Below are 57671 nucleotides of genomic sequence, written 5' to 3'. Positions count from 1 at the left end.
TATTGTACATGTTTGAAGTGAAGGTTAAATTGAATCACGGTATATCCGATGAGGGATTTTAGCAAGCAAGTCGTCCGTGATATAATAGAAAATAATAAAAAGTCCTGTGAAACAGGACTGTATTATTCTTCGTCTTTATTTTGTTTTTCTAATTCAACTAACTTTTGAATTAAAATGTGCTGCGGCATATGCATAAGTTGTTCAAGTGGAACACCTAATGCTTTTGATAGGCGGACTGCAGTGTCTGGAGAAATTTGTAATGGTCTCATAGAAGTACCTCCTTTTTCGTATAGTATAGCATAAGATTGGGGGAGTGAGGATGACTCTTATATTTGCACATCGTGGTGCAGCGGGAACGTACCCAGAAAATACGATGATTTCATTTGAAGCAGCTGAATCTTTTAAGGCAGATGGAATTGAGCTTGATGTTCAATTAACGAAAGACGGAAAGGTTGTCGTCATTCATGATGAAACAGTGGACCGGACAACAAATGGAAAAGGTGCGGTTCGAAATTATGTATATGAGGATTTATGTAAATTAGATGCGAGCTATAAATTTGGTGATAAAGTAGGTTTTTGTAAAATACCTCTTTTAGAAGAAGTGTTACAATGGATTGAACAAACAGGGTTGTTACTTAATGTTGAACTTAAAAATAATAAAATTCCATACAGAGGCTTAGAGGAAGAAGTTATAACGCTTGTACGCAAATTTAATTTAGAAAATCGTGTTATATTTTCTTCATTTAATCACTACAGTATGAAAAGGTGTCATATGATGGCTCCTGATATTCAAACAGCGATTTTATATCGCGAAGGCCTGCATAGCCCATGGGCATATGCAAAAAAGATGGGAGCTACTGCGGTGCATCCGAATTATCGTTACCTTCAAGATGCCATTGCTGAATTAACGATGGAAAGTGATGTAGAAGTTCGGCCCTATACAATTAATGAAGAAACACTTATGCGTAAATATTTTGATATGAACATATCGGCGATTATTACTGATTATCCTGAAACGGCAAGAACGTTATTGCCAATAAAAAAATGAGACCGCGTGTAACGGTCTCATTTTTTTATTGATAAGTAGTAGGACTTTCCTATCTTTTAAAGCGCGCTTGTACTTTATTTCGTTTACGGTCTCGGTGTAAGACGAAGCCACCAAAAATATAAAACCCTAGTCCGAAGCAAAGAGCGCCAATTAAAAATTGTAACCAAAGTATAGAGAGTGGAGGAAATAGAATCCCGAATACTGTATCTCTCATTAACTTAATGCCAAGCACAGCTAATGAAATAGGGATGAGTGCTAATAATAGAGCAAGGTAACGCTGCATATAAACGCTCCTTTTCAGATTATTTCGTTTATTTCAATAATGTTATATGAAAAGGGGGTTTGTCAAGAGGGGGCTGAACGAGTAAGATAAGGGTGTGAAAAATTTTGCAGAGATACTTCGAGAGGAAGTGTAATATATGAAACAAAAAGTTTTAATTGTTGGTGCAGGTGAAGGTGGTAGTACACTGCTACGTCTGTTACAGAGTTCGAATATATTTCAAATTATAGGGATTATTGATATAAATCCGATAGCAAAAGGGTTACAGATGGCAAAGGAATACGGGATTGCAATTGGAGAGAGTGTGACTCCGTTTCTTTCTATGCACATTGATGTAATGTTTGATATGACAGGTGACGATGATTTACATAAAGATTTATTAAAGAAAAAGCATAAAGATACTCTTCTTATACCAGGTGATATTGCAAAGATTGTTACGAGATTAGCACATGAGAAGGAAGATTTAATTGGAAAGTTAGAAGAGCAAACGCAGCAAGGTGATTTAATTTTAAACTCCACGCATGACGGTATGATAGTGATTGATCAAGAAGGACAAGTTCGCCTATTTAATAAAAGTGCAGAACGTATTATCGGATATAAAAAAGAAGATGCGGTAGGCAAATATATTTTAGAAGTTATTCCGACTAGTAAGCTGCTTCGTATTATACGTACGAAACAAATAGAAGTAAATTATGAACTGACGCTTGAGAATGGAAAGAAAATTATTACAACCCGTATTCCAATATTAAAAGAGGGAGGAGAGGTACAAGGGGCATTTGCGATTTTTAAAGATATAACAGAGGTTGTAGATCTTGCGGAAGAAGTTACAGATTTAAAGGAGATTCAAACGTTACTTGAGGCGATTATTAACTCGTCTGAGGAAGCCATTTCGGTCGTGGATGAAAAAGGACGAGGGTTAGTAATTAACCCTGCATATACGAAATTAACAGGTTTAACAGAAGAGGACATTATTGGAAAGCCAGCTACAACTGATATTGTAGAAGGTGAAAGTATGCATATGAAAGTACTTCGAACGCGTAGGGCAGTACGAGGAATACATATGAAGATTGGACAAAAAAAGCGAGACGTAATTGTAAACGTAGCACCAGTCATTGTAGATGGAATATTGAAAGGGAGCGTTGGTGTAATTCGTGACGTATCAGAAATTCAAAAGTTAACAAATGAATTGAATCGAGCAAGGCAAATTATTCGAACGTTAGAAGCGAAATATTCATTTGATGACATTGTCGGAAATTCAGATGAAACAACGGCTGCTATTGAGCAGGCAAAACTGGGGGCGAATACACCAGCAACAGTATTGCTACGCGGGGAGTCAGGGACAGGTAAAGAATTGTTTGCACATGCTATCCATAATGGAAGTAATCGAAAATATAATAAGTTCGTTCGTGTAAACTGTGCAGCTATTTCGGAGACCTTGTTAGAAAGTGAATTATTTGGTTATGAGGAAGGGGCGTTTTCTGGCGCGAAAAGAGGCGGAAAACGTGGATTCTTTGAGGAAGCGAATAACGGCAGTATCTTTTTAGATGAAATAGGCGAACTATCTGCCAATACGCAAGCGAAACTCCTTCGCGTTTTGCAAGAGAAAGAAATTGTAAAAGTTGGTGGAACGAAAGCAATCCCTATTAATGTCAGAGTAATTGCAGCGACGCACGTGAATTTAGAAAAAGCCATTTTAGAAGGAGAATTCAGGGAGGATTTATATTATCGATTAAATAAAATTCCAATTCACATTCCATCCCTTCGTCAGCGTAAAGGGGATATACCGGCAATCGCAGACAGATTAATTCAAAAAATTAACCAAGATTATGGCCGAAATATAGAGGGGCTCACTAATTCTGCTATTTCCTATTTACAATCATATGAATGGCCAGGGAATGTGAGGGAACTTGAAAACATTTTGGGGAGAGCTATTATCTTTATGAATTATAACGAGACTTATATTGATGTACAACATTTACCGCCATTACATAACGAAGAGCAGGTGGAGTCAAAGCAAGCTCATTTATTACCTGAGTTAGAAGAAAAGCCACTTGAGCATTTAGTGACGGAGTTTGAAGGGAATATCATTCATGAATATTTAGAGAGGTTTGGTGGAAATAAAACACAAACAGCAAGAGCGTTAGGAATTTCGGTTCGAAATTTATATTACAAGCTAGAAAAGTATGAGTGTGCAAAAAATAGCATGCAATAAATTGCGTACCGTGCAATTTATTGCATGGTATACAAAAAGCGACAAAATGAGACAGAATCTTTTGTTATTTTCCAAAGTATTGATTTTACTGTGTTTTGAATGCGTTTTTATTATTGGTAAGACCACTTTAAAAAGTTGGCACGGTATTTGCTTAATAAAAAGACGAGGGACGACGGAAAGGGTTGATTACAAAATATGAAGTTAGAACACTTAATTGATCAAGCAGCAGGCCAGCCTAAAAAAACTGTGGCTGTAGCAGTAGCTGAAGATCATGAAGTAATTGAAGCTGTAGCGAAAGCAATTACATTACAGCTAGCTCAATTTCGTCTATATGGAAACCAAGAAAAAATAATGGGGATGTTACAAGAACATAATTTACAAACTTCAGAACATATTGAAGTGATTGCAGCACAGTCAAGTGCTGAGGCTGCAGAACTTTCTGTGAAAGCTGTAAGAAACGGCGAAGCAGATGTGCTCATGAAGGGAAACATCCCAACAGCAAATATTTTGAAAGCTGTATTAAATAAAGAGTGGGGACTTCGTAAAGGTAGCGTACTTTCACACGTTGCAGCATTTGAAGTTCCAAATTACGATCGTCTCATTTTTGTTACAGATGCAGCGATGAACATTGCACCTGATGTAACACAGAAAGCTGCTATTATACAGAATACTGTAGAAGTTGCCCGGGCAATAGGAATTGATTTGCCAAAGGTAGCACCAATTGCAGCGGTAGAGGTTGTGAATCCTGCGATGCAAGCGACAATTGATGCAGCGATGTTAACTCAAATGAATCGCCGCGGACAAATTAAAAATTGTGTCGTTGATGGACCACTTGCTTTAGATAATGCAGTATCACAAATTGCAGCAGAACATAAAGGCATAGTAAGTGATGTAGCAGGTAAGGCAGACATTTTACTCGTCCCAACGATTGAAGCTGGAAATGTGCTATATAAATCACTCGTATACTTTGCGGATGCAAAAGTAGGAGCAATGATTGCTGGCGCAAAAGCACCGATTGTTTTAACATCTCGTGCTGATTCAGCAGAAACAAAAGTATATTCATTAGCATTGGCAGTTGCGACTGCTTCAAAATAAACCAAATAGGGTAAAACAATTAGGGGGAAACGACAATGACATTAGAAATCTTCGAATACTTAGAAAAATATGATTATGAGCAAGTAGTATTTTGTCAAGATAAAGAATCTGGTTTAAAAGCAATCATTGCAATTCATGATACAACACTTGGACCAGCTCTTGGTGGAACAAGAATGTGGACATATGATTCTGAAGAAGCGGCGATTGAAGATGCATTGCGTCTTGCAAAAGGGATGACATACAAAAACGCAGCAGCTGGCTTAAACTTAGGTGGTGCGAAAACAGTAATTATCGGTGATCCACGTAAAGATAAGAGCGAAGCAATGTTCCGTGCATTAGGACGTTACATTCAAGGACTAAACGGACGTTACATTACAGCTGAAGATGTTGGTACAACAGTAGATGATATGGATATTATCCACGAAGAAACTGACTTTGTAACAGGTATTTCACCATCATTCGGTTCTTCTGGTAACCCATCTCCAGTAACTGCATACGGTGTGTATCGTGGTATGAAAGCTGCTGCGAAAGAAGCTTTCGGTACTGATAATTTAGAAGGAAAAGTAATTGCTGTTCAAGGTGTTGGTAACGTAGCATATCACCTATGCAAACATTTACACGCTGAAGGAGCAAAACTAATCGTTACAGATATTAATAAAGAAGCTGTACAACGTGCAGTAGAAGAATTCGGTGCAACAGCAGTTGAGCCAAATGAAATTTACGGTGTTGAATGTGATATTTACGCACCATGTGCATTAGGCGCAACAGTTAATGACGAAACTATCCCACAACTTAAAGCAAAAGTAATCGCTGGTTCTGCGAATAACCAATTAAAAGAAGATCGTCACGGCGACATCATTCATGAAATGGGTATCGTATACGCACCAGATTATGTAATTAATGCAGGTGGCGTAATTAACGTAGCAGACGAGTTATATGGATACAATAGAGAACGTGCATTAAAACGCGTTGAGTCAATTTATGACACAATTGCAAAAGTAATCGAAATTTCAAAACGCGATGGCATTGCAACTTATGTAGCAGCTGATCGTCTAGCTGAAGAGCGCATTGCAAGCTTGAAAAACTCTCGTAGCACATACTTACGCAACGGTCACGACATTATTAGCCGTCGCTAATCATTCATATATTACTTTTACAAAAGGTGTGGTTACCTCTTATGAGGTTTCCACCTCCTTTTGAATTTATTAGTGGAGGTAGCAACAGTGTCTTTAAATCGAATTCTTGTTATTAATCCGGGTAGTACATCCACAAAAATCGGTGTTTTTGATAATGAAAGACCCGTTTTAGAAGAAACTATTCGTCATGACGAAGAACAGATTGGAAAATATAAGCGAATTATTGACCAATATGAGTTTCGTAAAGAAACGATCTTAGAAGTTCTACATTCTCACGGTATTAACATTTCAAAGTTAAACGCAGTTTGTGGACGCGGGGGATTACTTCGTCCAATCGAGGGCGGAACATACACAGTAAACGATGCGATGTTAGAAGATTTGAAAAATGGATTTAGCGGTCATCACGCTTCAAACCTTGGGGGCATTTTAGCATATGAAATTGCTTCTGGATTAAATATTCCGGCATTCATTGTAGACCCTGTCGTTGTAGATGAAATGGAGCCGGTTGCTCGTATAAGTGGTATCGCTGGTATGGAACGTAAAAGTATTTTTCATGCATTAAATCAAAAAGCAGTCGCTCGCAAAGTGGCTGAAGAATTAAACCACAAATATGAGGATTTAAATTTATTAGTTACACATATGGGCGGCGGTATTACAGTTGGTGTTCATAAAAAAGGAAAAGTTATCGATGTGAATAATGGTTTAAATGGAGAAGGACCATTTAGCCCAGAGCGTGCGGGTACAGTACCAGTAGGACAACTAGTTGAAATGTGTTTCTCTGGTGAGTATTACCGAGACGAAATGGTTAAAAAACTTGTCGGACAAGGTGGACTTGTAAGTCTTATTGGTACAAATGATGCGATTAAAGTAGAACAAATGGTTGAAAAAGGTGATCCTGAAGCAACTCTTATTTATAAAGCAATGGCGTATCAAGTTGCAAAAGAAATTGGTGGAGCTAGCGCTGTACTTCACGGGAAAATCGATGCAATTGTATTAACTGGTGGACTTGCTTACAGTAAAATTCTTGTTGATGAAATAAAAGAACGAGTAGACTGGATTGCAGATGTTATCGTACATCCAGGAGAAGATGAATTACAAGCATTAGCAGAAGGGGCACTTCGTGTACTACGTGAAGAAGAAGCTCCAAAAGAATATATTGTACGTGAAAAAGAAACGGTAGCTAGGGGTTGAGATAATGGCAAAAGAATATGATTTAGTCATCGTTGGCGGCGGTACTGGTGGATATGTTGCTGCTATTCGTGCATCACAACTAGGTTTAAAAACGGCACTTGTTGAAAAAGAAAATCTTGGTGGTACTTGTTTACACAAAGGATGTATTCCTAGTAAAGCCCTTTTACGTAGTGCGGAAGTATACGCAACTGCTAAGAAAAGTGAAGAGTTCGGGGTTATTGCAAGTAATGTAGAACTAAACTTTGCAAAAGTACAAGAGCGTAAAGAGAAGATTGTAACGCAACTTCATAAAGGTGTTCAGCACTTAATGAAACAAGGTAAAATTGATGTGTTTGAAGGTATTGGCCGTATTCTTGGTCCATCTATTTTCTCTCCGATGCCAGGGACAATTTCAGTTGAACTTGCAAGTGGAGAAGAGAATGAAATGTTAATTCCAAAAAATGTACTTATTGCAACAGGTTCTCGTCCAAATTCATTACCAGGTTTAGAATTAGACGGAGAGTACGTAATGTCTTCCGATCATGCCCTAAAAATGGAAACGCTTCCTAGTTCAATTATTATCGTTGGTGGCGGTGTAATCGGTATTGAGTGGGCATCTATGCTTGCTGACTTCGGTGTAGAAGTTACAGTATTAGAGTATGCGAAAACGATACTACCACTAGAAGATCAAGACGTTTCAAAAGAAATGCAACGTCTATTCAAGAAAAAAGGTATTAAAGTGGTAACTGGTGCAAAAGTATTACCAGAAACATTGGTAAAAGATAATGGAGTAACAATTCAAGCTGAACATAACGGTGAGAATAAAGAATTTAAAGCAGAAAAAATGCTTGTATCTGTAGGACGACAAGCCAATACGCAAAATATTGGTTTAGAGAATACGGATATCGTTGTGGAAAAAGGATACATTCAAACAAATGAGTTTTATCAAACGAAAGAATCTCATATTTACGCAATCGGTGATGTAATCGGTGGCTTACAGCTTGCTCACGTTGCTTCTCATGAAGGAATTGTTGCAGTAGAACATATTGCTGGTAAAGAAGTTACACCAATTGATTATTCTATGGTATCAAAATGCGTATATAGCAGTCCGGAAGTTGCTTCTGTCGGTTTAACAGAACAAGAAGCGAAAGAAAAAGGCTATAAGCTAAAAGTAGGTAAGTTCTCATTCCGTGCAATCGGAAAAGCGCTTGTATACGGCGAATCAGATGGTTTCGTAAAACTTGTAGTTGATGAAGAAACAAATGATATTCTCGGTGTTCATATGATTGGACCGCATGTAACAGATATGATTTCTGAAGCGGGTCTTGCAAGAGTACTTGATGCAACACCTTGGGAAGTAGCACATACAATTCATCCGCATCCATCATTATCTGAGGCGATTGGTGAAGCAGCATTAGCTGTAGATGGAAAAGCGTTACACGCATAAAAATGTGGATTTAGGAGGTTATGAAAAATGGCAGAAGTAAAAGAAAAGCGCCATGAAGAGCTTGGCTTAAGTGATGAGCAAGTATTAGAAATGTTCCGTACGATGTTACTTGCACGTAAAATTGACGAACGTATGTGGTTATTAAACCGTGCTGGTAAAATTCCATTCGTAATTTCTTGTCAAGGACAAGAGGCAGCACAAGTTGGAGCAGCATTCGCTCTTGATAGAGAGAAAGATTATGCATTACCATACTACCGTGATATGGGTGTTGTACTAGCGTTTGGTATGACAGCGAAAGAACTGATGCTATCTGGTTTCGCGAAAGCTGGAGATCCAAACTCTGGTGGTCGTCAAATGCCTGGTCACTTCGGTCAAAAGAAAAATCGTATTGTGACAGGTTCATCTCCAGTAACAACGCAAGTACCACATGCAGTTGGTATTGCATTAGCTGGAAAAATGGAAAAGAAAGATTTAGTAACGTTTGTTACATTCGGTGAAGGTTCTTCCAACCAAGGTGATTTCCATGAAGGTGCAAACTTTGCTGGCGTACACAAGTTACCTGTTATTTTTATGTGTGAAAATAATAAATACGCGATCTCTATTCCAGTTGAAAAACAATTAGCATGTAAAAATGTATCCGACCGTGCAATTGGATACGGTATGCCTGGATATACAGTAGACGGAAACGATCCGCTTGCAGTATATAAAGCTGTAAAAGAAGCAGCAGACCGTGGCCGCCGTGGTGAAGGTCCAACTTTAATTGAAACAGTATCATATCGTTTAACAGCACATTCAAGTGACGATGATGATCGTGTTTATCGTGATAAAGAAGAAGTAGAAGAAGCGAAGAAAAATGATTCAATTGTAACATTTGCTGCTTATTTAAAAGAGGTTGGCGTGTTAACTGAGGAATCTGAAAAACAAATGTTAGACGAAATTATGCATATCGTAAACGAAGCAACAGAATATGCAGAAAATGCTCCGTATGCAGCACCTGAAGATGCATTGAAGCACGTATACGCAGAATAGGGGGGAACGTTTCATGGCTGTAATGTCTTATATTGATGCTATTACATTAGCAATGCGCGAGGAAATGGAACGCGATGAGAAAGTATTCGTTTTAGGTGAAGATGTTGGTAAAAAAGGTGGCGTGTTTAAAGCGACACACGGATTATATGATCAATTTGGTGAAGATCGTGCGCTAGATACACCACTTGCAGAATCTGCAATCGCTGGGGTCGCAATTGGTGCAGCAATGTATGGAATGCGTCCAATCGCTGAAATGCAGTTTGCGGATTTCATCATGCCAGCAGTAAACCAAATTGTTTCTGAGGCAGCAAAAATTCGTTACCGTTCTAATAATGATTGGACTTGTCCAATTACAGTTCGTGCGCCATTTGGCGGCGGTGTTCACGGTGCATTGTATCATTCGCAATCTGTAGAAGCGATGTTTGCAAACCAACCTGGTTTAAAAATCGTTATCCCTTCTACACCATATGATGCAAAAGGCTTACTAAAAGCTGCAATTCGTGATGAAGATCCAGTATTATTCTTTGAGCATAAGCGTGCATATCGCTTAATTAAAGGTGAAGTGCCAGAAGATGATTACGTATTACCAATCGGAAAAGCAGATGTAAAACGTGAAGGTGATGATATTACTGTTATCACATACGGATTATGTGTTCATTTTGCTCTTCAAGCAGCTGAAAAGTTAGCACAAGATGGCATCTCTGCACACATTCTTGATTTACGTACTGTATATCCATTAGATAAAGAAGCAATCATTGAAGCAGCTTCTAAAACAGGTAAAGTTCTTCTTGTAACAGAAGACAATAAAGAAGGAAGTATTATGAGTGAAGTGGCAGCAATTATTGCTGAAAACTGTCTGTTTGATTTAGATGCACCAATCGCACGTCTTGCAGGTCCAGACGTTCCAGCAATGCCATATGCACCAACAATGGAAAAATTCTTTATGGTAAATCCAGATAAAGTTGAAAAAGCAATGCGCGAGCTTGCGGAATTTTAATCGGGGGGACTATACATGGCTGTAGAAAATATTACAATGCCTCAGCTCGGGGAGAGCGTTACAGAGGGTACAATTAGTAAATGGCTCGTGAATGTTGGCGATCACGTAAACAAATATGATCCGCTTGCAGAAGTAATGACTGATAAAGTAAACGCTGAAGTACCATCTTCTTTCACTGGTATTGTGAAAGAGTTAATTGCTGCTGAAGGTGATACGTTAGCTGTAGGTGAAGTAGTTTGTGTAATTCAAGTAGAAGGCGCAGATGAAGTAGCAGCAACAGCTGTTGAGGAAAAAACAAAAGAAGAATCAAAGGCAGAAGTAGCTACGCCTGAAAAAGCACCGAAAGCAAAACAACCAACTGATGGAAAACCTCGTTTTTCACCAGCTGTGTTAAAACTTGCGGGTGAGCATAACGTTGATTTAGATCAAGTAGAAGGTACGGGGGCAAACGGCCGTATCACTCGTAAAGATATTTTAAAGCTAGTGGAATCTGGAAATATTCCGCAAGCAGGTGCGGCGAAGAAAGAGGAAGCGGTAGCAGCAGTAGTAGAAGCGCGTCCAGAAGCACCAAAAGCAGCGCCAGTAGCGCAAAAAGTAGAATCTGCGAAACCAGTTTCTGTACCAACAATGCCTGGCGATATCGAAATTCCAGTAACAGGTGTGCGTAAAGCAATCGCAGCGAACATGTTACGTAGTAAACACGAAGCGCCACACGCTTGGATGATGATTGAAGTAGATGTGACAAACCTTGTGTCATACCGTAATTCAATTAAAGGTGATTTCAAAAAGCGTGAAGGCTTTAACTTAACGTTCTTTGCTTTCTTCGTAAAAGCAGTAGCACAAGCGTTAAAAGAATACCCTCAAATTAATTCAATGTGGGCTGGCGATAAAATTGTTCAGAAGAAAGATATTAACCTTTCTATCGCTGTTGCAACAGAGGACGAACTATTTGTACCAGTAATTAAACACGCGGACGAGAAGACAATTAAAGGTATCGCTCGTGAAATTACAGAGCTTGCAGGAAAAGTACGTACGAAATCGTTAAAAGCGGACGAAATGCAAGGCGGAACGTTTACAATTAATAACACAGGATCATTCGGTTCTGTTCAATCTATGGGTATTATTAATTACCCACAAGCGGCTATTTTACAAGTTGAATCAATTGTAAAACGCCCAGTAATTATGGATAATGGCATGTTTGGTGCTCGCGACATGGTTAACTTATGTTTATCACTTGATCACCGTGTACTAGATGGCTTAATTTGTGGTAAGTTCTTAGGACGTGTAAAAGAAATTTTAGAAAATACGTCAGAAAATAATACATCTGTATACTAATAAAAAGCTCGCTTATGGCGAGCTTTTTATTATCTTATTTCTTCATTTGCATCCTACTATATGTATAATACCTTTCCCAGTAATCTTACAATGAACGATTATGTATTAGGAATTTATGAAAATACATTGCTGATATATGGTATATGGATATAAAATAAGAAAAGAATAATTTTTTTGGCAAATCTTACTGATGAAACTGTAGTATAATATATTGTATTGTATGAAAAAGAGAGTTATTCTATATAAGTGTTTTATAGATAATGTGTAATCAGTCGTCAAAACATGAAGAATGTTGACTCCTGGTTTTTTATTTTGCTGTAACAATGTTTCAGGAGGATGTCATGAAAAGAAGTACCGAGTTTTTAAAAAGTTTAGATGTAAAATTAATTTTAATTTTGTGTGCATTATGTGTTACGAGTATAGCTGCTATATATAGCAGTCAGCAAACAGGACAATATGGAGATGCAAACTTTGCGATGAAACAGGGTTTGAACTACATAATTGGAGCTGTCTTGTTATTACTTGTTGCAAGCATCGACTTAGATCAATTGCAAAAATTGTCTTGGCCACTTTATATCGTTGGGTTTGCCTCACTTATTCTTTTGAAAATACTACCGGTTTCCACTTTCACACCTGAAAAATTAGGTGCAAAAAGATGGTTTGTATTTCCGCTAGTTGGACAAATTCAGCCGTCTGAGTTTTTCAAAATTTCATTGCTTCTCGTAGTAGCAAGTATAGCAGTGAAACATAATGCGCAGTATATGGCAAGGACATTCCAAACGGATTTAAAACTAGTAGGTAAAATTATGCTAGTATCCCTTCCGCCTATGGCTGTTGTATATAGCCAACCGGATACAGGTATGGTGTTCTTATACGCTGCTGCCATTGCATGTATTTTATTTATGTCAGGTATTCAGAAGAAATTGATAGCGTTATGTACAGTTATTCCAGTCACCATATTATCTACGTTAATATTTATTTACGTAAGGTATGAAGATTTCTTCTTTAATAAGTTAGTTACGTTACTAAAACCGCACCAACAATCACGTATTTTAGGTTGGTTAGATCCATTCGAACATACAGATCAAGGTTATCAAACACAGCAATCGATTTTAGCTGTAGGTAGTGGAGGCATGGAAGGTAAAGGGTTCCGGGAAGGAAGCGTCTATATTCCAGAGAAACACACTGACTTTATTTTCGCTACAATTGCTGAAGAAGGTGGATTTATCGTAGCAGCGTTAGTTGTATTCTTGTTCCTATTACTACTATATAGAACAATTATTATCGGTTATTCTGCTGATAATTTATTCGGTACATTATTATGTGCTGGATCAATTGGGATATTAACGGTTCAAATATTCCAAAATATCGGTATGATTGTTGGATTAATGCCTGTAAAAGGGATTGCATTACCTTTCTTATCGTATGGGGGAAGTTCCTTGTTCTCGAATATGATTATGATGGGTCTCATATTATCGGTACGAAAAACGTATAAAAAGTATATGTTTTCCGTTAAGTAAAAAAAGCTGGTTCGTTTTTAAACGAACCAGCTTTTTTACATATATACGCATAAACGTTGCAAACTAAAACAGACTAGCAGTTTGGGATGTAAGGAGTGCAAAGTGATGCATATGCATATTTTTGAGGGAGCACGGCATCTTTCTAATAGTGAATGGGTTATTCGGGCTATTATAGCATACATATTTTTAATATTAGTTGCGAAAGCAATGGGGCAAAGGTCCATCGCACAACTTCGCTTTTTAGATGTTGTATTGGTGTTATTGCTTGGCGGGAATATTTCTAACGCATTGTCTGATGAAAAAGTAGGATTAATGGGCTCGATGATTACAACGTTTATACTCGTTGTACTTCATATTATAAGTTCAGTTTTAATGTTGAAATGGGATAGATGGAGACGCTTTTTAGAGCCAGCACCTATCATTCTTATACACAACGGCTCCATTGATTTTAGCAATTTGAAAAAAGCGAGAATTACCGTGGAATATTTATTTTCAGAACTTCGTATGCGAAATGTGAGCGATATTCAAACGATCAAATTAGCATTATGGGAAGCGAACGGTGTCGTTTCTATATTTCGGTATCCAGAATATGAGGCAGTGTCCCGACTTGATCTAAAAGTGGCGGGAAAAAAATCTCCAGTTTCTTTTGTATTAGTAAAGGATGGGAGCATTCAGCAAGATGTTCTTGCTTTATTAGGGAAAACAGAAGAATGGGCGAGAGAATTTCTAGAGAAAAACGCAGAAGTTGAATCCATTTTGTTAGCTACAGTAGATGAAGCACATAAAATAAATATTTTGTTAAAAAAATGAAAAATATACGCATTTTGTCGTTTCATACATATGATACAATAGTGTGGACAACGAAAAAGGAGGGATACGATGGGATATGTAGAAGAATTACGGAAAATAGTTGGTCATCGCCCTTTAATTTTAGTTGGTGCTGTTGTACTTGTTATAAATGAAAATAGATATGTATTATTACAACAAAGAACAGAGCCTTACGGAAAATGGGGACTGCCTGGCGGATTAATGGAGCTTAGTGAATCACCAGAAGAAACTGCTTTTCGTGAAGTATACGAAGAAACAGGAATAAAGGTGAAGAACCTACGATTAATCAATGTGTTTTCTGGAGCGAACTATTTTACAAAATTAGCAAACGGTGATGAATTTCAATCTGTAACGACTGCTTATTATACAGATGAATACGACGGAGATTTTGTTATGAACAAAGAAGAAGCGGTTCAGCTTAAATTCTTCCCTCTAACAGAACTACCTGACTATATTGTTGGGTCGCATAAAAAAATGATTAGTGAATATATGAAGATTATGGAAAAAAAGATATAATAATAGTGAAAGAAATACAAAAACACAGTTCTGGTTGGTAGTCCAGACGCATGATTTCATGTCAGTAACCTTCCCCTCCGGGATGTCCCGTATTTCTAATTTTTTTTAGGGGGGGGCTGTCAATGGATTTGACAGTATATCACGATGGCCAATTTTTTGTTGGAATCATTACATGTAAAGAAAAAGGGAAGTTGTATGGAGCGAGGTATATTTTTGGAACGGAACCTTCAGACGAAGAAGTGCTTATATTTGTGAGCGGTTCAATGTTAGCGTATTTTCAGCACTTTGCAAAATGTGGCGTGGAAGTGAAAGAAAAACAGCGTCCCAAAAACATAAAGCGGATCATACGACAAGCTGCAAAAGAAGTAAATGTAAACCGCTTTACTAAGGCGCAAGAGGCAATTAGCTTATCTTATGAACTGCATAAACAAGAAAAGAAAGTGCAATCTAAGGAGAAGCGAGAGGCTGAAAAACAAAGAAGACGTTTAATCAAAGTACAAAAAGCAAAGCAAAAACATCGTGGTCATTAAGAAAAGGTGTTAGAGCAAGAGCTCTAACACCTTTTCTATGCTGAAATACAAGTAAACTTACTTGTATTTCATAAACATTAACTGGTAAGATACAAATAGGTAGTTTTAGAGGAGGGAAAAGATTGATTAATTTTAACTTTTTTATGAATGATGTTGTCCGCCAAGCGCGTGAAGAGATTGTCTCTGCTGGATATACAGAATTGACGACGCCAGAAGCAGTAGACGAAGCGTTTAAAAGAAATGGAACAACACTTGTAATGGTAAACTCTGTATGTGGTTGTGCAGGCGGTATTGCTCGTCCTGCTGCTGCGCATTCTGTACATTATGATAAACGTCCTAACCACCTTGTAACGGTGTTTGCAGGTCAAGATAAAGAAGCGACAGCAAGAGCTCGTGAATATTTCGAAGGGTATCCACCATCTTCTCCATCATTTGCTTTATTAAAAGATGGAAAAATTGTAACGATGGTAGAGCGTCATGAAATTGAAGGTCATGAACCGATGCAAGTTATTGCAAAACTACAATCGTATTTCGAAGAGAATTGTGAAGAACTATAATCAGTAGAGGTGGTTCATCCCAACTGATTATAAGTCCTTATAAAAATAAATGAAAAGGCGGTACGTCCACACTCAAGTGGATGTACCGCCTTTTTTTATTTCGTATTAAAATTTGTGGGAGATGCATAGTTTTGTTATTTTATGCATCTTTTTATACATTAATAACTGTATTTTCACTTGTTTTATATTTATTTTTATTTTATATATTGCATAAAAATAAAAGTGCTGATACAATACAAACATCGAATAAATATTCTATTAAACTTTTAAATATACATTATTAGGGGGAAGAAAGATGAAGAAGTTATTATCGATATCGTTTGCACTTATTTTAATTGTAAGTATGTTCAGTGCTTGTAGTAATGGGGAAGAAAAGGCTACTGGAAAAAATAAAAAAGTACTGGTTATGGGGACTTCAGCAGATTATAAACCGTATGAATACGTAGAAGCTTCAAAAAGTGATGAAATTATCGGCTTTGATGTTGATGTTGCTAAATATATCGGAAAAGAACTTGGTTATGAAGTGAAAGTGAAAGATATGGACTTTGGTGGTTTATTAGCATCTCTTAGCTCAGGAAAAGTTGATTTCGTAATGGCAGGTATGACGCCAACTGCAGAGCGTAAAAATAATGTTGATTTCACAGATATTTATTTCGTTGCGAAAAACATGGTCGTTTCTAAAAAGGATTCTAACATTCAATCTGTAGAGGATTTAAAAGGGAAAAAAGTAGGGGTACAAACAGGATCAATTCAAGAAGAGAAAGCAGCAGAATTTAAAAAACAAGTAGATTTCAAAGTTGAGGGACGTGACCGTATACCAGAAATCGTACAAGAAATTAAAGCTGGTCGTTTTGACGCTGCAATTATAGAAGATACAGTTGCTAAAAATTATTTAGAAAAAATGAAAGAATTACAAGGAATTGAAATTAAAGAAGCACCAGAAGAAGTAGGAGCAGCAATTGCCCTTCCGAAAAACAGTGACAAAACAGCTGAATTTAATAAAGTAATTAAAAAAATGCAAGAAAATGGAGAAATGGATAAATTAGTGAAGAAATGGTTTGGCAGCGAAAAATAAGCTGCCTTTCACTTTTCTGTGAGGGGAATGAAAAGAATGAACTTAGATTTTTCGGCGATTACGCCTTCGATACCGTATATATTAAAAGGTCTAGAAGTTACTTTGAAAATTGTAGCAGTATCAGCTTTAGCAGGGTTTCTTTTAGGGACGTTATTAGCACTTTGCAAAATTGCTAGAATACGAGCGTTAAATATAGCGGCAGACCTTTATACATCAATTTTCCGTGGTACACCACTTGTATTGCAATTAATGATTATTTATTTCGGTGTCCCGCAAATAATTGGTTATGAAATACCGGCATTCTTAGCAGCTGTACTTGCATTTAGCTTAAATTCAGGTGCATATATGTCAGAAGTAATCCGTGCCGGCATTCAAGCGGTTGATAAAGGACAAACAGAAGCGGCGATGGCTTTAGGAATTCCATACGGAAAAATGATGCGAAATATCATTTTTCCTCAAGCTTTAAAAAATATATTACCGGCACTTGTAAACGAGTTTGCGACACTTACGAAAGAATCGGCTGTAGTAACAGTAATAGGCGCAACGGATTTAATGCGCCGTGCTTACATCGTAGGCGGGGAGACATTTAAATATCTTGAACCATTACTTTTTGTTGGACTCATTTATTATATGCTAGTCATTATTCTTACATTAGTCGGGAAGGCAATTGAAGGGAGAATGAAGAAAAGTGATTAAAATTGAAAACCTTCATAAATCATTTGGAAAAAACGAAGTATTAAAAGGAATTACAACAACGATTGGAAAAGGGGAAGTAGTAGCGATTATTGGACCGTCTGGATCAGGGAAATCAACATTTTTACGTTGTATGAATGTGTTAGAAGCACCGACAAATGGTCACATTTGGATTGGAACGGAAGAAGTAACGAATCCGAAAACGAATATTATGCACGTCCGTGAAAATGTCGGAATGGTATTTCAGCATTTCCACCTATTTCCTCATATGACTGTATTAGAAAATATTACGTATGCTCCTATCAATGTAAAAGGAGTAACGAAACAAGAAGCTGAAAAGAAAGCCGAAAAACTTTTAGAAAAGGTCGGCTTATTAGATAAAAAAGATACGTATCCGAATCGTCTTTCTGGCGGACAAAAGCAACGTGTAGCAATTGCAAGAGCGTTAGCAATGGAACCAGAAGTAATGTTATTTGATGAACCGACATCAGCACTAGATCCAGAGATGGTAAAAGAAGTGCTAGAAGTTATGAAATCATTAGTTACGACAGGAATGACAATGGCAATTGTTACACATGAAATGGGATTTGCAAAAGAAGTAGCAGATCGTGTTCTCTTTTTAGATGGTGGAAAACTTGTAGAAGATAGTGCGCCAGCAGAATTTTTTGCAGCACCGAAAAGTGAGCGTGCACAACAATTTTTACAAAAAATATTGTAATATGTAAAGTATACGTGAATAATAAGTAGAAAAGGATGACATTGTGTCATCCTTTTTTTATACTAACTGTAAATACGTTTATACATATAGGAGCAATGCTATGTTCAAAATTGGATACCGTACAGTAAAAACAGCAATAGGGACAGGCGCAGCCGTTTTTATTGCTCAGTTATTAGGATTAGAATTTTATAGTTCAGCGGGTATTTTAGTTATATTATGTGTACAAAATACGAAACGTAAATCACTTCAAGTATCGTTACATCGTTTTTTAGCTTGTGTATTATCAATGGTGTTCGCATTTTGTATTTTTGAGACAATTGGATATACACCACTAGCAATTAGCGTATTATTACTTACATTTATTCCGACTGCAGTTATGCTTAAAATTCAAGAAGGTATTGTTACGAGTTCAGTTATTGTGATGCATCTATATTCATTGAAACAAATTACATGGCTTATTGTTGGAAATGAAATTGCGATATTAACGATAGGGATTAGCGTGGCTCTCTTAGTGAATATGTATATGCCAAGTAGTGAAAATAAACTAAAAGAGTATCAAGATAAAATAGAAAGTAATTTTAAAACGATTTTGTTTGAAATGGTTGTGTATTTACGAAATCGAGAAAGTAGTTGGAGCGGGGCAGAACTTATTGAAACTGAACAGATGCTAAATGAAGCTAGAGATTTATCGTTTAAGAAACTTGAGAATGCATTTATGCGAGAAGATGATTATTACTATCGTTATTTTAATATGCGCATGCAACAATTCGAAATTTTAGAGCGAATGATTCCGTTAGCAGCTTCTTTATCGTGGACATATGAACAAGCTGACATGATTGCCGATGTGGTTGAAAACATTAGTAATGCTATTAGCCCTCAGAGTACCGGGGTTATTTCTTTAAGACAGCTTCAAGAAATGAGAGAATTATTTAGAGAGATGCCATTGCCGGCTACACGTGAAGAATTTGAGATACGTGCGAAACTTGTTCAACTTGTATACGAAATGGAACAATATTTACTCATTAAAAGTCGTTTTAAGGGAAAGGATAATATAAAAGAACTTATATAGAAGGTAGGAATTATTTATGCCGTATCTTCTCTCTTTCCTATTATGTCTTTCTTTATCGCCTATTTGGCCCCTTGGTGATAATCCACGTGCCGGTGATCCTTTTATTATTGTAAATAAAGCGACGAATAAACTAGCTTATATTGACGATGGGAAGATTCAAAAGGTTTTTCCAGTCGCGACAGGAAAAACAAATGAATTAACCCCAGAGGGAACTTTTGATATTGTAATGAAAGCAAAGGATCCGTATTATATTGCAAAGGATATTCCAGGGGGATCACCGAAAAATCCACTTGGATCTAGGTGGATGGGATTTAATGCACGAGGAACTGATGGGAGTAAATATGGAATACATGGAACAAACCAACCGAGTTCAATTGGAAAGTATATTTCACAAGGGTGTATAAGAATGAAGAAAAATGATGTGGAGTATTTATTTGATCGTACTCCAATTGGAACGAAAGTGTGGATTGTAAAATCGAAAAAGTCATTTCAGCAATTGGCAAAAGAAAAAGGAGCCATTGCATATGAAAAAGCCAACGAAAAAGTTGGTTTTTTCTATTGTAATAAGTTGTCTTGACATGTGTACATAACCATGCGTTAATGAGAGTATAGAAAGATCAAATTAGATAAAGGAGTTGCTCATATGTACTTGAATCCAAAACTTTCGTATATGCAGTTTTTTATGGGATTTTTATTTATTATTACATTCATATTGGCAACTTTTAATATATGTTCTTATCTTGTAGCGATTGTATGTATGGCATTACTTAATCTTACTTTTGTTATTGGGGCATTTCAGCAGAAACAATATACAAGTTTTGTGATAGCACTTGTAATGTCATTTTCCTTTAGTATTGTAGCGATTGTGCTTTACATAAAATAAACCATCTCGATTTCGAGATGGTTTATTTTATTATGTGTAAAAAGCAAAAAAAGGACGAACAGAACGTCCTTTTTACCAAAACATACTTGCGCCAGCAAGTAATGTTGTTACAAGCATAGAAATTAGCATTACATAAATCATAACTTTTTGAGCTTTTTTATGCATCGTTAAACCTCCTTGCAAATCAGTACAATATCATTGTAACGAGAAATGATATTGTGGACAAGGGGGAGAGAAATGACAAAATTCGAGAAGTGTGTGTAAAGTATAACAGGAAATTTGTATGTACGTAGAGAATATATAAGAATGATAGGGTATAAGTTTTTTGTTATGCAAGCTGAAGAATGGAGATACGATGATGAAAATATATGAAACAAATCGTTTACATTTAAGGGAAATTGATGAGTCGTATGCTGAAAAAGTTCTTCAATATTACGACAGAAATCGTGAATTTTTAAAAGCCTGGGAAGAGTATAGACCGGATGATTTTTTTACGTTAGATTATCAAAAGAAAAAGTTACAAAAGGATAGAAAAGAGATCGCAGAAGGTAAAATCATCAGGCTTTGGATTTTTAAAAAAGGTGATGATACGAAAATAATTGGATGTATTTCATTTAATTTAATTGTTCGTGGAATTTACCAATCTTGTGTACTCGGCTATAAATTAGATAAGGAAGAGTTAAACAAAGGTTATACGACAGAAGCGCTTAGAAAAGCGATTCAAGTTGCTTTTGAGGAATTTCAATTACATCGTATAGAAGCACCGATTATGCCACGAAATTTAGCATCTATACAAGTAGTGACGAAGATAGGTTTTCAGTATGAGGGCGTGTCTAGGAAGATGTTAATGGTTAATGGAGTGTGGGAAGATCATATGCGCTGGGTATTGTTAAATGAGTAATAGAAAGCAGATGGTTATCTAGACATATAAACCGTCTGTTTTTTGTCTTGTATTTCGAAACTTTTGCGAAATTCTGTTATAATTAACAGTGTTACATACATAATGGTAGTGCAGGAGGCGCAGTCTTATGATTAATCAAGAACGTTTAGTAAATGAATTTATGGAATTAGTACAAGTAGATTCTGAAACGAAATTTGAAGCAGAAATTTGCAAAGTATTAACAAAGAAATTTACAGATTTAGGTGTAGAAGTATTTGAAGATGACACAATGGCTGTTACTGGGCATGGTGCAGGTAACTTAATTTGTACATTACCAGCAACAAAAGATGGTGTTGATACAATTTACTTTACTTCTCATATGGATACAGTAGTTCCTGGTAATGGAATTAAGCCTTCTATTAAAGATGGATATATCGTATCAGATGGTACTACAATTTTAGGTGCGGATGATAAAGCAGGATTAGCATCAATGTTCGAAGCAATCCGTGTTTTAAAAGAGAAAAATATCCCTCATGGTACAATTGAATTTATTATTACAGTTGGAGAAGAATCTGGTCTTGTTGGTGCAAAAGCATTAGATCGTGAGCGCATTACAGCGAAATACGGTTATGCATTAGATAGCGATGGAAAAGTTGGTGAAATCGTTGTTGCAGCTCCAACACAAGCGAAAGTGAATGCAATTATTCGCGGAAAAACAGCTCACGCTGGTGTAGCACCAGAAAAAGGTGTATCTGCAATTACTATCGCAGCGAAAGCAATTGCGAAGATGCCACTTGGACGTATTGATTCTGAAACAACTGCAAATATTGGACGTTTTGAAGGTGGTACACAAACGAATATCGTTTGCGATCATGTGCAAATCTTTGCAGAAGCGCGTTCTTTAATCAATGAAAAAATGGAAGCACAAGTTGCGAAAATGAAAGAAGCATTTGAAACAACTGCAAAAGAAATGGGCGGTCAAGCAGACGTTGAAGTAAACGTTATGTATCCAGGATTTAAATTTGCTGATGGCGATCACGTTGTAGAAGTTGCAAAACGTGCAGCTGAAAAAATTGGTCGTACACCTTCTCTTCACCAAAGTGGTGGCGGAAGTGATGCAAACGTAATTGCAGGACACGGTATTCCAACAGTTAACTTAGCAGTTGGCTATGAAGAAATTCATACAACAAACGAGAAGATTCCTGTTGAAGAATTAGCAAAAACAGCAGAATTAGTTGTTGCAATTATTGAAGAAGTAGCGAAGTAATGTAATAGAAAAAGCGTGTAAATCACAACTGATTTACACGCTTTTTATTTTGATTCGATTGCTTTTACAAGGCGGATAAGCCAATATAAGAAAATCCATGGCAGTATGTAAGTTGTTACTACATGGACTAGGCGAGGGAGAAAACCAGCTATGTTCATATCAAAAATAGGAAGAAGTAAATAATTGATTGCGACGATTAGTATAATTACGAGAAACGTATAATTGAGTTTATCAGTCGATTTCATAATAATCACCCCTGATTACAAATATATCCACTTTATTTAAATTATAGCAATAAATATGATAGAAAAGAACAAGTAATGATTATAATTATTGTGCGAAATTTGATATAATAAAAGAACGAACGTTCTGATTAGGGGTGAGTACTATGCGAGAAATGTATCCCAAAAAAGGTCGTGTTATTTTACATGTAGATATGAATTGTTTTTTCGCATCTGTTGAAATTGCTCATGACCCATCATTACAGGGGAAGCCGTTAGCAGTTGCTGGAAATGAAAAAGAAAGAAAAGGAATTATCATAACATGTAGTTATGAGGCGAGAGAATATGGAATACGTACAACGATGCCACTTTGGGAAGCGAAAAGGTTATGTCCACAATTAGTTGTAAGGCGCCCTAATTTTACATTATATCGTGAAGCTTCATTTCAAATGTTTCAAATCCTTTCCCGTTTTACGGAAAAAATACAACCAGTATCAATAGATGAGGGATATTTAGATATTACAGATTGTTACGCACTCGGTTCGCCTCTTGAAATAGCAAAGATGATTCAGCAAGCGTTATTAACAGAGTTACAGTTGCCGTGTAGCATCGGAATTGCTCCAAACCTTTTCCTAGCAAAAACAGCTTCTGATATGAAAAAGCCTCTCGGTATTACCGTGCTCCGAAAACGAGATATTCCAGAAATGATTTGGCCACTTCCGGTTGGAGCGATGCATGGAATTGGAGAAAAAACAGCTGAGAAATTAAAAGATATTCATATACAAACAATTGAACAGTTAGCAAAAGGAAATGAACATATCATTCGCGCTAAAATTGGAAAGCATGGTGTTGATTTACAAAGAAGGGCAAAAGGTGTGGATGATAGAGAAGTTGATCCGAGTCAAATGGGACAACATAAAAGCGTTGGTAATTCGATGACTTTTTCAAAGGATATGGATGAAGAAAAAGAATTACTTGATATGTTAGAAAGGCTATCAAAATCAGTGAGTAAAAGATTACAAAAGCGAACTCTTGTCAGCTATAATATTCAGATTATGATTAAGTATCATGATAGGCGGACAGTAACGAGGAGTAAGCAATTGAAAAATGCCATTTGGGAAGAACGAGATATTTTTCAAGCGGCCTCTCGTTTATGGAAGCAACATTGGGACGGCGATTCCGTTCGTTTATTAGGTGTTACAGCTACTGAAATAGAGTGGAAGACTGAATCGGTGAAGCAATTAGATTTGTTTTCATTTGAAGAAGATGCGAAAGAAGAGCCGCTACTTGCTGTCATTGATCAAATTAATGATAAGTATGGAATGCCGCTTTTACAACGAGGTAGTCAATTATTACGTAAGCAAGAAAAGTCTTTTCAGCAAAAATTAGAAAATAAGTTTATGTAGAAGGTGTCATGAAGCTGTAAATATCATGACACCTTTTATGTTCAACTTGCTTCTAAATCTAATGAAGTTTTCCAACCAGCTGCAGTAACGCCAGATTCTAATAGCATTCTGCTCACTATTTTTTCAATTAAGACTGCTGTATTTGTGTTGCAGTGTAATGTCGCTTGTATACATACTTTTTGATTCATAAAGAGAGCGATTGGGCGAAGTAGTATGTTTGCTAGTAAAACACCAGCTGCACCTAATATAGCTGCAATGAGGAAACCAGCGCCTGTAAGAGTACCAACAGCAGCTGCGCACCATAAGGTAGCCGCAGTATTAAGCCCCCTAATACTAAAACCATCGCGGATAATAACGCCGCCTCCTAAAAAACCAATCCCACTGACGACTTGAGCGGCAATACGTGAAGGGCTAGCATCGTGATCAATCATGACGGATAATAAAACAAATATACAGGCACCAAGTGATACGAGAGCATTTGTCCGTAGCCCAGCCATCCTATGTCTCCATTGTCGTTCCATTCCGATGCAAGCACCTACAATAATTGCAATAAATAATCTTAGTACAATGTCATACCATACCATCATGGTCACCTCCATACATATAAGTCCAAGTTATGTTTTTGAGAATGAGCGGGAAGCACCCGCTCATTCTCATTTTTATAACCAGCTATGAAACTTTTTAATATAAATTTTTTTTAGGAACTGTGTTAAGAAAGCATAGCCTAATAGTATTCCTATTAACCAAGGGAAATAGCTAAGTGGTAATGCTTGTAATCCAACGGCTGCTCCAAGTGGCGAGAATGGAATATAAATTCCGATTACCATAATACAAGCGGTTAATAAAAGAACCGGTACTGATGCAGTACTTTGAATAAACGGAATCTTCTGTGTTCTTATCATGTGAACAATTAAAGTTTGTGTTAGCAATCCAACGACAAACCAACCAGATTGGAATAATGATTGTTCGCTAGCTGTATTTGCACCGAAGACGTTCCACATGACCACATAGGTGATGATATCAAATATGGAACTAATGGGACCGATGCAAATAATGAAGTTCCGTAAATTTGCAGTATCCCATTTTCTTGGTTTTTCTAAAAATTCTTTATCCATTTTGTCCCATGGGATAGACAGTTGTGAAATATCATAAAGTAAGTTTTGAATTAAAAGGTGAATGGCAAGCATCGGCAAGAAAGGAATGAAGGCACTTGCTACTAACACACTAAATACATTTCCGAAGTTAGAGCTCGCTGTCATTTTAATGTATTTCAAAATATTACCGAATGTAGTGCGTCCTTCTAAAATACCTGCTTCTAATATCATTAAGCTTTTTTCAAGTAGAATAATATCGGAAGACTCTTTTGCAATATCAGTTGCAGTATCAACAGATATGCCAACGTCAGCTTCCCGTAACGCTACGGCGTCGTTAATGCCATCTCCCATATAACCTACAGTGTGTCTGTTTCCTTGTAATACTCGTATAATGCGAGATTTTTGCATTGGATTTAGTTTAGCAAAAACAGTTGTTTCTTCGGCTAGCTTTGCTAATGCTTTATCAGGTAAAGCATCGATTTCGTAACCAAGGATAGGCTCGCCAATATTTAATCCAACTTCTTTACATACCTTTTTTGTCACGATTTCGTTATCACCAGTTAAAATTTTTACTTGTACACCATGTTTTTGTAATGCTTGAATGGCAGTAGCGGCAGATGGTTTCGGTGGATCTAAAAAGCCAATATATCCAGCGAGAATCATATCATTTTCATCTTGTACGGCGTACTCTTTATTATTTGTTGGTCTATTTTTTTTATAAGCTACAGAAATAACGCGCATACCTTCACTATTCAAAGTCTCACTTAGTTGTTTTACATGTAAGCGCATGTCATCGGTAAGAGAAGCAATTTTGCCATCTATTTCAGTGTAGTTGCAAATAGATAAAATTTCTTCTACAGCCCCTTTACAGACCATTGTATGTTCACCTGAATTGTTTTTTACAATGACGGACATACGCCGACGAGCAAAGTCAAATGGAATTTCATCTAGTTTTTGAAAAACGGATGGATCAAATTTTTGATTTTCTTCTGTATGTTTTATAACAGCTTTATCTATTAAATTTTTCAATCCTGTTTGATAGAAGCTATTTAAATAGGCAAAGTGTAATACACGATTACATGTATTACCATTAGGATCTAAGTGCCGAACAAGTACAACTTTATCTTCTGTTAAAGTTCCTGTTTTATCGGTACAAAGAATGTTCATAGCACCTAAATTTTGAATAGAATTCAGCTGTTTTACAATTACTTTCTGTTTAGACATGTTAACGGCACCTTTAGCTAAATTAGCAGTCACAATCATTGGTAACATTTCAGGTGTTAGACCAACTGCGATTGCAATAGCGAAGAAGAAAGCTTCTTGCCAATCCCCTTTTGTGAATCCGTTAATGAGAAGAACGATAGGTGCCATAATAAGCATGAATGTAATTAAAAGCCAGCTTACTTTGTTTACACCTTTATCAAAGCTTGTTTCTACGCGCTTACCGATTACTTTATTTGCTAAAGAGCCAAAATACGTATCGGTACTTGTGGAGATGACAACCGCTCTTGCGCTACCACTTACAATATTTGTCCCCATGAAGCAAAGATTTTCCATATCGAGTGGATTGTAATTTTTTTTCGTGCTTTTCGGTAATAGATGTTTATTTTCTGTATGGTAGCAGTTTTCGTATTTTTCTACAGGAAGTGCTTCTCCTGTTAAAGAAGATTGGTTCACAAATAAATCTTTAGCCGATAAAATACGCACATCAGCTGGAACAATGTCTCCGGCTGAAAGTGAAATAATATCGCCAGGTACAAGTTCCTCAATTGGAATTTCCGTTGTATCAGTTTGCTTTAAAATTTTTACATTTTTTGTTTCGTGTACAAATCCATCTATTCTAAAGACACTCGCTGTTGTTCGAACCATAGCCTTTAACTGCTCTGCAGCTTTTTGAGAACGAAATTCTTGTAAAAAGCGAATCGTTGCACTTAGCATTACCATTACAGATACGACAATCGTTCCTTGTATGTCATCTGTGAAAAAAGAAAGTGCGCCGAGGGCTAATAAAACAAAAATAAATGGATTTTTAAATGCCAGCAGAAATTGAATGTACCACGGTGATGTTTTATTATGAGCTATTTCATTAAGGCCATATAAAGAAAGTCTACGAGACGCTTCTTCTTTAGAGAGTCCATTTTCTGTTGTTTCTAAAAGTCGTAACGCTTTGTTTGCATCCTGCGTTGCGACTTCCACTAATAATTTGTGATTTGTTTTCATACAATCTTGATCGTATGAATGTTTCGTTTCTTGTCTTTGTAAATTTAACATCGGTAGTTCCTCCTTTTTCATGAAGGAGGAAACAAGCTGTTACTCGACTATTTAAAATTAGGAGGAACAGTTTCTTTCCTACCTACATGATGAAATATTAACTTAAAACATATGGGTATCTGGGCCGAATCATCAATTGCCAACTGTTCCTCACCTCCGTACAATTTAGTAGTTTCTGAATATGCTATGTTTGTTTCATAGTAAGGTGCATATATACGTAAAAAGACCTTTACTCAAAACGAGTAAAGGTCTGAATTCGCAGTTAAAAGAGTCCACAACAAAGACTGTTAGTAAGCATAAATCAAAACAGTTTTTGTGTATGACAAAATACATGCACCTCTCCCTCGTTGAGTTTTAGCACTGTATAGCATAGGTACTGAAACCAGCTACGTTAAAAAAGGCCTTCATTCCGACCTTTCTTGTTGACCCATTGGCGTCTCTCGACATTTTTGGGCAGCAGCGTTTCTCTATACAGGAGCCTCACCTAACAGAGACCATATTCAATTACATGTTGAATGTTAGCACTGAAATTTTGTAGTGTCAACATATTTTTTGAAAACTCAAATAGATTTATCTTGGCTATATAGTAGGAAATAAGCGGAGTTTTTTTGAAATAAGGTTGGAAAATAAATATTGTAATGAACATAAATAAAAAGCACTGATCACAGTGCTTTTTGTTATAGATTATGAGATTGTAACATTTTCAAAAATAACAATCTCTGAACTGTTTGCAGTTGAAACGCGTTGTGCATAATATGTTAAAGCTGAAGAAATATATGTTGGTAACGAATCATTTGTATGTGTTGTTGTATATTCATGGATTAACTCTTTCAAAGTCGTCCATTCTAATTGTGCTGGGTGATCAGACACGAAAGAACTTACCCAGCGATCAAATGAAGATGAAAAATCAGTTTGTAAACGAAATGCTTCTTTCATAATAAAACGCTCCCTTAAAATGTAGTATAATCATTTTAACATAAAACACGAACGATATCCAAACTTTTTGAGTATAATGTTCGTGATATATAGTTGTCTAGATGATTGGTTATGTAAATTCGATTTGCCATTTGAAATAACATTCCGTAAGATGAAAGGTAGATTATATAAAGAGCTGGAGGAAAGAAAGTGGAATTTGTATTTTTAGGAACTGGTGCAGGTGTTCCTTCGAAAGGAAGGAACGTTTCAGCAATTGCTTTGCAATTGTTAGAAGAACGAGGACAAACTTGGTTATTTGATTGTGGCGAGGCGACGCAACATCAAATATTACATACATCAGTACGTCCACGCCGCATTGAAAAAATATTTATTACGCATTTACATGGTGATCATATTTTTGGATTGCCTGGCTTATTAGGAAGCCGTTCGTTTCAAGGAGGGACTACACCTTTAACAGTGTATGGACCAAAAGGAATTAAACAATTTATTGAAGTAGCATTATCAGTAAGTACGACACATGTAAAATACCCACTTGAAATTGTTGAGATAACAGAAGAAGGTACCGTGTTTGAAGATAATGAATTTCATGTGGAAACGAAAAGATTGTCACACGGTATTGAATGTTTTGGGTATCGTATTATAGAGAAAGATATACAAGGCGCCCTTTTAGTCGATAAATTGCTGGAGATGGGTGTGAAACCAGGTCCACTCTTTAAGCGTTTAAAAGATGGAGAAGTGGTTGAATTGGAAAATGGTACGATACTAAACGGACAAGATTTTATCGGCCCACCTCAAAAAGGAAGAATTATTACCATTTTAGGTGATACAAGATTTTGTGAAGCGAGTAGAGAGCTGGCACAAGACGCTGACGTACTAGTTCATGAAGCAACTTTTGCGGCAGAAGATGAACAACAAGCGTATGATTATTTTCATTCCACATCTAAGCAAGCTGCGAGTATTGCACTTCAGGCAAATGCAAAACGATTAATATTGACTCATATTAGTTCTCGTTATCAAGGGGATACGTATAAGGAATTATTGAAAGAGGCAAGAGAGCTATTTTCTAATACAGAAATAGCAACGGATTTAAAATCATTTCCAGTAGAAAGATAATAATGATATGAAAAAATGGCGACGAGAGGTTGCCATTTTTTTTTCTAAAAAAATTAAAATAAAACTGTTATCATTTTATGCTTATATTAGATGAAACAGAAAGTTTTAATGATGTGAAAATATAGGATAAAAATACATAGTATCGATTATTTAGAAAAACTGTTATATAAGTCAGACGACATACGAATGATACAAATAGCAAAAATGGATTTTTATTCAGAACTTTTAAAATTCATTAAAAGTAAGCGTTTTATTAAAAACAAGTTATAATGAGGGCAGATTATAATTTATCCCACTTTAATGGGCAGTAAGACTCTACCTCAAAATTCGCGAATGCGAGGAATTTAAGCGAGAGATAACTGCTCGTAAAAGCACGATTGTTGTGGGCTAATAATTATTGGGAATGGACAAAACTCCCGCTGATTATAGTTTCACTTGTTTATGCTATCCTTGTAAGTGGTTCTGTGTTAAACTTTGGATTGCTACCAGACTTTATTGTGGATTAGCTTATATTATTTTTAAATGAAGGTAATGCTAAGTTTCTTATTTATTATGACAACTAGTATTATTTCAGGATAGATTGTTTCATTGTTATTCAAAAACGATCCAATTCGTATAGCGGAACAAATTCGTAGTACAACTGGAAAAGCAACCGATTTGGTAGCTTAATAGAATAGTAAAAAATTTTTTCATAGAGGTTTAGGGGGAGTTATGATGAAGTATCGCTCAGTATTTGATATTATCGGTCCAGTTATGATTGGTCCATCAAGTTCACATACAGCAGGCGCAGCACGAATGGGGCAAGTTGCTCGCCAGCTGTTTCGTCATGAACCAGAAAGAGTAAGCATTTCATTATATGGATCATTTGCAAAGACGTATCGTGGGCATGGTACAGATGTAGCGCTAATAGGTGGGATATTAGGGTTTGAAACAGATGACTTACGTATTCCAGAGGCGCTAGAGATAGCAAAAGAGCGCGAAATTGAAGTGGAATTCATTGAAGAGGATGCCAATGCACCTCACCCAAATACAGCAAGAATTCGTTTGTATAAAGGTGAAGAAGAAATTGAAGTTGTTGCTTGCTCAATTGGTGGCGGTAAAATTGAAGTTGTAGAATTAAACGGATTCGATCTTCAATTATCAGGCACGAGTCCAGCACTACTTATTGTAAATAACGATCGCTTCGGTGCTATTGCAGCAGTAGCTTCAATCCTTGCGAAACACGAGATTAACATTAGTACAATGAGTGTTTCTCGTAAAGAAAAAGGAAGAAGAGCGCTTATGGTCATCGAAACAGATGAAATATTAGCAGATGAAGTGATTGAAGAAATAAAAGCGCAACAAAATATTTGTCAAGTAACTATTATGGAATAATTGCAGGGGGGACACACCATGTTTCGGAACGCAGCGGAACTAGTGGCGCAAGCTAAAGAACAAAATGTAAAAATCGCAGAAATTATGATTCAATGTGAAATGGAAACAAGAAGTATTTCACGTGAAGAAGTAATTGCTGGTATGGAAAAGAACTTAGTCGTGATGGAGCAAGCAGTAGAACGTGGTATTCGCGGAGTGAAATCACCAACTGGTTTAACTGGTGGAGATGCTGTAAAAGTTCAGGCGTATATGAAGAGTGGAAAAGGCTTATCTGGAGATACGATTTTGGACGCAGTGAGTAAAGCTGTTGCAACAAATGAAGTAAACGCAGCGATGGGAATTATTTGTGCAACACCAACAGCAGGGTCTGCTGGAACAGTGCCAGGTGTACTATTTGCACTAAGAGAAAAATTGCAGCCTACACGTGAAGAAATGATTGAATTCTTATTTACAGCAGGAGCTTTCGGTATGGTTGTTGCGAATAACGCTTGTATTTCTGGTGCAGCGGGAGGATGCCAAGCTGAAGTTGGTTCAGCAAGTGGAATGGCAGCTGCAGCTGCAGTTGAAATGGCTGGTGGAACACAAGAGCAAGCAGCTACAGCGATGGCAATTTCATTAAAGAACATGCTTGGTTTAGTATGCGATCCTGTTGCAGGACTTGTAGAAGTACCTTGCGTAAAACGTAATGCAGCAGGAGCTGCAAATGCGATGATTTCAGCTGATTTAGCATTAGCTGGTGTAACGAGTACTATTCCATGTGATGAAGTAATTGAGGCGATGTTTAGAATCGGACAAACGATGCCAGTAGCACTTCGTGAAACAGCTGAAGGTGGACTTGCAGCAACACCGACTGGTCGCCGTCTGCAAGAAGAGATTTTTGGGAAGACGAATAACTAAAAATATATGTTTATAAAAAATGGAGCTCAAGTAAGATTGAGCTCCATTATTTATTTTTCTTTTGTTAACTGTTCTAACGTTTTCCCAAGATTATGTGATCGTTGCGCTGCCTGTGTAATACAAGAAATAAGCGCTTGTTGAAATTGGTGTTCTTGTAATACTTCAATGCCCGCTTCGGTCGTTCCACCAGGAGAGGTAATTTCCTTTCGCAAAATAGACGGGTGTTTTTCACTTGCTTTTAGCATTTCAGCAGCACCAATCATCGTTTGGAGAATAAGTGACTTTGCAACATCTTCTTTTAAACCGATTTTTTTTGCAGCTTCTTCCATCGCTTCTACTACGTAATAAATATAAGCAGGCCCGCTTCCGGATAATGCAGTGACAGCATGCATATCTTCTTCCTCTACAACAGAGACGAGACCGATCGTTTCAAATAAAGCTATGGCAGTTTGAATATGTTCCTTTGTTGCATGTTTTGAAGGTGAGATAGCAGTAGCTGATTTTAAAATAGCTGCAGATGTATTTGGCATGGCACGAATAATCGGAACGTCTTTTTGAAGTAGATTTCTAATTGAATGAGTAGAAACACCTGCTAATAACGAAATAATAAGCAGGTTATTATGTATGTCTTCTTGAAAAGGGGTAAGCGCTTCTGCAACATCTTTTGGCTTCATTGCTAGAAAAAGAATATTTGTATTAGTAAGTAGTTCTTTTTTATTATGTGTACCTTTGACACCGTATTTGTTATGTAGCTCCTGTAACCTTGTCTCATTAGAACGATTACTTACAGTAATTTGTTCGCCTTTCACAACATTTGCATGTAACAAGCCACCAATAATCGCTTCAGCAATAGAGCCTGCACCGAGAAAGGAAATGTTTTGAATAGACATGATGTTCCTCCTTTAATTTTGGTTAGAAATTCTTATAAATGTACATACATTCGTTTTTTTCTAGGAAACACCTCTTTTTATCTGAAAATAATGACAAATATATAAGGAAGTTGTAAACTGAAGAAGTATTCATTTTTGAACCGGAAAGAGACAGGGGGGCTAAGCATGAAGGCGATTCACCGAATGGAGATTCCTGTGCCATTTGCAGTTGAAACTGTGAATGTGTTTTTAGTTGAGGGGGAGACATTAACATTAATTGATACAGGGACGAATACAGAAGAGGCAAGAAATGCGTTAGAAAGTCAGTTATGTACATTAGGATATACGATAGAAGATATTAAAACAGTAGTTATTACGCATCATCATGCGGATCATTGTGGGCTTTTAAATATATTTTCTGAGAAGACGAACATTATTGGACACCCTTGGAATGAGCCGTGGATCACGCAAAATCCAGAATTTTTAAAGCGATATCATGAGTTTTTTAGAGAGACGGCTTTACAATTTGGTGTTCCAGCAGCATTTTTGAAAGACGAGGCGTTATTGACGACAAGGACACTGAAATATTCTTGTAATAGATCGCTAACGCATACTGTGAGAGAGGGAGATCGTATTGATTCAATGCCTGGTTTTACAGTAATTGAAACACCGGGTCATGCTTCCACTCATATTTCATTATATAGAGAATCTGATGGAATACTAATTGGAGGGGATGCTCTCATTAGTCATATTTCTTCGAATCCAATATTAGAACCACCATATGAAGGACAAACAGAAAGGGCGCGCCCGTTATTACAATATAATCAAACGTTAAAGCGTTTAAGTGAAATGAATATTTCACGCATTTTATCAGGACATGGAGAAGATGTTCTAAATGTGAAACAACTTATTGAAACGAGATTACAAAAGCAAGAAACACGTGCATTTAAAGTGCTTGAGTTATTAAAGGAAAAACCAATGACAGCATTTGAAGTATGTGTAAAACTATTTCCGGTATTGTATAAGGAACAATTGCCACTTACTATTTCAGAAACGGTTGGACAATTAGACTTTTTAGCATATAATCAACAAGTGATGATTGATGAATCGTCGCAACAATTGATTTATTATGCAAAGTAGGTGACAGCAATGACGGGACGTTTACAAAATAAAGTAATCGTCATTACAGGTGCTTCTAGTGGAATTGGAGAGCAAGTTGCAATGCAAGTTGCAGAGCAGGGGGCGACTCCAGTATTAATAGCTAGAACAGAAGAGAAATTAAAAGCGCTAGCAGACAAAATTAAAGAAACTTATAATACGCCTTGCTATTATTATGTATTAGATGTAAGTGAAGAGACGGAAGTACAATCTGTTTTTTCAAAAGTATTACAAGAGGTAGGATGTATTGATATATTAGTAAACAATGCAGGATTTGGTATTTTTAAAACGTTTGAAGATGCGTCAATGGATGAAGTGAAAGATATGTTCCAAGTAAATGTATTTGGATTAGTAGCTTGTACGAAAGCGGTACTACCTTATATGGTGAAAAGAAACGAAGGACATATTATTAATGTTGCTTCACTTGCTGGGAAAATTGCAACTCCGAAATCGAGTGCGTATGCAGCGACGAAACATGCAGTACTAGGCTTTACGAATAGTTTACGCATGGAGTTATCTAGTACAAATATTTTCGTAACAGCGATTAATCCAGGTCCGATAGATACAAACTTTTTTGAAATAGCTGATCAATCCGGTACATATGTGAAAAATATGGGACGATACATGTTAAAACCAACATATGTAGCAGAGCAAATTGTAAAAGCGATGCAAACGAAAAAGCGTGAAGTAAACTTACCGAAATGGATGGGCATTGGTCCAAAACTGTATGCTTTATTCCCAGGTTTATTTGAGCGCGTAGCAGGCAAATCATTAAGTAAAAAATAGGAGATTTCCATATGGAAATCTCCTATTTTTTTATCCCGCTTTAATGGGCAGTAAGACCCCCACCTCAAAATTCAGCGAAAGCAAAGAAGTTAGGTGGGGGATCAACTGCCCATAAAAGTCCGATTGGTGAGGGCTGATAATCAGTGGGGGATGAAGAAAACCCCCACTGATTAAAGTTTCACTTTATTTTCCAGTCACATAATCGTAAACGATATCCTCAACTGCCTCGTATACATCAATTTCAGTATTTGAATGAATAATCGTTTGAATATGTTTAATAAGCATTTCCTGATCCTCATTTGACATAGGATTACATTGATATTGCTGAAAACTTTTTATAATCATTTTCTCAATTAATTTTTCATTCATGTTTTCCCCGCCTGTATGTACGTATGTATTGTTTTATTGTACTTGAAGTGAAATAAAAAAACTACTATGCACTATTTGTGTATAAAAATTCTGTTGTGTATATTGTTTTTCTAGTAAAATTAAGTTTTTTAAGTTTATGAAATTTATAAATATTTAATTGACTCTATAAATATACAATATTATAATCATACTTAATTTAAAGAATCGATATGAGGAGGAGCATATGAAAGTCGCGATTATTGGAGCAACTGGGTATGGAGGTATTGAGTTAATTCGGTTATTAGAACAACATCCATATTTTTCGATAGCATCTCTCCATTCTTTTTCACAAGTTGGCGAGTGTATAACAAATGTATATCCGCATTTTCAAAATGTTCTTGTTCATACGTTACAAGAAATTGATGCGGAGGAAATAGTGAAAGAAGCAGAAATTGTATTTTTGGCAACCCCGGCAGGAGTATCAGCAGAGTTAACTCCAAAATTATTAGCAGTAGGTTTAAAAGTAATTGACCTATCTGGAGACTTTCGTATGAAAGATCCTTTCATATATGAACAGTGGTACAAAAGGGCAGCTGCAAAAGAAGAAATTCTTAGTAAAGCTGTATATGGGCTAAGTGAATGGAAAAGGTCCGAGGTTCAAAATGCAAATTTAATTGCAAATCCGGGATGTTTTGCTACAGCTGCATTATTAGCGACATTGCCATTAGTTCGTAGCGGCATAATTGAAGAAGATTCGATTATTATTGATGCGAAATCAGGAGTATCTGGAGCAGGAAAAACGCCAACAACGATGACTCACTTTCCTGAGTTATACGATAACTTGCGTATTTATAAAGTAAATGAGCATCAACACGTTCCTGAGATTGAGCAAATGCTCGCGGAATGGAATAGAGAAACGAAGCCAATCACGTTTAGTACACATTTAATACCGATATCACGTGGGATTATGGTTACACTTTATGCGAAAGTAAAGCGAGAAATGGAAATAGAACAACTTCAAAAATTATATGAAGAAACGTATGAACAATCGGCTTTTGTTCGAATTCGCATGCAAGGAGAGTTTCCAAGTCCGAAAGAAGTGAGGGGCTCAAATTATTGTGATATGGGGATAGCTTACGATGAAAGAACAGGAAGAGTGACAGTCGTTTCTGTTATAGACAATATGATGAAAGGTGCGGCTGGGCAAGCAATTCAAAATGCAAACATAATAGCGGGACTAGAAGAAACAACAGGTTTACAACATATGCCGCTTTATCTATAAGGGGGGACATGATGATTAAAGTAGCGTCTATTACAAAAGTAGAAAATGGTTCGATTGTAACTCCAAAAGGTTTCTCGGCCATTGGCAATGCAATTGGTTTGAAAAAAGAGAAAAAGGATTTAGGGGCAATCGTTTGTGATACACCAGCATCATGTGCCGCTGTTTATACAACAAATCAAATACAAGCAGCTCCCTTGCAAGTAACGAAGGATAGTATAGCGACTGAGGGGAAATTACAAGCTATTATTGTCAATAGTGGAAATGCAAATGCTTGTACAGGAATGAAAGGATTACAAGATGCTTACGAGATGCGTGCATTAGGAGCAGAACATTTTGGATTGAAAGAAAATTATGTTGCAGTAGCTTCAACAGGTGTAATTGGTGTTCCGCTGCCGATGGATATAATCCGAAATGGGATTGCTACTCTTATCCCAGCGAAGGAAGAAAGGGAAGCTCATTCTTTTTCTGAAGCGATCTTAACGACGGATCTTATAACGAAAGAAACTTGCTATGAAATGGTGATTGATGGGAAGAAGGTGCTGATTGCTGGTGTTGCGAAAGGTTCAGGGATGATTCATCCAAATATGGCAACGATGCTAAGTTTTATTACGACAGACGCTCATATAGAGCATGACGTATTACAAACAGCATTATCACAAATCACGAATCATACATTCAATCAAATTACGGTAGATGGAGATACTTCTACGAATGATATGGTCATCGTTATGGCAAGTGGATTATCAGAAACGAAACCAATCAATATGGAACATGCAGATTGGGAAACTTTCGTATTTGCTTTACAGAAGGTATGTGAAGATTTAGCGAAAAAAATCGCACAAGATGGTGAGGGCGCTACGAAGTTAATAGAAGTAAATGTGTTAGGAGCTCGAACGAATGAAGAGGCAAAGAAAATTGCAAAGCAAATAGTCGGTTCGAGTCTTGTGAAAACAGCAATACATGGTGAAGATCCAAACTGGGGGCGAATTATTAGTAGCATTGGACAAAGTGAAGTCGCGATTAACCCAAATACAATTGATATTACTCTTCAATCTATTGCAGTGCTGAAAAATAGTGAACCTCAAATGTTTTCTGAAGAGGAAATGGAAATGAGGTTACAAGAACATGAAATTATGATTGATGTGTATTTACATTTAGGAGAAGAGACCGGATCAGCTTGGGGCTGTGACTTAAGCTATGAATATGTGAAAATAAACGCTTGTTATCGTACATAAGGAGAGGGAAGATGAGCGATTATATTGTAGTGAAATGCGGCGGTAGTATGTTGGATCAATTACATGATGTGTTTTTTGATTGTATAAAGAAATTGCAACAGAAGTATAAAGTAGTGATTGTCCATGGCGGTGGCCCAGAAATTGATGCCAAATTAAAAGATTGTAACATCAACGTAGAAAAAAAAGATGGATTACGGGTAACACCAAAAGAAGTTATGGATATTGTTCAAATGGTGCTATGCGGAAGTACGAATAAAAAACTTGTAATGAATTTACAAAAGCATAATTTACATGCGGTAGGTTGCTCAGGGTGTGATGGCAAGTTACTTCAAGTTCAACCTGTCAGTGAGGAGATAGGATATGTGGGAGAAGTAAGTTATGTCGAAACGGCCTTACTAAAAGGATTAATAAATATGAATTATATTCCTGTTATTGCTCCGGTCGGCATAAATGATAATGAGATTTATAACATAAATGCGGATACCGCCGCAGCTGGAATTGCGGCTGCATTATCTGCAAAAGAGCTCATTTTTATTACAGATGTAGATGGGGTATTACATGAAGGAAAGTTACTAAAGAAAACGGATGAATTTGAAATTGTGAATTTAATAGAAAAAGGAGTTATTACCGGTGGGATGATTCCGAAAGTACAGGCAGCACTAGCATCATTAAAAATGGGAGTGCAAAAGGTTAGTATCGTAAATGGGACGAAGGATTTTACCGAGGTTACAGGTGAGTGTATCGGAACGACGGTAACGAGGGGTGTGAGTATTGCATGACAAGTCATCTTTTTCAAACGTATGGAAGAAGAAAGAGTGAGTTTGTAAAGGGAAAAGGAACGAAAGTTATTGATCATAACGGTAAGCAATATTTAGATTTTACATCGGGAATTGGCGTATGTAATTTAGGGCATTGTCACCCTACTGTTATGAAAGCTGTACAAGAGCAACTGCATGAAATATGGCATATATCTAACCTGTTTACAAACAGCTTACAAGAAGAAGTCGCGTCATTATTAACAGAAAACATAGCATTAGATTATGTGTTCTTCTGTAATAGCGGGGCAGAGGCCAATGAAGCAGCTTTGAAGTTAGCCCGTAAGCATACTGGAAAATCTCTCGTCGTAACATGCAAGCAGTCTTTTCACGGTAGAACATTCGGAACGATGAGTGCGACGGGGCAAAATAAAGTGAAAGAAGGATTTGGTCCGCTCCTTCCATCTTTTTTACATACGCCTTTTAACGATATAAAGGCATTAGAGGAAGTAATGAATGAAGAAGTTGCGGCAGTAATGATAGAAGTTGTTCAAGGAGAGGGAGGAGTCATACTTGCTGATCTATCTTTTTTGAAAGCGATTGAAGCATTATGTAAGAAGTTCGGGTCCTTATTTATTATAGACGAAGTCCAAACAGGGATCGGAAGAACAGGGACATTATTTGCTTACGAACAAATGGGAATAAAACCTGATATCGTTACCGTCGCAAAGGCACTTGGAAACGGGATTCCTGTCGGAGCAATGATTGGTAGGAAAGAACTTGGAACATCGTTTACTGCAGGATCACATGGTTCAACGTTTGGCGGGAATTATATTGCAATGGCTGCGGCGAAAGAAGTATTGCAAATAACTAAGAAACCATCGTTTTTAAAAGAAGTAAAGGAAAAGGGCGAGTACGTATTACAGAAGTTGCAAGAGGAATTACAACATGTCGAATGTATTCAAAATATACGTGGTAAGGGGCTTATGGTTGGAATTGAATGTACGCATGAAGTTGCAAGTTTTATAGAACAACTAGAAAAAGAGGGACTTCTCGTATTACAAGCAGGGCCTAATGTTATAAGACTATTACCACCACTTATTGTGACGAATGAAGAATTAGAACAGGCAGTATATATGATAAAAAAAGTAGTTTGTACAAAAAACGTATCAATTATATAAAGGGGGAAGTTTCATGTCAACTGTACAAGTACCGAAATTAAATACGAAAGATCTTTTAACACTAGAAGAATTAACGAAAGAAGAAATTATTTCTTTAATTGAGTTCGCAATATATTTAAAAAAGAATAAGCAAGAGCCTTTACTGCAAGGCAAAATATTAGGTCTTATCTTTGATAAGCATTCAACTCGTACTCGTGTATCTTTTGAAGCAGGAATGGTACAGCTCGGGGGACATGGTATGTTTTTAAGTGGAAAAGAGATGCAAATGGGAAGAGGAGAAACCGTTCCAGATACTGCGAAAGTATTATCGCAGTATATTGACGGGATTATGATACGTACATTCTCACATGCGGATGTAGAAGAGCTTGCGAAAGAATCGAGCATACCTGTAATTAACGGTTTAACGGACGATCATCATCCTTGTCAAGCATTGGCAGACTTAATGACAATATACGAAGAAAAAAATACATTTAAAGGAATAAAATTGGCTTACGTCGGTGACGGAAATAATGTATGTCATTCATTGTTGTTAGCGAGTGCAAAAGTCGGAATGCATATGACTGTTGCAACGCCTATAGGATATGAACCGAATGAGAAGATTGTAAAAAAAGCGTTAGCGATTGCTGAAGAAACAGGAGCGAAAATTGAAATTTTACATAATCCTGAATTAGCGGTGAGTGAAGCAGATTTCATTTATACTGACGTTTGGATGAGCATGGGGCAAGAGGGAGAAGAAGAGAAATATACTTTATTTCAACCATACCAAATTAATAAAGAACTTGTTAAGCATGCGAAGCAAACGTATCGTTTCTTACACTGTTTACCTGCCCATCGTGAAGAAGAAGTAACAGGCGAAATTATAGATGGACCAAAATCTATCGTATTTGAGCAAGCCGGTAATCGATTGCATGCGCAAAAAGCATTATTAGTAAGTTTATTTAAAAATGTAGAAGAGCTTTCCTAAAGGATGTACACCTTCAGTTGTTAGATGTAAATAACTGGAGGTGTGCTTTTTTATATTGAAATGTCGTATGTATATTTGGTTAACCATCTTTATATCATTTATAATAAAAAGAGTAAACTAAATTTGTTTTTCATATCATGTAAGGACATACTAGATAAAAAAATATAGTTAAAGAGATGATGAATTTGAAAACAACTAAGAAAACATATTCGTTTTTTCAGCGGATGTGGAGAATATTAAAGTTTCAATATTATAAGTTGCTTCGATCACCAGAAGGAGCGAAGAAAGTATCGTTAGGTTTTGCGATTGGTTTTGGTTTAGAGATGTTGGTTATATATACAGCATCGCTCGTCTATTTAATATTTTATCCAATCGTCAGGTTAGCAAAGGGATCTTTTCCTGCTGCGGTTATTGGCAATATTATTGGAAAAATATCGTTTCTCCCAGTAGTTTTATTTCCGCTTGCGTATGCGCTAGGGAAAATGATTTATCCATTTCATGTACAAAAAATACATCATGAACCCTTTACGATATCGGACTTGTTTTCAAGTCACATTTTTACGATATTAAAGAGCTTATTACAGAGTGAAGTGTATGTATTAATTGGAATGACGATTTTAGGGGTTGTGTTTGGTGTAGTTTCATATTTCGTGGTGCATTATTTATATGAAAAGAACCGTAAGTTACGTTTAAAGAACAGAAAGAAAAGAGTGAGAGAACCACTCATGCAAATATAAAGAGTGTAACACTCATTTTCTCCTTTGAATATGTTTAAGAAAAAGGAGGAGAGAATGAATGTATTATTATTACGTACCTCAAGTATATCCATATGTAAATTATTATCCGGTTTATGATACGAGTAGGCAATACGAATTATACCGACAACAACAATTACCGCAAATACCATCGCAACAACCTACGCAAGATCAAAAACCATATTTAACGACATGGCCATATTCAAATGTATATTATGGTAATTATTACGAATCATAAAGCTGCTTCTATTTAGAAGCAGCTTTATGCGTTTGTTTTCAAAATTAAATTTTGAATGGTTTGAAGAGAGTGAATGAGCTTTTCACGTTCTTCCTCAGATAACGTTTGAAAATTTTCTTTTAATTTGTCTAAAATGAATTGCTGATACTGATTTACTAACAATTTCCCTTCAGCTGTTAGGGAAATTAAAATGACCCGTCGATCTTTTTCGCTATAATGACGCTCTATTAGTTCTTCTTGAATCAGTTTGTTTAATAGAGGTGTCATGTTAGGCCGTGAAATCGCTAGCCGCTTGCCGATTTCGGAAACTGCTAATGTGCCATTTTCATGCAGAAGCAGTAATACTTGTGTATGTGATGGCGGCATATGTCTTTGAGAAGAAAATTCTCCAGGAAGCATAAATTTGCGATAAAAAAGAGGCACTAGCGAAAGAAGATGATCAACAATACGTTCCCACTCGCGTGATTCCATATAAAGGCCCCCTTCCACTCTCATTGTAACAAAAAAGACATGTTATAAAAATAGAATTGTTTCATGGGAATTTTAATATTTGTAGGCCAACACTTTTTTTGTAAAGGAATCGGCAATAATCGTATAGCCTTTATCATTTGGGTGTACTTGGTCAAAGAGCAATTCTTTTTTATCATTCGATATTAATTTACGAATTGGCAAAACGATAGATGGTTGATTCGCTTTTGCAATGGAATAAACGGATTCATTCCAGCCATCTAAAAACATATCTGCATAACTTGCGATGGAGTCATCGAGTTGTAACGGGTTATAAAGTTCAGAAAGAATGAGTAAAGCATCCGGATTTTGATCTCGGACTGTCTTTACAATATTTTTTACATCCGCTTCAAAATGAGCTTTTTCTTTATTTAACATTTTAATACCGTCTATAACACCGACATCACGATTTAAGCGAAACAAATTATTTCCCCCAATGTTAATTGTAATAATATTGGCTGCTCTAATTTTTTGCTTTACATCTTCTGAGTCAACCTTTTTAGCGAGACGATCGGTTGTAAGACCGTTTATCCCAAGGTTTTCTACAGTAATTGGTTTATGAATTTGTGCTTCTATTTGTTTAGAGGCTAATTCAGCAAATCCACCTTGTGTCGATCCATATCCTTTGGCGAGCGAATCACCTAGTACGAGATGATAGAAGGAATCGTTTGTTTGCTTATCAATCCAACTTGGAGTAGATGTTTTTTCTGTTTTTTCTTCGGGTTCATTTTGTTTTGTCTCATCGTTCTTTTCAAAATAAGAATAAGAAATGATTAGAAGGAGGAGACAAACAATTGTTAAGATGACTTTTTTCATAAATTCATCCTCCTTGTAATTGGTAATTGTATCATATTCAGCAGTATTAACAATGTAAGGGCATATTATATGTTTATGAAAAGTTTACAATAACTTTACAGAAAATTTGTAGAAGTATGTCAAAAAATATTGACGATATGAAAGTACATTATATATGATAATGTCAGATAAGGTGAAATTTTAATTAGTAGGGCTTTATTTCCCGATGAGTAAAATCTCACCAATCGAGCGTTTAAGAGGACTACTCATTAGCGCAGGATGAAATGAAAATCTTATCTCCAATAGAAGAAAAAAGGTATGTAATTAGAGACGGATTCATTTCATTATTTTTGGTAATTGTATAAGGGGGATTTTTTGTGAAAAAGTCAAAAAAAATGCTAGCTGGAGCAACTCTTGCTATTGGTGTTATAGCGCCGCAAGTATTGCCAGCAACAGCTCATGCGGATGAGCAAACTGGGGAGAGTACGGTTAACTTACGAATTCTAGAAACATCAGATATTCACGTTAACTTAATGAATTACGATTATTATCAAACGAAAACCGATAATAAAGTAGGTCTCGTGCAAACTGCAACACTTGTGAATAAAGCGCGTGAAGAAGCGAAGAACTCTGTCCTGTTTGATGATGGGGATGCATTACAAGGGACACCGCTTGGAGATTATGTAGCGAATAAAATAAATGATCCGAAGAAGCCTGTGGATCCTAGTTATACGCACCCATTATATCGTTTAATGAATTTAATGAAGTATGACGTCATCTCTCTTGGGAATCATGAATTTAACTACGGTTTAGATTATTTAAACAAAGTAATTAGTAAAACAGAATTCCCGGTTATTAACTCGAACGTCTATAAAGATGATAAAGATAATAATGAAGAGAATGATCAAAATTACTTTAAACCATATCATGTTTTTGAAAAAGAAGTAGAAGATGAATCAGGTCAAAAACAAAAAGTGAAAATTGGCGTAATGGGATTTGTTCCACCTCAAGTTATGAACTGGGATAAAGCAAATCTAGAAGGAAAAGTGAAAGCAAAAGATATAGTTGAAACAGCGAAAAAAATGGTGCCAAAAATGAAAGCAGAAGGTGCCGATGTTATCGTTGCACTAGCGCATTCAGGTGTTGATAAGAGTGGATACAACGTTGGCATGGAAAACGCATCGTATTATTTAACAGAAGTTCCTGGTGTAGATGCGGTATTAATGGGACATTCACATACTGAAGTGAAGGACGTATTTAATGGTGTTCCAGTTGTAATGCCTGGTGTCTTTGGAAGTAACTTAGGTATTATAGATATGCAATTGAAAAAAGTAAATGGAAAATGGGAAGTACAAAAAGAGCAATCGAAGCCGCAACTTCGTCCGATTGCTGATAGTAAAGGAAACCCACTCGTACAATCTGATCAACATTTAGTTAATGAAATTAAAGATGATCACCAAGCGACAATTGATTATGTGAATACTGCTGTAGGAAAAACGACAGCGCCAATTAATAGTTATTTCTCATTAGTACAAGATGATCCTTCTGTACAACTTGTGACAAATGCACAAAAATGGTATGTAGAAAAGTTATTTGCTGAAAATGGGCAGTACAGCAAATATAAAGGAATTCCAGTTTTATCTGCAGGAGCACCATTTAAAGCAGGTGGCCGAAACGGTGCTACATATTATACCGATATTCCAGCTGGAACGTTAGCAATTAAAAACGTGGCAGATTTATATGTATATCCAAATACGTTATATGCTGTAAAAGTAAATGGGGCACAAGTAAAAGAATGGCTTGAAATGTCTGCAGGTCAGTTTAATCAAATTGATCCAAAGAAAACAGAAGAACAGCCGTTAGTAAATATAGGTTATCCTACATATAACTTCGATATTTTAGATGGCTTAAAATACGAAATTGATGTAACACAACCGGCGAAATACGATAAAGATGGAAAAGTTGTAAATGCAAATACGAATCGTATTGTAAATATGACATATGAAGGGAAGCCAGTAGCTGACAATCAAGAATTCATCGTCGCTACAAATAACTATCGCGGAAGCAGCCAAACGTTCCCGGGTGTAAGCAAAGGGGAGGTTGTATACCAATCACAAGATGAAACGCGTCAAATCATTGTGAAGTATATGCAAGAAACGCCAGTTATTGATCCAGCAGCAGATAAAAATTGGACGTTTAAACCGATTGTTGCCGATAAATTACATACAACATTCGATTCTTCACCAAATGCACAAAAGTATATAAAGAAAGATGGAAAAATATCATATGTTGGACCATCTGAAAATGAATTTGCTAAATATGCAATTGATATAACGAAGAAGAACGATGATGATAAAGAAACTGGTGGAGAGAATCCAACAACACCGCCAACAGGTGAAGGAAATAATGGAGAAAATCCAACGACACCACCAACAAGTGAAGGAAATAATGGAGAAAATCCAACGACACCACCAGCAGGTGAAGGAAATAATGGAGAAAATCCAACGACACCATCAACAGATGAAGGTAATAATACAGGATCTGGACAAACTACAACGGATAATCAAAACGCAAAAGAAACAACAACTGTAAGTGAAAAGAAAGAAGAACGTGATTTACCGAAAACAGGTACAAGTGTTGTTTCTACAATTGGAGCAGGTTTGGCGTTTGTTGGAGCAGGATTCCTTCTGTTATTTAGAAGAAAGAAAGCAAATAGATAGTGGAGAAATATAAAAAGGATTACCGATTCAGGTAATCCTTTTTGATATATTATGAAAGTGTTACAGCTTTTTCCTTCTTCCATGAAAGGCCAAATCCAGTAAAGCCGACGATAATTGTTACAACTGGACAAGCTAAGCAGAAGATTGCGAATGGAACGTAATCAAAAGTTGGAACGCCAAGGACGTTCGATAAGAACACGCCACTTACTCCCCATGGTACGAGCGGGTTAATAACTGTACCTGCATCTTCTAATACACGTGATAAATTACGACGTTCTAAACCGACTTCATCATATTTATTAGCGAATGCTTGTCCTGTTAAAACGATAGATAAGTACTGCTCACCAAGTAAGAAGTTCACACCGATTGCAGTTGAAGCAGTAGAAATAATTAAGCGTGTGCTAGTTTTTACGAAGCTAGAGATGATATTCATTAGCTGCGTAATAATACCCATTCCTTGTAATAATCCTCCCATACAAAGAGCTAGGAAAATAAGAGCGATTGACATCATCATACTTTGCAGGCCACCGCGAGATAATAAGCTATCAATATCTTTCATACCAGTTTTAGAAACGTAACCGTCTTGCATAATTTTCATTAAATCAGTTAAAGAAGTACTAGGTTTAAATATAAATAGGATAATGATCCCTACTATAATTCCAGCAAGTAATGTTGGAACTGCTGGAACTTTTTTAAATGCGAATAGGAACAGTAATAAAATAGGAATAAGTGTAACGATAGAAATCGTTGCATTTTTCTCTAATGTGCTAATGAAGTTTGTGAAGTCAACGTCTCCACTAGTACCGCTTCCTAAAATGAAAAATGCGATAAAAGCAATAATGAAAGCTGGAACTGTTGTCCAAAGCATGTTACGAATATGCTCAAATAAATCTACACCCGTTACAGCTGGCGCTAAATTTGTTGTATCAGATAAAGGAGACATTTTATCTCCAAAGAATGCACCAGAAATAATTGCACCAGCGATTAGGGCAGGATCGTATCCGAGAGCACTACCCATGCCCATAAAGGCAAGTCCTACAGTTGCGGCAGTTGTAAAGGCACTACCGATACTTGTTCCAACAATTGCACAAACTACAAAAACAGTTGGAATGAAAATTTTTGGGGATACAAGCTGGAAGCCGTATACCATTAAAGTTGGAATTGTTCCAGCAGCGATCCAAACACTAATTAATACGCCTACAAGTAAGAATATAAAAATAGATGGAATACCAGCTGAAATACTACTTATCATTCCTTTTTCCATCGTAGACCAATCAATTTTTTTCATAAATCCAAATGCTAATAAAAAAACGATACCAAATAAAATTGGGATGTGTGGTGAAACTTCTAATTGAATAACACTAAAGCCAATGCAGAAAAAGATAAATACTGTTAAAAGAACAGATTCAATTTTTGAAACCATTGTTTTCCCCTCCTAAGTAATCTAAAATAGCTCTTTTTTATATAAAATTCGCCAATATTGTTTATTTCCTTCTAAATTTTAGAATTTTGTGACAAATTACCGGTAATTGTTGTTTCTTTAATATGATACGGAAATGAATGGATAAAAAAACGTCCCTGCATATAATTATGCAGGGACGAAGAAATCGCGGTACCACCCTAGCTTGTGAAATGAATGTATCACAAAATAAAGGGTCGTATGGTATGCGCTAATAAAATAAAAACGCCCCTGCAACATATGCAGGGACGAAAAGTTCGCGGTACCACCCTAAATTGTGAAACAGTGTCGTTTCACCACTCTTTAGATATAACGGTCTATAACCGTCTTTCACTACTCCTTACGTTTCGTAAAAGAAGCTCCAGGGGGTAATTCATAATTCGCTCTGTACTGGTTCGCACCGACCACCAGCTCTCTGAAAGCAGAAATCGAAATACTACTAAATCCTATCAATGCCGATTCATATGATGTTAGTTAAATTTTTATCATATATTCGTCTCACATGTCAATAAAAATATTCAATGATTTTTTAGGGAAATAAAGGAGAACGATTTTAATCCTATGAAATTGTGCGTTATAATGAATTTGAAAGGGGAGGAAAGAGTGAAGAAAAAAATAATTCTTTTTACCACTTTACTAGTCATTGGCGGAAGTGCTGGCATTTACACAGCTTTTGCAGCTGAATCAGAGCAGGTGAAGCAAAAGCAAATACAGCAGTTAGAAGTGAAGAAAGCGAAAGAAGCTGAAGAGAAGAAGTCGATGGAAAAAGCAGCTGATAAACTAGGGGTTTCTACGGAAGGAAAAACAAAAGAAGAGGTTGCGAAAGAAGTAAATAAGGCTAGATTTGAGCAGCATCATGATTTATTAATTGAGCATGCGAAGCAACTTGGAATTGATACAGAAGGAAAAAAGGATGAAGAGATTATTTTAGAAATCGGAAAGATACAACATGGAAAGTAGAGCAACTTATCGTATGATAGGTTGTTCTTTTTTAAGAACTACTTGATTTAAAAATAATTGACAGTCATTTAGATTTAATGTTAACTATATTTATAAACTAGTTAACATTAGGGGTGACAATTGTGACTTTTAGTAAGAGTACGACTGACAAACCATCATATACATATGAAGAGTTATCGGAGAAAAATAAAGCCTATGTATGGCATCCATTTACACAAATGAAGGATTATTTAGAAGAAGATCCTGTCATTATTGAACGGGGAGAGGGAAGAAAACTATACGATGTAAATGGAAATGAATATTGGGACGGTGTTTCGTCTATTTGGTTAAATGTTCATGGACATCAAGTGCCAGAACTAGATGAGGCAATTCGTGAGCAATTAAATAAAATTTCCCATTCTACTATGTTAGGGCTTGCTAACGTTCCATCTATTTTATTAGCCGAAAAAATAATTGAAGTTGTACCAGAAGGTTTGAAGAAAGTGTTTTATTCAGACTCCGGTTCTAGCGCTGTTGAAATTGCAATTAAGATGGCCTTTCAATATTGGCAGCATAAAGGAAAACCGAAGAAACAAAGATTTGTTACATTAAAAGAAGCGTATCATGGTGACACAATTGGAGCTGTTTCAGTGGGAGCAATAGACTTGTTTCACCAAGTGTATAGTTCGCTTTTATTTGAAGCAATTAAAATGCCTTATCCATATACATATCGTTCTCCTTATGGAAATGATAAGGCCGAAATTGTAAAAAAACATTTAGAAGAAATGGAAGAGCTGCTGAAAGATAAACATGAAGAGATTGCGGCGATTATTGTAGAACCTTTAATGCAAGGTGCTGGCGGTATGATTACAATGCCAAAAGGATACTTAAAAGGGCTACGTAATTTATGTACAAAATATAATGTTCTATTTATTACAGACGAGGTAGCGACTGGATTTGGGCGTACTGGAAAAATGTTTGCATGTGAACATGAAAATGTAACACCGGATATTTTGACAGCCGGAAAAGGTTTAACAGGCGGATATTTACCAGTTGCAATTACTGTAACGACAGATGAAATTTATAATGCCTTTTTAGGAGGCTATGAAGAACAAAAAACATTTTTCCACGGACATAGTTATACAGGGAATCCGTTAGGGTGTGCGGTAGCAATTGCAAATCTAGAACTATACGAGAAAACAAATTTAATAGAAGAGGTGGCACGTAAAACAGAATATGTGGCGACGCAATTAGAAGACCTCTTTGCATATAAACATGTAGGGGACATTCGTCAATGCGGGTTAATGGTTGGAATTGAACTTGTGAAGAATAAGGAAACGAAAGAAGCGTTTGAATGGACAGAGAGAGTCGGTGTTCAAGTATGTAAACGTTCAAGAGAGCTGGGTATGATTTTGCGCCCGCTCGGTAATACGATTGTATTTATGCCTCCTCTTGCTTCTACAATTGATGAGATTGACGATATGTTACGTATTTTATATCAAGCAATCTCGGATGTTACGGAGGGAGAATAATGAGCGGTTTTTTTATAACAGCAACGGATACAGAAGTGGGAAAAACTGTAGTTGCAGGTGCATTAGCAGGTGTATTTAGAGAATTAGGATATAACGTAGGGGTATATAAACCATTGCAAAGTGGACATGTTGCATCAAATCCAGAGGGAGATGCAGCAAGGCTAAAAGCATTATCAGGTGTACCGACAAAAGAAGAGGAAATTTGCCCTTACTCTATTGAAGAGCCGCTTGCCCCGAGACTTGCCATGAAAAGAGCTGGAAGGACAGTAACGTTAAAAGACATTATTCATCACTATAATGAACGATTGAAAGATTTTAATAGTCTACTTGTAGAAGGAGCAGGTGGATTAGCTGTTCCATATACAGAGGACGCTTTAGTAATTGATTTCGCAAAAGAATTACAACTTCCACTTATTGTAGTAGCACGCCCTACATTAGGAACAGTAAATCATACAGTTTTAACGATCGCTTATGCAAAGGCATATGGTTTAACAGTAGCAGGTGTCATTTTATCTGGCTGCAAAGAATGCGAAATGGAAAGAGTGCAAGAAAATAAAGAAATGATTGAAGAGCTAAGTGGGGTACCAGTTTTAGGTTTATTACCATTCTTTGCAGGTGAGTTTACAAAAGAAGAAGTCTTGGAATCTGCTAAAGAATATATAATGATTTCAAAATTAGAGGAGCTTATCCGAAATGAATCAAACGTGGCGCACACATCTTCAATCTAAATTGCAACAATTACATGAGCGAGGGCAGTATCGTAATTTGCATGTAACAGAACAAGCCGAAGAGACATGGCTTATTCGAGATGAGAAAAGGATGCTAAATTTAGCGTCAAATAATTATTTAGGGTTAGCTGGAGATGAAAGGTTAAAAGAAGCTGCTATCGCATGTACAAGAAAATATGGGACTGGGGCGACAGCATCAAGGCTCGTGGTAGGAAACTATTCACTGTATGAAGAGGTTGAGAGAAGTATATGCGATTGGAAAGGTACTGAAAAAGCCTTAGTTGTGAATAGTGGATATACCGCAAATATTGGAGTGATCTCTTCATTAGTGAGTCGTCACGATATTGTGTTTAGTGACAAATTAAATCACGCAAGCATTGTTGATGGAATTATATTAAGTGGGGCAGAGCATAAAAGGTATCGTCATAATGATTTGGATCATTTAGAGAAGTTATTGAAAACAGTGTCACCTGAAAAGCGGAAATTAATCGTAACAGATACGGTTTTTAGTATGGATGGTGATACTGCGTATGTAAGGGAGTTAGTGCAGCTGAAAGAGAAATATGGGGCAATTATTATAGTGGATGAAGCGCATGCGAGTGGAATATATGGAATTGATGGAGCAGGGTTGTCCCATATAGAAAAAGATCTTTCTCAAAAAATTGATATACATATGGGGACGTTTAGTAAGGCTTTAGGGTGTTATGGTGCGTATTTGACAGGTGATGCAATTTATATAGAGTATTTACAAAACATGATGAGAAGCTTTATTTTTACTACAGCTTTACCACCCAGTACGTTAGGAGCAGTACAAAAAGCAATTGAAATTGTGAAAGAAGATAATGAAAGAAGAGAGAGACTTATAGAGAATGGGGCATATTTCAGAAACCATTTACGAGAAGCTGGTTTTGATATTGGAAATAGCTCAACTCATATTGTACCGATTGTAGTCGGTTCAAATGAAACAGCTTTACGGTTTAGTAAAAGGTTGCAACAGGTAGGGATTGCTGCAATTGCAATTCGTCCACCAACGGTTCCAGTTAATAGTTCACGAGTCCGTTTTGCAGTTACGTCCCAACATACAATAGCTGATTTGCAATGGGCTATTCACCATATTATACGTATTGGTAAAGAAGAGGGGTTTTTCGTATGAAAGAGCTAAAGATTATTTTTATTCCTGGGTGGGGAATGGAAGAAGGTGTTTGGACTTTAGTTCTTTCGTATTTTAAAGAATATTCTGTTCAATGTATCAATTGGCGTAATGTGAAAGAACAAAGTGAGTTTGCAGGTCGAGTAATAGATGTAGCAAAGGATGAAAATGTCATTTTAGTTGGATGGTCATTAGGGGCGTTAGCAGCAGTTCAAGCACATAAAAAGATTCAGACAAAAGGTATTGTACTAATTGGTGGTACTGCCAAATTTACAAATTCGAGCGACTATATGAGTGGATGGAATGCTTTGCATGTAGAGCGGCTGAAAAAGAATGTGGCGAGAAAGAAAGAAGATACGCTCAAGCGGTTTTATGAAAATATGTTTACAAAAGATGAGCTGAAAGAGAATACGAGTTTTGAAGAGATTGCGCTGAATTTTAAAGGAGACTCGATTCAGTCATTACAATTAGGCTTAGATTATTTAATAGAAACAGATATGAGAAACGAATTAACAGATGTCAAAGTCCCGCTGTTACTTCTTCATGGAGAACAGGATGTGATATGTCCATTATCTGCAGCTCATAGTATGACAGAGAATGCGAATGCTAAGTTAAAAGTAGTAAGTGAGGCTGGACACGCATTATGCGTAACGAATTTCGAATATTGCGCAAATGAAATCATTCAATTTGTAGAGGGGATACGACATGATCAACAAAACGTTACTACAAAAACGATTTAACGTGGCAGCTGTATCCTACGATCAATATGCAAATGTACAAAAAAAGATGGCGCATTCATTACTTTCTACATTGAATCGGCGATATAGTGCAAATTCATCGATACGTATTTTAGAACTTGGATGCGGGACAGGATATGTTACAGAGCAATTATCAAACTTATTTCCGAAAGCACAAATTACAGCTATTGATTTTGCCGAAAGTATGATTGCAGTTGCGAGAACTAGACAAAATGTAAACAATGTAACATTTTATTGTGAGGATATCGAAAGATTACGACTAGAAGAAACGTATGATGTCATTATTTCAAATGCCACATTTCAATGGCTAAATGATTTAAAACAAGTGATAAGAAATTTATTTCGTCATTTATCTATAGAGGGGACATTACTCTTTTCAACATTTGGACAGGAAACATTTCAAGAATTGCATGCTTCGTTCCAGCGGGCGAAAGAAGAAAAAAATATACAAAATGAAACATCGATTGGGCAACGTTTTTATTCGAAAAATCAGTTGCGCCATATATGTGAGATAGAAACAGGGGATGTACATGTTTCTGAAACGTGTTACATAGAGAGATTTACAGAAGTTAGGGAGTTTCTACATTCTATTCGTAAAGTAGGAGCGACCAATAGTAATGAAGAATCATATTGTCAAAGTCCCTCACTCTTTCGTGCGATGCTTCGCATATACGAAAGAGACTTCACGGGAAATGAAGGGATAATGGCAACGTATCATGCTTTATTTGTGCATATAACAAAAGAGGGGAAGAGATGAAATGAAACAAGTACAAACAAAAAGGGATTGGAAAAAACTTGCATACGACGTCGTAGAAGAGAAAGTGATTACGAAAGAAGATGCAATAGCGATATTAGAGGCTGACGATACAGAGATTTTAGAAATTATGAATGCTGCGTATATCATTCGCCACCATCACTTTGGTAAGAAAGTAAAATTAAATATGATTATTAATACGAAGTCTGGATTATGCCCTGAAGATTGCGGATATTGTTCACAGTCTATTATTTCAGAAGCACCGATTGATAAATATGCATGGCTAACGCAGGAAAAGATTGTAGAAGGAGCACACGAAGCAATTCGCCGTAAAGCGGGTACGTATTGTATTGTGGCATCTGGTCGTCGTCCGACTGATAAAGAGGTAAATCACGTAATTGGAGCAGTTAAAGAGATTCGTGAAACGACAGATTTAAAGATTTGTTGTTGTTTAGGTTTCTTAAACGAAGATCAAGCAGGACGTTTAGCGGAAGCGGGTGTACACCGTTATAACCACAACTTAAATACACATGCGAATAATTACGAAAGTATTTGCTCCACTCATACGTATGACGATCGTGTTGATACAGTTCAAAAAGCGAAACAAGCGGGTATTTCACCATGTTCAGGAGCGATCTTTGGAATGGGGGAGACAATAGAGGAGCGTGCTGAAATTGCATTCGAATTACAACGTATAGATGCCGATTCCATTCCATGTAATTTCCTTGTTGCTGTGAAGGGTACACCGCTTGAAGGACAAAAGGAGTTAACACCAGTAGAATGTTTAAAAGTGCTGGCGATGATGCGGTTTGTAAACCCAACGAAGGAAATTCGCATTTCAGGAGGGCGTGAAATTAATTTACGTTCTGTACAGCCAATCGGTTTATTTGCAGCAAACTCTATTTTTGTTGGAGACTACTTAACAACAGCTGGACAAGAACCGACTGCAGACTGGGGTATGATTGAAGATTTAGGATTTGAGATTGAGGAATGTGCATTATAAGATAGAAAAAAGCAAACTTATAAAAGAGTTTGCTTTTTTTGTAAATAAAATGTAATAAATAATTGTGAACGCTTGATACTATTGGCTTTTGAGCGGAAAAAAGAATTTTGGTGGACGAATTTTCCAAGCCCCAATTGTACATAGTAAATATGTAATTTATCCGACTTTAATGGGCAGTAAGACCCACACCTCAAAAAGCAGCGAAAGCAAAGAAGTTAGGTGGGGGTCGGGCTGCCCATAAAAGTCCGATAGGTTCAACTAATAATCAGTGGGGGATGAAGACCCCCACTGATTAAAGTTTCACTTTACATTGGGTTGGAGGATTTTACATGCACAAATATATATTAGCGATTATGACTTGTCTCATTTTACTAAAAGCGATAAGCGCTGATCCAGTTAAGGCCGCCGAAAATCCTGAACAAAAAGAGATGCAACAACGAATTGAACAACATTTTCGAACGAAAGCTGAACATTTTGGATTGAAAACAGAAGGGAAAGATTTAAAGGAAGTACGAAAAGAAATTACTATTATAGAAGAAGCGAAGAAAAGAGAGAATGTATGGAAAACAGCACAGACGCTTCGTATACAAACAGAAGGAAAGACAATGGATGAATTAATAAAAGATGTACGGAGAAAAGTGAAGAAATAAAAAAAGAGGCCGCAGCCTCTTTTTTTATGCCCATTGTTTTGATAAGTGAGCCATTTCAATTGCAGCGACGGCGGATTCATAGCCTTTATTACCAGCTTTCGTGCCCGCGCGTTCAATCGCTTGCTCGATCGTTTCAGTCGTCAATACACCGAAAATAACGGGGATGTCTGTTTGTAGTGATAAAGATGCAACACCTTTTGCTACTTCATTACAAACGTAATCGTAATGTGTTGTAGCACCACGAATGACAGTGCCTAACGTAATAACAGCATCATATTTCCCGCTATTCGCCATCTTTTTAGCGATTAAAGGAATTTCAAATGCACCAGGAACCCAAGCAACATCGATATCAGCTTCTTCTACACCGTGACGCTTTAATCCGTCTAAAGCGCCGCCAAGTAATTTACTTGTAATAAATTCATTAAAACGTCCAACAACAACCCCAACTTTTAATCCTGTACCAACTAAATGACCTTCGAATACCATAATAAATCTCTCCTTTAATTATAAGTTTAGTAAATGTCCTAATTTGTTTACTTTCGTTTGTAAATACGTTTTATTCTCTTCTTTTGCTGGCATTTGTAACGGTACACGCTCGATTACTTCTAAATCGTAACCTTGTAAGCCAGCAATTTTTCTTGGGTTATTCGTTAATAATCGTAAACGTTGTAAACCTAAATCTTTTAATATTTGAGCGCCAATACCGTAATCCCGCAAATCAGCAGGGAAGCCAAGCTTTTCATTTGCTTCTACAGTATCGAATCCTTCTTCTTGTAACTTATAAGCGCGAAGCTTATTCAGAAGCCCAATGCCTCGTCCTTCTTGTCTCATATAAAGAAGAACGCCCTTTCCTTCACGCTCAATTTGAGCAAGTGCAGCATGGAGTTGTGGTCCGCAATCGCAGCGGCACGAGTCAAATACATCTCCTGTTAAGCACTCTGAATGAACGCGTACAAGTACAGGCTCTCCTGTTGAAATATCACCTTTTACGAGTGCAATATGTTCTTTCGTATCTAATGAATTAGAATAGCCAATTGCATGGAAAGTACCGAAATCTGTAGGTAATGTAATTTCCACTTCTCGCGTCACTAATGTTTCATTGTGGCGACGATAAGCAATTAAATCTTCTATTGTAATCATTTTTATATCAAATTGTTTTGCGCACTGTAGTAAATCAGGTACGCGTGCCATCGTACCGTCCTCATTAATAATTTCGCAAATGACGCCAGCTGGTTCTGCTCCGCAAAGCTGTGCTAAATCGACAGCAGCTTCTGTATGACCAGCACGGCGCAGGACGCCACCTTCTTTCGCAATTAATGGAAAGATATGTCCAGGACGATTGAAATCAGCACCTTTTGATGCAGGATTTAACATTTCTCGTATCGTAGTTGCACGTTCGTGGGCACTAATCCCAGTTGTTGTAGAAACATGATCAATGCTCACTGTAAATGCAGTATGATGCGAATCTGTATTATGAGCTACCATTGGTTCTAATTGTAGACGTTCTGCGTACCCTTCTGTAATTGGTACACAAACGAGACCACGTCCATGTGTAATCATAAAGTTAATTGTTTCTGGCGTAATATACTCTGCTAAAGCGATAAAATCGCCTTCATTTTCACGGTTTTCATCATCACATACGATCACGACTTTTCCTTGTTTTAAATCTTCTAGAGCTTCTTCAATACGATGAAACATAATGCTTCCCCCTTATAGAAATCCGTTTTCTTGTAAAAAGCTTTCGGTCATTGAACCTGTTCGTTTTACTGGTTTAGAAATAAAGCGTTCGATATATTTACCAATCATGTCACACTCAATGTTTACGATGTCACCGGCATTCTTTTCTCCGATAACAGATTCACTTACTGTGTGCGGGATGAGTGAAATGGTAATGGAAGATTCGTCTATATCAAATATTGTTAAACTCGTTCCATCAACAGCAACGGACCCTTTATGCAAACAATAGCGTAGCAATTCATCAGAAATAGCTATTTTGTAATAGACGGCATTATAGTGTTGTTTTTTGTTTAATATCGTTCCGATGCCATCGATATGTCCTGAAACGAAATGTCCACCGAATCGTCCGTTTGCAGCCATTGCACGTTCTAAATTTACTTTGCATTGCGGTTTAAGCATGCGAAGTGATGTTGATTGCATCGTTTCAGGCATTGCGTCTACTGTGAATGAAGTTGTTGTGAAACTCGTTACAGTCAAGCAAATACCGTTAACCGCGATGCTATCACCTAAGTGAACATCTGATAAAATTTTATTGGCATGAATCGTTAACTTCATCGCTTCGCCGCTTTGTTGCATGTTTGCAATCGTTCCTAATTCTTCTACAATTCCTGTAAACATTCCATCACCTCACTTCGGGCATGCGCAACAATTTTTATATCATCGCCAACTTGTTTCATCTCTTGAATTTCCAAGGAAAGTGCATCTTGTAATGTTGAAAAACCATTGCCGCCAAATAAAGTAGGGGCATTTTTTCCACCAATTAATTTTGGACTTATATAAGTTACAATTTCATTGAAATACTTTGTTTGTAAGAAACTTGCATGAACAGTTTGACCACCTTCGACGAAAAGAGAAAGAATTTGTTTTTCGCCGAGTAGGTGTAAAACATCCTGTATTTCAATCTGTTTCGTTTTCATTTGGAATATAGCTATATTTTCAGATTCATAAGAAGCTATTTTCTCTGTATTTACATCCTTACCAACTATAATCCATGTCGGTGCTAAACTATCTGTTATGACATGAGAAGATGGTGGCGTTCGTAAATGGGTATCTAAAATAACGCGTATAGGATTTTGTCCCCCGTTAGGAATTCTTGTTGTTAAATGCGGATTATCAGCTATAACTGTATTCACTCCAACAAGAATTGCATCGTGTGTATGACGATATTGATGAACATCAGCTCGTGCATCTTCACTTGTAATCCACTTACTTTCACCGGTTACGGTTGCTGTTTTTCCGTCTAAGCTCATCGCTGTTTTTATTGTTACAAATGGACGTTTCGTTTTCATGTAGTGAAAAAAGTAGCGATTTAATAAAACTGCTTCTGCTTCCAGAACACCGGTAGTTACTTCGATGCCAGCTTCCTCTAATCTTTTTTTTCCATTACCAGAAACGAGAGGATTGCAATCAAGAGTAGCAATTACAACCCGTTTGACTTCTTTTTTGATGAGCAATTCACAGCAAGGTGGTGTTTTTCCAAAATGGCTACACGGTTCAAGTGTTACATACACGGTGGCTCCTTTTGCTTTGTCACCAGCCATATGAAGAGCATGAACTTCTGCGTGTTCTTCACCAGCACGTAAATGAGCCCCCATACCGACGATGTTTCCGTCTTTTACAACAACAGCACCAACCATAGGATTTGGACTTGTTTGCCCAGATGTTCCTTCTGCTAATTGCAGAGCAATCCTCATATATTCTTGATCTGTCATTTTCTTCACCTCTCCTAAAAAAATCAAAAAACCCCAAGGATTTTAATATCCTTGGGGTT

Annotated in this window: 60 protein-coding genes, 1 pseudogene, 1 riboswitch and 1 other annotated feature; of the genes and pseudogenes, 45 read left to right on the top strand and 16 right to left on the bottom strand. The window is 36.8% G+C overall.

Translation table 11 applies throughout. From position 1 onward, the window contains the following. Positions 1–122 precede the first annotated feature (122 nt). Complete coding sequence (locus ACTFRN_RS03540) at positions 123–269, bottom strand: YycC family protein (protein ID WP_001247671.1); 147 nt, start codon at positions 267–269, stop codon at positions 123–125. Between the two features lie 50 nt (positions 270–319). Here ACTFRN_RS03540 and ACTFRN_RS03535 point away from each other — a divergent pair, with 50 nt between their 5' ends. Next, positions 320–1048 carry a glycerophosphodiester phosphodiesterase gene (locus ACTFRN_RS03535; protein ID WP_000172558.1) on the top strand — a complete coding sequence of 243 codons (729 nt, stop codon included), beginning with the start codon at positions 320–322 and terminating at the stop codon, positions 1046–1048. Positions 1049–1097: 49 nt separating this feature from the next. On the opposite strand, the gene ACTFRN_RS03530 is transcribed toward ACTFRN_RS03535, so the two are convergent. Continuing rightward, complete coding sequence (locus tag ACTFRN_RS03530; RefSeq protein WP_001190192.1) at positions 1098–1331, bottom strand: DUF2627 domain-containing protein; 234 nt, start codon at positions 1329–1331, stop codon at positions 1098–1100. Between the two features lie 136 nt (positions 1332–1467). Between ACTFRN_RS03530 and ACTFRN_RS03525 the strand changes: the two genes are divergently transcribed. The 19 genes from ACTFRN_RS03525 (at position 1468) to ACTFRN_RS03435 (ending at position 20138) form a co-directional block, all read left to right on the top strand. Further along, positions 1468–3540, top strand: a complete 2073-nt coding sequence (locus ACTFRN_RS03525; protein WP_000811006.1) for a sigma-54 interaction domain-containing protein — start codon at positions 1468–1470, stop codon at positions 3538–3540. Positions 3541–3735: 195 nt separating this feature from the next. Beyond that, positions 3736–4635, top strand: a complete 900-nt coding sequence (gene yqiS / locus ACTFRN_RS03520) for a phosphate butyryltransferase (RefSeq protein ID WP_000763072.1) — start codon at positions 3736–3738, stop codon at positions 4633–4635. A gap of 35 nt (positions 4636–4670) precedes the next feature. Then, the gene (locus ACTFRN_RS03515) at positions 4671–5771 is read left to right on the top strand and encodes a leucine dehydrogenase (RefSeq protein WP_000171362.1); all 1101 of its coding nucleotides are present in this window, start codon (positions 4671–4673) and stop codon (positions 5769–5771) included. A gap of 87 nt (positions 5772–5858) precedes the next feature. Then, complete coding sequence (gene buk, locus ACTFRN_RS03510) at positions 5859–6962, top strand: butyrate kinase (RefSeq protein ID WP_088106418.1); 1104 nt, start codon at positions 5859–5861, stop codon at positions 6960–6962. Positions 6963–6966: 4 nt separating this feature from the next. Continuing rightward, positions 6967–8388: a dihydrolipoyl dehydrogenase gene (lpdA, locus tag ACTFRN_RS03505; protein WP_001051291.1), complete on the top strand. Its 1422-nt coding sequence runs from the start codon at positions 6967–6969 to the stop codon at positions 8386–8388. Between the two features lie 27 nt (positions 8389–8415). Further along, positions 8416–9417, top strand: coding sequence for a 3-methyl-2-oxobutanoate dehydrogenase subunit alpha (gene bfmBAA, locus ACTFRN_RS03500; protein WP_000852555.1), 1002 nt, complete (start codon positions 8416–8418; stop codon positions 9415–9417). Between the two features lie 13 nt (positions 9418–9430). Further along, complete coding sequence (bfmBAB, locus tag ACTFRN_RS03495; protein ID WP_000290076.1) at positions 9431–10414, top strand: 3-methyl-2-oxobutanoate dehydrogenase subunit beta; 984 nt, start codon at positions 9431–9433, stop codon at positions 10412–10414. Between the two features lie 15 nt (positions 10415–10429). Continuing rightward, on the top strand, positions 10430–11749 hold the full coding sequence (locus ACTFRN_RS03490; RefSeq protein ID WP_000257637.1) for a dihydrolipoamide acetyltransferase family protein: 1320 nt from the start codon (positions 10430–10432) through the stop codon (positions 11747–11749). A 341-nt stretch (positions 11750–12090) separates the two neighbouring features. After that, the gene (locus ACTFRN_RS03485; RefSeq protein ID WP_000831185.1) at positions 12091–13269 is read left to right on the top strand and encodes an FtsW/RodA/SpoVE family cell cycle protein; all 1179 of its coding nucleotides are present in this window, start codon (positions 12091–12093) and stop codon (positions 13267–13269) included. A gap of 105 nt (positions 13270–13374) precedes the next feature. Further along, positions 13375–14079, top strand: coding sequence for a DUF421 domain-containing protein (locus ACTFRN_RS03480; RefSeq protein WP_000550967.1), 705 nt, complete (start codon positions 13375–13377; stop codon positions 14077–14079). Positions 14080–14148: 69 nt separating this feature from the next. Continuing rightward, entirely contained in the window at positions 14149–14613 is a 465-nt protein-coding gene (locus ACTFRN_RS03475) for an NUDIX hydrolase (RefSeq protein WP_014481752.1), read from the top strand. 122 nt (positions 14614–14735) lie between these two features. After that, complete coding sequence (locus tag ACTFRN_RS03470; protein ID WP_049112511.1) at positions 14736–15143, top strand: YjdF family protein; 408 nt, start codon at positions 14736–14738, stop codon at positions 15141–15143. Between the two features lie 143 nt (positions 15144–15286). After that, positions 15287–15700, top strand: a complete 414-nt coding sequence (locus ACTFRN_RS03465; protein ID WP_001998211.1) for a BrxA/BrxB family bacilliredoxin — start codon at positions 15287–15289, stop codon at positions 15698–15700. Between the two features lie 295 nt (positions 15701–15995). After that, the gene (locus tag ACTFRN_RS03460; protein WP_000735475.1) at positions 15996–16775 is read left to right on the top strand and encodes a transporter substrate-binding domain-containing protein; all 780 of its coding nucleotides are present in this window, start codon (positions 15996–15998) and stop codon (positions 16773–16775) included. A 36-nt stretch (positions 16776–16811) separates the two neighbouring features. Beyond that, positions 16812–17471 (top strand): amino acid ABC transporter permease, encoded by a 660-nt coding sequence (locus ACTFRN_RS03455; protein ID WP_001046921.1) that lies wholly within the window; start codon positions 16812–16814, stop codon positions 17469–17471. Further along, on the top strand, positions 17464–18186 hold the full coding sequence (locus ACTFRN_RS03450) for an amino acid ABC transporter ATP-binding protein (RefSeq protein ID WP_000590225.1): 723 nt from the start codon (positions 17464–17466) through the stop codon (positions 18184–18186). The genes ACTFRN_RS03455 and ACTFRN_RS03450 overlap by 8 nt, the downstream gene beginning before the upstream one ends. Before the next feature lie 100 nt (positions 18187–18286). Further along, positions 18287–19255, top strand: coding sequence for an aromatic acid exporter family protein (locus tag ACTFRN_RS03445; RefSeq protein WP_000472684.1), 969 nt, complete (start codon positions 18287–18289; stop codon positions 19253–19255). 16 nt (positions 19256–19271) lie between these two features. Further along, positions 19272–19832 carry a L,D-transpeptidase gene (locus ACTFRN_RS03440; protein WP_001146557.1) on the top strand — a complete coding sequence of 187 codons (561 nt, stop codon included), beginning with the start codon at positions 19272–19274 and terminating at the stop codon, positions 19830–19832. Between the two features lie 66 nt (positions 19833–19898). Continuing rightward, a complete protein-coding gene (locus ACTFRN_RS03435; RefSeq protein ID WP_000281165.1) occupies positions 19899–20138 on the top strand; it encodes a DUF3894 domain-containing protein in 240 nt (79 codons plus the stop codon). Positions 20139–20210: 72 nt separating this feature from the next. On the opposite strand, the gene prli42 is transcribed toward ACTFRN_RS03435, so the two are convergent. Continuing rightward, a complete protein-coding gene (prli42, locus tag ACTFRN_RS03430) occupies positions 20211–20303 on the bottom strand; it encodes a stressosome-associated protein Prli42 (RefSeq protein WP_000549038.1) in 93 nt (30 codons plus the stop codon). Between the two features lie 190 nt (positions 20304–20493). Between prli42 and ACTFRN_RS03425 the strand changes: the two genes are divergently transcribed. Together ACTFRN_RS03425 and ACTFRN_RS03420 are read left to right on the top strand one after the other, a co-directional pair. Further along, on the top strand, positions 20494–21039 hold the full coding sequence (locus tag ACTFRN_RS03425) for a GNAT family N-acetyltransferase (RefSeq protein ID WP_001993297.1): 546 nt from the start codon (positions 20494–20496) through the stop codon (positions 21037–21039). A 127-nt stretch (positions 21040–21166) separates the two neighbouring features. After that, entirely contained in the window at positions 21167–22285 is a 1119-nt protein-coding gene (locus ACTFRN_RS03420) for a tripeptidase T (protein WP_000609810.1), read from the top strand. A gap of 44 nt (positions 22286–22329) precedes the next feature. Here ACTFRN_RS03420 and ACTFRN_RS03415 read toward each other — a convergent pair whose 3' ends face one another. Further along, positions 22330–22530 carry a hypothetical protein gene (locus ACTFRN_RS03415; protein WP_000842873.1) on the bottom strand — a complete coding sequence of 67 codons (201 nt, stop codon included), beginning with the start codon at positions 22528–22530 and terminating at the stop codon, positions 22330–22332. Positions 22531–22673: 143 nt separating this feature from the next. Between ACTFRN_RS03415 and ACTFRN_RS03410 the strand changes: the two genes are divergently transcribed. Then, entirely contained in the window at positions 22674–23912 is a 1239-nt protein-coding gene (locus ACTFRN_RS03410; RefSeq protein ID WP_001208836.1) for a DNA polymerase IV, read from the top strand. A 41-nt stretch (positions 23913–23953) separates the two neighbouring features. On the opposite strand, the gene ACTFRN_RS03405 is transcribed toward ACTFRN_RS03410, so the two are convergent. The 3 genes from ACTFRN_RS03405 to ACTFRN_RS03395 form a co-directional block, all read right to left on the bottom strand. Beyond that, complete coding sequence (locus ACTFRN_RS03405) at positions 23954–24496, bottom strand: MgtC/SapB family protein (RefSeq protein WP_124878199.1); 543 nt, start codon at positions 24494–24496, stop codon at positions 23954–23956. A 75-nt stretch (positions 24497–24571) separates the two neighbouring features. After that, positions 24572–27277, bottom strand: a complete 2706-nt coding sequence (gene mgtA / locus ACTFRN_RS03400) for a magnesium-translocating P-type ATPase (RefSeq protein WP_049112515.1) — start codon at positions 27275–27277, stop codon at positions 24572–24574. 331 nt (positions 27278–27608) lie between these two features. Next, a riboswitch (M-box (ykoK) riboswitch) is annotated at positions 27609–27776 on the bottom strand. A gap of 185 nt (positions 27777–27961) precedes the next feature. Further along, the gene (locus ACTFRN_RS03395; RefSeq protein WP_014893524.1) at positions 27962–28213 is read right to left on the bottom strand and encodes a DUF3932 family protein; all 252 of its coding nucleotides are present in this window, start codon (positions 28211–28213) and stop codon (positions 27962–27964) included. A gap of 189 nt (positions 28214–28402) precedes the next feature. Between ACTFRN_RS03395 and rnz the strand changes: the two genes are divergently transcribed. The 4 genes and pseudogenes from rnz to sdaAA all read left to right on the top strand — a co-directional run bounded on the left by rnz (position 28403) and on the right by sdaAA (position 31597). Further along, positions 28403–29326, top strand: a complete 924-nt coding sequence (rnz, locus tag ACTFRN_RS03390; protein ID WP_000397447.1) for a ribonuclease Z — start codon at positions 28403–28405, stop codon at positions 29324–29326. 377 nt (positions 29327–29703) lie between these two features. Next, positions 29704–29961 (top strand): annotated as a pseudogene (locus tag ACTFRN_RS03385) (hypothetical protein). A 79-nt stretch (positions 29962–30040) separates the two neighbouring features. Then, complete coding sequence (gene sdaAB, locus ACTFRN_RS03380; protein WP_000877446.1) at positions 30041–30700, top strand: L-serine ammonia-lyase, iron-sulfur-dependent subunit beta; 660 nt, start codon at positions 30041–30043, stop codon at positions 30698–30700. A gap of 18 nt (positions 30701–30718) precedes the next feature. Then, positions 30719–31597 carry an L-serine ammonia-lyase, iron-sulfur-dependent, subunit alpha gene (sdaAA, locus tag ACTFRN_RS03375; protein ID WP_000489463.1) on the top strand — a complete coding sequence of 293 codons (879 nt, stop codon included), beginning with the start codon at positions 30719–30721 and terminating at the stop codon, positions 31595–31597. Positions 31598–31647: 50 nt separating this feature from the next. On the opposite strand, the gene proI is transcribed toward sdaAA, so the two are convergent. Continuing rightward, complete coding sequence (gene proI / locus ACTFRN_RS03370) at positions 31648–32487, bottom strand: pyrroline-5-carboxylate reductase ProI (protein WP_000027269.1); 840 nt, start codon at positions 32485–32487, stop codon at positions 31648–31650. 165 nt (positions 32488–32652) lie between these two features. On the opposite strand from proI, the gene ACTFRN_RS03365 reads away from it, so the two are divergent. Further along, entirely contained in the window at positions 32653–33606 is a 954-nt protein-coding gene (locus ACTFRN_RS03365) for an MBL fold metallo-hydrolase (RefSeq protein ID WP_088106419.1), read from the top strand. Between the two features lie 9 nt (positions 33607–33615). After that, on the top strand, positions 33616–34410 hold the full coding sequence (locus tag ACTFRN_RS03360) for an SDR family oxidoreductase (protein ID WP_049112521.1): 795 nt from the start codon (positions 33616–33618) through the stop codon (positions 34408–34410). A 183-nt stretch (positions 34411–34593) separates the two neighbouring features. Here ACTFRN_RS03360 and ACTFRN_RS03355 read toward each other — a convergent pair whose 3' ends face one another. After that, a complete protein-coding gene (locus ACTFRN_RS03355; protein ID WP_001003210.1) occupies positions 34594–34779 on the bottom strand; it encodes a YqzH family protein in 186 nt (61 codons plus the stop codon). Between the two features lie 223 nt (positions 34780–35002). Between ACTFRN_RS03355 and argC the strand changes: the two genes are divergently transcribed. From argC to ACTFRN_RS03320, 7 genes are all read left to right on the top strand, one after another. Then, positions 35003–36040 (top strand): N-acetyl-gamma-glutamyl-phosphate reductase, encoded by a 1038-nt coding sequence (gene argC, locus ACTFRN_RS03350; RefSeq protein ID WP_000861216.1) that lies wholly within the window; start codon positions 35003–35005, stop codon positions 36038–36040. An 11-nt stretch (positions 36041–36051) separates the two neighbouring features. Continuing rightward, positions 36052–37275, top strand: a complete 1224-nt coding sequence (gene argJ, locus ACTFRN_RS03345) for a bifunctional glutamate N-acetyltransferase/amino-acid acetyltransferase ArgJ (protein WP_000598419.1) — start codon at positions 36052–36054, stop codon at positions 37273–37275. A gap of 11 nt (positions 37276–37286) precedes the next feature. Further along, positions 37287–38054: an acetylglutamate kinase gene (gene argB / locus ACTFRN_RS03340; protein WP_049112185.1), complete on the top strand. Its 768-nt coding sequence runs from the start codon at positions 37287–37289 to the stop codon at positions 38052–38054. Next, positions 38051–39211 (top strand): acetylornithine transaminase, encoded by a 1161-nt coding sequence (gene argD, locus ACTFRN_RS03335; RefSeq protein ID WP_000200519.1) that lies wholly within the window; start codon positions 38051–38053, stop codon positions 39209–39211. Before argB ends, argD begins: the two co-directional genes overlap by 4 nt. 13 nt (positions 39212–39224) lie before the next feature. Beyond that, a complete protein-coding gene (argF, locus tag ACTFRN_RS03330) occupies positions 39225–40175 on the top strand; it encodes an ornithine carbamoyltransferase (protein WP_000108855.1) in 951 nt (316 codons plus the stop codon). Between the two features lie 176 nt (positions 40176–40351). Next, positions 40352–40912, top strand: a complete 561-nt coding sequence (locus ACTFRN_RS03325; RefSeq protein ID WP_014893525.1) for a DUF2062 domain-containing protein — start codon at positions 40352–40354, stop codon at positions 40910–40912. Between the two features lie 58 nt (positions 40913–40970). After that, the gene (locus ACTFRN_RS03320; protein ID WP_000291952.1) at positions 40971–41168 is read left to right on the top strand and encodes a hypothetical protein; all 198 of its coding nucleotides are present in this window, start codon (positions 40971–40973) and stop codon (positions 41166–41168) included. A gap of 24 nt (positions 41169–41192) precedes the next feature. On the opposite strand, the gene ACTFRN_RS03315 is transcribed toward ACTFRN_RS03320, so the two are convergent. Further along, positions 41193–41639: a MarR family winged helix-turn-helix transcriptional regulator gene (locus ACTFRN_RS03315; RefSeq protein ID WP_000445817.1), complete on the bottom strand. Its 447-nt coding sequence runs from the start codon at positions 41637–41639 to the stop codon at positions 41193–41195. A gap of 72 nt (positions 41640–41711) precedes the next feature. Beyond that, positions 41712–42491: a GDSL-type esterase/lipase family protein gene (locus ACTFRN_RS03310; protein WP_000755835.1), complete on the bottom strand. Its 780-nt coding sequence runs from the start codon at positions 42489–42491 to the stop codon at positions 41712–41714. A 356-nt stretch (positions 42492–42847) separates the two neighbouring features. Here ACTFRN_RS03310 and cpdB point away from each other — a divergent pair, with 356 nt between their 5' ends. Next, positions 42848–45190 (top strand): bifunctional 2',3'-cyclic-nucleotide 2'-phosphodiesterase/3'-nucleotidase, encoded by a 2343-nt coding sequence (gene cpdB, locus ACTFRN_RS03305; RefSeq protein ID WP_074567426.1) that lies wholly within the window; start codon positions 42848–42850, stop codon positions 45188–45190. Between the two features lie 49 nt (positions 45191–45239). Here the strand turns inward: cpdB and nhaC are convergent, their stop codons facing one another. Further along, the gene (gene nhaC, locus ACTFRN_RS03300; RefSeq protein WP_000253749.1) at positions 45240–46613 is read right to left on the bottom strand and encodes a Na+/H+ antiporter NhaC; all 1374 of its coding nucleotides are present in this window, start codon (positions 46611–46613) and stop codon (positions 45240–45242) included. 277 nt (positions 46614–46890) lie between these two features. Next, positions 46891–47111, bottom strand: a binding site (T-box leader). A gap of 141 nt (positions 47112–47252) precedes the next feature. On the opposite strand from nhaC, the gene ACTFRN_RS03295 reads away from it, so the two are divergent. From ACTFRN_RS03295 to ACTFRN_RS03260, 8 genes are all read left to right on the top strand, one after another. Further along, on the top strand, positions 47253–47609 hold the full coding sequence (locus ACTFRN_RS03295; protein WP_124878163.1) for a hypothetical protein: 357 nt from the start codon (positions 47253–47255) through the stop codon (positions 47607–47609). A 122-nt stretch (positions 47610–47731) separates the two neighbouring features. Beyond that, positions 47732–49120 (top strand): adenosylmethionine--8-amino-7-oxononanoate transaminase, encoded by a 1389-nt coding sequence (bioA, locus tag ACTFRN_RS03290; RefSeq protein ID WP_000144317.1) that lies wholly within the window; start codon positions 47732–47734, stop codon positions 49118–49120. Then, complete coding sequence (gene bioD, locus ACTFRN_RS03285; protein WP_049113765.1) at positions 49120–49848, top strand: ATP-dependent dethiobiotin synthetase BioD; 729 nt, start codon at positions 49120–49122, stop codon at positions 49846–49848. The genes bioA and bioD overlap by 1 nt, the downstream gene beginning before the upstream one ends. Next, complete coding sequence (gene bioF / locus ACTFRN_RS03280; RefSeq protein WP_074567424.1) at positions 49814–51001, top strand: 8-amino-7-oxononanoate synthase; 1188 nt, start codon at positions 49814–49816, stop codon at positions 50999–51001. The genes bioD and bioF overlap by 35 nt, the downstream gene beginning before the upstream one ends. After that, positions 50998–51738, top strand: coding sequence for an alpha/beta fold hydrolase (locus ACTFRN_RS03275; RefSeq protein WP_074567423.1), 741 nt, complete (start codon positions 50998–51000; stop codon positions 51736–51738). Before bioF ends, ACTFRN_RS03275 begins: the two co-directional genes overlap by 4 nt. Next, entirely contained in the window at positions 51704–52513 is an 810-nt protein-coding gene (gene bioC / locus ACTFRN_RS03270) for a malonyl-ACP O-methyltransferase BioC (protein ID WP_074567422.1), read from the top strand. Before ACTFRN_RS03275 ends, bioC begins: the two co-directional genes overlap by 35 nt. A gap of 1 nt (position 52514) precedes the next feature. Next, positions 52515–53513: a biotin synthase gene (gene bioB, locus ACTFRN_RS03265; RefSeq protein ID WP_000815866.1), complete on the top strand. Its 999-nt coding sequence runs from the start codon at positions 52515–52517 to the stop codon at positions 53511–53513. A gap of 329 nt (positions 53514–53842) precedes the next feature. Beyond that, positions 53843–54163 (top strand): hypothetical protein, encoded by a 321-nt coding sequence (locus ACTFRN_RS03260; RefSeq protein WP_000549777.1) that lies wholly within the window; start codon positions 53843–53845, stop codon positions 54161–54163. Positions 54164–54187: 24 nt separating this feature from the next. Here ACTFRN_RS03260 and ribH read toward each other — a convergent pair whose 3' ends face one another. The 4 genes from ribH to ribD are packed head-to-tail and all read right to left on the bottom strand — an operon-like array spanning position 54188 to position 57612. Next, the gene (gene ribH, locus ACTFRN_RS03255) at positions 54188–54649 is read right to left on the bottom strand and encodes a 6,7-dimethyl-8-ribityllumazine synthase (RefSeq protein ID WP_000230889.1); all 462 of its coding nucleotides are present in this window, start codon (positions 54647–54649) and stop codon (positions 54188–54190) included. A gap of 18 nt (positions 54650–54667) precedes the next feature. Further along, a complete protein-coding gene (gene ribBA / locus ACTFRN_RS03250) occupies positions 54668–55861 on the bottom strand; it encodes a bifunctional 3,4-dihydroxy-2-butanone 4-phosphate synthase/GTP cyclohydrolase II (protein WP_088106420.1) in 1194 nt (397 codons plus the stop codon). Positions 55862–55873: 12 nt separating this feature from the next. Then, a complete protein-coding gene (gene ribE, locus ACTFRN_RS03245; RefSeq protein WP_000493918.1) occupies positions 55874–56518 on the bottom strand; it encodes a riboflavin synthase subunit alpha in 645 nt (214 codons plus the stop codon). Beyond that, positions 56500–57612, bottom strand: a complete 1113-nt coding sequence (gene ribD, locus ACTFRN_RS03240) for a bifunctional diaminohydroxyphosphoribosylaminopyrimidine deaminase/5-amino-6-(5-phosphoribosylamino)uracil reductase RibD (protein WP_000131973.1) — start codon at positions 57610–57612, stop codon at positions 56500–56502. Before ribD ends, ribE begins: the two co-directional genes overlap by 19 nt. Between the last annotated feature and the right edge of the window lie 59 nt (positions 57613–57671).

It is taken from the genome of Bacillus cereus group sp. MYBK245-2, assembly GCF_051916145.1.
Lineage (GTDB): Bacteria > Bacillota > Bacilli > Bacillales > Bacillaceae_G > Bacillus_A > Bacillus_A pacificus.
Note: the sequence above shows the minus strand (reverse complement) of the source record. Positions and strands in the feature narration are given on the sequence as shown.

What these genes read in the sequence shown, in the direction of transcription:
- ACTFRN_RS03465 (WP_001998211.1), top strand. Translation starts at nt 15,287, where the DNA reads ATGAATGATGTTGTCCGCCAAGCGCGTGAAGAGATTGTCTCTGCTGGA.
- ACTFRN_RS03420 (WP_000609810.1), top strand. Translation starts at nt 21,167, where the DNA reads ATGATTAATCAAGAACGTTTAGTAAATGAATTTATGGAATTAGTACAA.
- ACTFRN_RS03515 (WP_000171362.1), top strand. Translation starts at nt 4,671, where the DNA reads ATGACATTAGAAATCTTCGAATACTTAGAAAAATATGATTATGAGCAA.
- ACTFRN_RS03440 (WP_001146557.1), top strand. Translation starts at nt 19,272, where the DNA reads ATGCCGTATCTTCTCTCTTTCCTATTATGTCTTTCTTTATCGCCTATT.
- ACTFRN_RS03525 (WP_000811006.1), top strand. Translation starts at nt 1,468, where the DNA reads ATGAAACAAAAAGTTTTAATTGTTGGTGCAGGTGAAGGTGGTAGTACA.
- ACTFRN_RS03445 (WP_000472684.1), top strand. Translation starts at nt 18,287, where the DNA reads ATGTTCAAAATTGGATACCGTACAGTAAAAACAGCAATAGGGACAGGC.
- ACTFRN_RS03410 (WP_001208836.1), top strand. Translation starts at nt 22,674, where the DNA reads ATGCGAGAAATGTATCCCAAAAAAGGTCGTGTTATTTTACATGTAGAT.
- bioC (WP_074567422.1), top strand. Translation starts at nt 51,704, where the DNA reads ATGATCAACAAAACGTTACTACAAAAACGATTTAACGTGGCAGCTGTA.
- ACTFRN_RS03325 (WP_014893525.1), top strand. Translation starts at nt 40,352, where the DNA reads ATGATGAATTTGAAAACAACTAAGAAAACATATTCGTTTTTTCAGCGG.
- yqiS (WP_000763072.1), top strand. Translation starts at nt 3,736, where the DNA reads ATGAAGTTAGAACACTTAATTGATCAAGCAGCAGGCCAGCCTAAAAAA.
- ACTFRN_RS03275 (WP_074567423.1), top strand. Translation starts at nt 50,998, where the DNA reads ATGAAAGAGCTAAAGATTATTTTTATTCCTGGGTGGGGAATGGAAGAA.
- ACTFRN_RS03395 (WP_014893524.1), bottom strand. Translation starts at nt 28,213, where the DNA reads ATGAAAGAAGCATTTCGTTTACAAACTGATTTTTCATCTTCATTTGAT.
- nhaC (WP_000253749.1), bottom strand. Translation starts at nt 46,613, where the DNA reads ATGGTTTCAAAAATTGAATCTGTTCTTTTAACAGTATTTATCTTTTTC.
- argB (WP_049112185.1), top strand. Translation starts at nt 37,287, where the DNA reads ATGAGCGATTATATTGTAGTGAAATGCGGCGGTAGTATGTTGGATCAA.
- argC (WP_000861216.1), top strand. Translation starts at nt 35,003, where the DNA reads ATGAAAGTCGCGATTATTGGAGCAACTGGGTATGGAGGTATTGAGTTA.
- ACTFRN_RS03535 (WP_000172558.1), top strand. Translation starts at nt 320, where the DNA reads ATGACTCTTATATTTGCACATCGTGGTGCAGCGGGAACGTACCCAGAA.
- ribBA (WP_088106420.1), bottom strand. Translation starts at nt 55,861, where the DNA reads ATGTTTCATCGTATTGAAGAAGCTCTAGAAGATTTAAAACAAGGAAAA.
- sdaAA (WP_000489463.1), top strand. Translation starts at nt 30,719, where the DNA reads ATGTTTCGGAACGCAGCGGAACTAGTGGCGCAAGCTAAAGAACAAAAT.
- ACTFRN_RS03310 (WP_000755835.1), bottom strand. Translation starts at nt 42,491, where the DNA reads ATGAAAAAAGTCATCTTAACAATTGTTTGTCTCCTCCTTCTAATCATT.
- ribD (WP_000131973.1), bottom strand. Translation starts at nt 57,612, where the DNA reads ATGACAGATCAAGAATATATGAGGATTGCTCTGCAATTAGCAGAAGGA.
- ribE (WP_000493918.1), bottom strand. Translation starts at nt 56,518, where the DNA reads ATGTTTACAGGAATTGTAGAAGAATTAGGAACGATTGCAAACATGCAA.
- ACTFRN_RS03460 (WP_000735475.1), top strand. Translation starts at nt 15,996, where the DNA reads ATGAAGAAGTTATTATCGATATCGTTTGCACTTATTTTAATTGTAAGT.
- ACTFRN_RS03455 (WP_001046921.1), top strand. Translation starts at nt 16,812, where the DNA reads ATGAACTTAGATTTTTCGGCGATTACGCCTTCGATACCGTATATATTA.
- ACTFRN_RS03405 (WP_124878199.1), bottom strand. Translation starts at nt 24,496, where the DNA reads ATGGTATGGTATGACATTGTACTAAGATTATTTATTGCAATTATTGTA.
- ACTFRN_RS03475 (WP_014481752.1), top strand. Translation starts at nt 14,149, where the DNA reads ATGGGATATGTAGAAGAATTACGGAAAATAGTTGGTCATCGCCCTTTA.
- ACTFRN_RS03485 (WP_000831185.1), top strand. Translation starts at nt 12,091, where the DNA reads ATGAAAAGAAGTACCGAGTTTTTAAAAAGTTTAGATGTAAAATTAATT.
- ACTFRN_RS03320 (WP_000291952.1), top strand. Translation starts at nt 40,971, where the DNA reads ATGTATTATTATTACGTACCTCAAGTATATCCATATGTAAATTATTAT.
- ACTFRN_RS03360 (WP_049112521.1), top strand. Translation starts at nt 33,616, where the DNA reads ATGACGGGACGTTTACAAAATAAAGTAATCGTCATTACAGGTGCTTCT.
- ACTFRN_RS03540 (WP_001247671.1), bottom strand. Translation starts at nt 269, where the DNA reads ATGAGACCATTACAAATTTCTCCAGACACTGCAGTCCGCCTATCAAAA.
- ACTFRN_RS03415 (WP_000842873.1), bottom strand. Translation starts at nt 22,530, where the DNA reads ATGAAATCGACTGATAAACTCAATTATACGTTTCTCGTAATTATACTA.
- bioF (WP_074567424.1), top strand. Translation starts at nt 49,814, where the DNA reads ATGAATCAAACGTGGCGCACACATCTTCAATCTAAATTGCAACAATTA.
- ACTFRN_RS03530 (WP_001190192.1), bottom strand. Translation starts at nt 1,331, where the DNA reads ATGCAGCGTTACCTTGCTCTATTATTAGCACTCATCCCTATTTCATTA.
- ACTFRN_RS03480 (WP_000550967.1), top strand. Translation starts at nt 13,375, where the DNA reads ATGCATATGCATATTTTTGAGGGAGCACGGCATCTTTCTAATAGTGAA.
- ACTFRN_RS03315 (WP_000445817.1), bottom strand. Translation starts at nt 41,639, where the DNA reads ATGGAATCACGCGAGTGGGAACGTATTGTTGATCATCTTCTTTCGCTA.
- mgtA (WP_049112515.1), bottom strand. Translation starts at nt 27,277, where the DNA reads ATGTTAAATTTACAAAGACAAGAAACGAAACATTCATACGATCAAGAT.
- ACTFRN_RS03425 (WP_001993297.1), top strand. Translation starts at nt 20,494, where the DNA reads ATGATGAAAATATATGAAACAAATCGTTTACATTTAAGGGAAATTGAT.
- argF (WP_000108855.1), top strand. Translation starts at nt 39,225, where the DNA reads ATGTCAACTGTACAAGTACCGAAATTAAATACGAAAGATCTTTTAACA.
- ACTFRN_RS03470 (WP_049112511.1), top strand. Translation starts at nt 14,736, where the DNA reads ATGGATTTGACAGTATATCACGATGGCCAATTTTTTGTTGGAATCATT.
- ACTFRN_RS03355 (WP_001003210.1), bottom strand. Translation starts at nt 34,779, where the DNA reads ATGAATGAAAAATTAATTGAGAAAATGATTATAAAAAGTTTTCAGCAA.
- ACTFRN_RS03435 (WP_000281165.1), top strand. Translation starts at nt 19,899, where the DNA reads ATGTACTTGAATCCAAAACTTTCGTATATGCAGTTTTTTATGGGATTT.
- bioB (WP_000815866.1), top strand. Translation starts at nt 52,515, where the DNA reads ATGAAACAAGTACAAACAAAAAGGGATTGGAAAAAACTTGCATACGAC.
- argD (WP_000200519.1), top strand. Translation starts at nt 38,051, where the DNA reads ATGACAAGTCATCTTTTTCAAACGTATGGAAGAAGAAAGAGTGAGTTT.
- argJ (WP_000598419.1), top strand. Translation starts at nt 36,052, where the DNA reads ATGATTAAAGTAGCGTCTATTACAAAAGTAGAAAATGGTTCGATTGTA.
- lpdA (WP_001051291.1), top strand. Translation starts at nt 6,967, where the DNA reads ATGGCAAAAGAATATGATTTAGTCATCGTTGGCGGCGGTACTGGTGGA.
- ACTFRN_RS03260 (WP_000549777.1), top strand. Translation starts at nt 53,843, where the DNA reads ATGCACAAATATATATTAGCGATTATGACTTGTCTCATTTTACTAAAA.
- ribH (WP_000230889.1), bottom strand. Translation starts at nt 54,649, where the DNA reads ATGGTATTCGAAGGTCATTTAGTTGGTACAGGATTAAAAGTTGGGGTT.
- ACTFRN_RS03365 (WP_088106419.1), top strand. Translation starts at nt 32,653, where the DNA reads ATGAAGGCGATTCACCGAATGGAGATTCCTGTGCCATTTGCAGTTGAA.
- bfmBAA (WP_000852555.1), top strand. Translation starts at nt 8,416, where the DNA reads ATGGCAGAAGTAAAAGAAAAGCGCCATGAAGAGCTTGGCTTAAGTGAT.
- bfmBAB (WP_000290076.1), top strand. Translation starts at nt 9,431, where the DNA reads ATGGCTGTAATGTCTTATATTGATGCTATTACATTAGCAATGCGCGAG.
- ACTFRN_RS03490 (WP_000257637.1), top strand. Translation starts at nt 10,430, where the DNA reads ATGGCTGTAGAAAATATTACAATGCCTCAGCTCGGGGAGAGCGTTACA.
- sdaAB (WP_000877446.1), top strand. Translation starts at nt 30,041, where the DNA reads ATGAAGTATCGCTCAGTATTTGATATTATCGGTCCAGTTATGATTGGT.
- proI (WP_000027269.1), bottom strand. Translation starts at nt 32,487, where the DNA reads ATGTCTATTCAAAACATTTCCTTTCTCGGTGCAGGCTCTATTGCTGAA.
- prli42 (WP_000549038.1), bottom strand. Translation starts at nt 20,303, where the DNA reads ATGCATAAAAAAGCTCAAAAAGTTATGATTTATGTAATGCTAATTTCT.
- bioD (WP_049113765.1), top strand. Translation starts at nt 49,120, where the DNA reads ATGAGCGGTTTTTTTATAACAGCAACGGATACAGAAGTGGGAAAAACT.